The organism is uncultured Neptuniibacter sp., assembly GCF_947498015.1.
Lineage (GTDB): Bacteria > Pseudomonadota > Gammaproteobacteria > Pseudomonadales > Balneatricaceae > Neptuniibacter.
In genome coordinates, this window is record NZ_CANMIR010000015.1 from 1 (window position 1) to 57671 (window position 57671).

Here is a 57671-nt window from a genome sequence, read left to right on the forward strand (position 1 = left end):
CCGGATAGCTCAGTCGGTAGAGCAGGGGATTGAAAATCCCCGTGTCGGTGGTTCGATTCCGCCTCCGGGCACCACTTATTTTTAAGGCTTGTACATCTTTTTGCAGGCCTTTTTTGTCTCTGGAACAGCTCAAATTAGCCCGGATAGCTCAGTCGGTAGAGCAGGGGATTGAAAATCCCCGTGTCGGTGGTTCGATTCCGCCTCCGGGCACCACTTCCTTACTCGCTTCCCGCGATTTTGACTCTCCTTGTGATTCTTAGCTCTGGTCCCTATCTGGTCGGATTGGTGTCTAACGACAGGAAATTCTGTCTATCAGTTTGCAATTCAGCAATGAGATTTTGCTGATACCCTTTTCGAGATTACTTCATCAAATTGAAGATGAGTCAGGACCGGAAATGAGCTTTCCAAACAGCTTGGTAGGTAATGCCCTGTACGTTCCGGTCACTTTTCCGATCAGTCTTTCTGTAAACAATTTAGGGAACCTGCGAATAAGCCTTTTAGCATGAGATAATTCTCAACTCAGATTTGCCGAGGATTATCTATGGATTACCAACTTTCTTTTGCTGATAGTGAATTCACCAACAAGCGGCGTTAAACCAGTAAAGAAAAGCTTCTTGATCGAATGGATAAATTGATTCCATAGTCCCGCTTGGTTGCGGTTATAGAACCTTACTACCCTAAAGCAGGTAATGGTCGCCGCCCTTATCCTTTAGAAATAATGTTGCGTATCCACTGCATGCAGCATTGGTACAACATGAGCGACCCAGCCATGGAAGATGCACTTGCCGAAACAATCCCCATTAGACAGTTTTCGGGCTTGCCATCAGGTGGTGCAATTCCAGATCGAACCACGATTATGAACTTCAGGCATTTACTGGAACGTTATGATTTAGCTCGTCAGATATTTGAAGCCATTAACATTTGGCTGACGGATGCAGGGATAATCGTCAAGGAAGGAACGTTACTGGATGCTACCATCATTGAAACTCCGAGTTCGACCAAGAACAAAACAGGCAAGCGTGCCCCTGAGATACACCAGACTAAAAAGGGTAATCAATGGCATTTTGGCATGAAAGCCCATATTGGGGTTGATGCAAAAACAGGACTGACGCACAGCTTCACAACGACAGCAACCAATGAGCATGATCTCAATCAGGCTGAGTACCTTCTTCACGGCAAGGAAGACTTTATTTTCGCAGACAGTGGCTATCGAGGCGCAGAAAGTCGTAAAGAGTTTGAAGGAGTTGGAGTCGATTGGCACATTGCTGAAATTCCAAGCAAGGTTCAGTTAAAAGCAGAGTATCTTAAAGCCAGTATTCGGGCTAAGGTTGAGCACCCATTCTGGATCATAAAATGTCAGTTCGGTTTTACCAAGGCCCGTTATCGTGGCTTGGTGAAGAACGATAGCAAGCTGGCCATGCTATTCGCTTTAGCGAATGTTGTACGCGTGGATCAGATGCTGCGGGCGTAGGTTAAATCCGCCTACATGTTGAGAAATCGGCATGCAGGCGGTAATAAATGACCAGTAATCGTGTGATTACGCCGCAAATGCCGTTTTATTGAGAGAATGAGCTAGAAAACAGGACTTAATCGCATGTTCCCTAGATGAACAGATCGGGCGTTTTATTAACTCACCTCACTTAGTTTAAATTGTCTTAAGAAAGCCTTAAGAAAATCGGTCTAATTTCTAAGCCATACCCGAGAGGAGATGGCTTATGAACCCACAGCTTTGTATTGAACCGCGTACTGGAGCAGAACGCTCAGAGGTCGTCCTGATCTCCTCGGCTGCGAACCGCAAACATATTGAACGTTTTGCCTGGCGCTGCTTTAACACCACCTACGGTGCTGATCTGAAAGATTTTCTGCCGCAGATGCTGGCGCTAATTGATAACCAGCAGCGGATTAGCGCTAGTGCCGGTTACCAATCAGCAGCCTCTGCTCGACTCTATCTGGAACAGTACCTGCCACAACCCATAGAACATCTGATTCAACAACAGCGGGGACTGACTGTCACCCCTGAGCGGGGTCAAATTCTGGAAGTGGGGAATCTGGCTTCGATATCCCCGGGGGCGACACGTCGGCTGATTCTGAGTCTAGCGCACTACTTCCAGCAGCAGGGCTTCAAGTGGCTGGTGATAACCGCTACACCCCAGGTGCGACGCAGCTTTGAAAAGCTTAACCTTGGCTTGAATCTTTATCCTCTGGCGGCTGCTAACGCTTCGGCATTGAGTCAGCAGACAACTAATTGGGGACGTTATTACGACCAGCAACCACAGGTGTATGCGGGAGATATTGATTCCGGTATTCAGGTGCTGCGTGCTTCGCCTTTGTTCACACGCATTATCGAACGTATTCCAATGCCAGTAGATGACCAGCATCTACAGATTAAGGGGTGAGGTGGGCAATGAGCCGATTGCTGCAAACCATAAATGCGTACGCTTCCACTCAGCCGGATAAGATTGCACTGCAAAGTTCTGAACAGCAACTGAGCTATGCCCAGTTGCAGAAACGGATTGACGAACATGCTGCCTATTTGCTGGAAAACGGCTGTAAACGTCTAGCTATCTGGCAGGAGAACCGTATCAGTTGGGTACTTTGGCAGTTGGCCGCACTGCAGCAACAGATTGTAGTGATCCCGATTGCGACCTTCTTCAGTTCAGCACAGGTGGAAAACCTGATTGAGACAACCGCTCCTGATCTAATCATCTGCGACTGTGATCAGCCACAACTGGCAACACTCTACAAAACCGAAAGTAATCCGCAGGGAGAGGAGTATTGCTATAGCCGCATCGAGCCTTATCCATTGGTTGCAGATGCGTTTAATAATATCGCGTTAGTGACGTTTACCTCCGGCTCTACCGGTGCGCCTAAGGGAGTGAAGATCAGTCATACTCTGATCGATGAGGTTTGTTTCTCCCTGTGCTCTGTTATGCAACCACTGGCAATCTCCCAGCATCACTGTCTGCTTCCCCTGGCGGTGATGCTGGAGAACATTGCCGGTGTGTTTCTGCCTTTGTGTGCGGGGGAAACAGTGGTATTGGCAACGGCTGCCGAGACGGGCTTAACGGGCTCTTCCGGTATCGATCATCAGCGGTTTATCCACTATCTGATTCAGGCTAACCCCCAAAGCCTGATTCTGACGCCCGAGCTGCTCAAGCTCCTGATGCTGGCCCGACAGCAGGGAGCTCCCCTGACGCAGTTGAAGTTTATTGCTGTGGGTGGCGCTAAGGTTTCAACACAGCTTATCGAGCAGGCTCATTCCCTTGGCCTGCCGGTTTACGAAGGTTACGGCCTGAGTGAATGTGGCTCCGTTGTCAGCCTTAACTTGCCCGGCGCGGCACAACCGGGGAGTGTGGGTAAACCGCTGCCCCATGCTGGGGTAACCATTTCGGAACAGGGTGAAATTCTGATCCGTGGACCACAGATGCAGGGTTATCTGCAACAGGCATCCTCTCAGAATGCCTATTACGCCAGCGGCGATCTTGGTTATCTGGATAGTGATGGTTTCCTGTATATCACCGGGCGAAAGAAAAATGTCCAGATCAACAGCTTTGGTCGCAACATCAGCCCCGAGTGGATCGAGTCAGAGATCAATGCCCTGCCTGCGGTTGTCCGCACCGTGATTCTGGTTGATGAGCTGCCTGCGCTGGTGGCGCTGTTGCAACCCCTGCCCCAAAGCACTGCAGAGCAGGTGATAGAACAACTGGAACGGCTGAATAGCCAGTTGCCTGACTATGCCCGAATTCAGTACTGGATTGAGATTACCCCGGAAGCTATCGCTAAGGCGGATCTGCTAACCGGGAATGGGCGCTTACGGCGACAGGCCTGTTATCGCTATTTTTCGACCCAGATTGCCGATTACTTCACACATTTAGAACAACCTACACAGCAGGTGTCCCATGTTTTTTAATACGCTCGTACAGGAAACCGCCGCCGCTCAGCAGGCGCTGTTTAATCGTCCGGTGATTCAAAAAACCCTGGCGGGTGAGATCACCCTCAGTCGTTATCAGGCATTTCTGACGCAGGCCTATCACCATGTTAAACATACCGTGCCGCTACTGATGGCCTGCGGTTCCCGCCTGCCAGAACGCCATTATGCGCTGCAGGTTGCGGTGGCTGAGTATATTGAGGAGGAGATCGGTCATGATCAGTGGATTCTTAACGATCTCCAGACCACCGGCGTTGATCCGGACATCGTTCGTTACGGTACACCGGCTATGGCAACAGATCTGATGGTGGCTTATGCCTATCATCAGATCGACCGTGGTAATCCACTGGCCTTTTTTGGCATGGTGCACGTACTGGAAGGCACCAGCATCGCCCTGGCAACGGAAACCGCCGGTCTGGTGAAAGGCTCGCTAGGTCTGCCGGATAACGCATTCAGTTACCTGACCTCCCACGGCTCACTGGATCTGGAGCATGTGAAGTTCTTTGAAAACCTGATGAACACCCTCGACAACCCGGATGACCAGCAGGTGATCATCCATGCGGCGAATGTTTTTTACCGCTTATATGGCGATGTACTTTCCGCCGTAGAGGAGGCCGCATGAGTAATGCCTACCTGATAATCGGTGCGACCGGCGGTATTGGGCAAGCGGTCTGTCGGGCGCTAGCTGAAAGCGGTGCCCGGCTTGTGCTGTGTGGCCGCAATGAGGCACGTATGATGCCGCTACAGGTGCAGCTGGGCGATGACAATCAACTGCTAGTGGCGGACATCAACAGTGCTGAGGGGCGCAGCCGCATTCTCGACACCCTGCGTGAAGAGGGGATCGATAAGGTGATCAATCTTGCCGGGGTTAACCAGTTCACAACCTTTGCTAAGCAGAGCGATGCTGAGATAGAAGCCCTGATACAGACCAATCTCACCGCGGTGCTCTGTCTTAACCGTTTATTGGTGGCGCATTTTTTACAGCAAGGGCATGGCCTGATTGTAAATACCGGCTCCGCCCTGGGGCAGATCGGCCTGCCTGGGTATGCCACTTACAGTGCGACTAAATTTGCCGTGCGTGGTTTCTGCGAGGCGCTTTCCCGTGAATTAGCGGATAGCGCGGTAGCGGTTAAGTATTTCTCTCCCCGTGCCACTGCTACTGCAATCAACTCTGATGCAGTAAACGCGATGAACAGTGAACTGGGCAATAAAACCGATTCCCCAGAGCGGGTTGCCAGCGAGCTACTGGCATTCCTGCAGAAATCCGCCAGCAGTTATCAGGTGGGATGGCCAGAAAAACTCTTTACTCGACTGAACGGCGCTTTTCCGGGGCTGGTGTCACGGCAGTTAAAACAGCAGCTACCGGTGATCAATAAATATCTTAAAAGCGAGGTAAGCTAATGAAAACTAAGTGGGTAGCAATTGTTGCGTTACTGGCGAGCAGTATGGTGTTTGCGGCACCGCAGGATGAAGCGCGGCTGGCACTGCAACATAGCTGGGCGCAGATTAAATATGAGGCACCGACAGATCAGCGCGAAAAGCTGTTTGAGGGATTGGTGGCCGAATCGGAAAAAATCATGCAGCAGTTTCCGCAGCAGGCCGAGATTCTGATCTGGCGGGCGATCATTCTCAGCACCTATGCCGGCGAGAAAGGCGGTCTGGGGGCATTGGGATTGGTGAAAGAGGCGAAATTACTACTGGAACAATCGATTGAGCTGGACCCGACTGCACTGGATGGCTCCGCCTATACCAGCCTTGGCAGCCTCTATTATCAGGTGCCGGGTTGGCCGATCGGCTTTGGCAGCGACAAAAAAGCCCGTACCTATCTGCAGAAAGCGCTTAAAATAAACCCGGATGGTATTGATAGTAACTTTTTTTACGGCGACTTCCTGATCGAACAGAACGACAAGGCGCAGGCAAAAACGGTGTTACAGCACGCGTTGGAAGCGAAGAATCGTCCGGGTCGTGAGTTAGCGGATAAAGGTCGTCGGGCTGAGATAGAGACATTACTGAGCACGCTCTGATGAAAACATTGCTGGTTGAGGATGATCCCCTGCTTGGGCAGGGGATACAGGATGCCCTGAGCTACAACGGCTACCGGGTTGAGTGGGTGCAAAACGGGCGGCAGGCGTTAAGCTTTGCTGAGTCCGCCGAGTTTGACGTTATGGTCCTTGATCTGGGGCTGCCTGATCTGGATGGTCTGGCGGTGCTGAAACAGCTGCGCACCCAGCAGTTTGATACACCGATCCTGATCCTCACCGCACGGGACTCAACCGAAGAGAAGGTTGCTGGTTTGGATCTGGGGGCCGATGACTACATGGTTAAACCCTTTGATCTGCCGGAACTGATGGCGCGGCTACGGGCGCTGCAGCGGCGTGAAAGTCAGCAGCGCGCGCCCACGCTGCGGCACGCGGACATTGAGATCAATCCAGCCAACCATACGGTGCTGCAGGGCAATACGCCGGTGGCGCTGTCACGACATGAATTTAATCTGTTGCACTATCTGATGGCGCGGCCCGAACAGGTATTCAGCCGTCAGGCCCTGGCCGACAAACTCTACAGCTGGGATCAGGATGTTGGCAGCAACACGGTGGAGGTGTATATCCATCACCTGCGTAAAAAACTCGGTAAAGATATAGTACAGACGGTGCGCGGCATCGGTTACAAGCTTGGAGGCGCACCCGATTGAGATCAATACGCACATTCCTCATTCTCTCTCTGATCAGCAGCATCGGGATTGTTATTCTGCTGGCTATTGTGATCAGTTATCAGCGTGTTACCCATGAAACCGAAGAGCTCTATGACGCTGAAATCGCGCAGATTTCGCGGGTATTGGAGGCGGTACTCTCGATTGAGCTGGAGTTTTCCGGCGGCACCATTCCGGAGATTATCCCGGCGGAGCAGACCCTGATTCTGCCGCCGGAGATTCACGCTGAGGGTGAGTACGACAGCAGTGGTCACAAGTATGAGAAGAAACTCGCGTTTCAGGTCTGGAACCGTAAAGGCGTACCGCTGCTGGGCAGTGATGCCAGTGGTTCGGTGATGACCTTTACCGCTGAGGAGGGCTTCCTTACCGAAAACATCAATCAGCAGGCCTGGCGCACCTTTACCTTGTACAGCGAAAAGCTGGCGATCTGGATCAAGGTGGGGCAACTGGTTGAGATCCGCGATGAGGTAACGGAAGAGGTAGCCACTGTTTACAGCACCGTACCTCTGATCATGCTGCCTATCATCATTATCCTGATCACACTGATTGTCCGCCGTGGGCTCGCGCCGTTGGAATCGATCAGCAGAGAGATCTCCGCACGTAGTACCGAAAACCTAACCCCGCTAAAAATGAGTTCGATCCCTGCAGAGCTGAGACAGGTGGTGGATTCAGTAAACCATCTGCTGATCTCACTGGATAGGGCGCTGGAACGACAGAAGCGCTTTACCAGTAATGCTGCCCATGAACTTCGTACACCGTTGGCGGCGATTAAGGTGCACGCCCAGAATATCTACCCGGAAGATGAGCGCCTGAAACGGGTGCAAAGCCATATTATTCAGGGGATCGATAAGCTGACCAATCTGTTTAACCAACTGATTACCCTGAGCCGGACTGAAACCAACCATTATGCCAGCCAGCAGAGTGAGGTGGCGTGGGAGGGTCTGGTTGCCTCGCTTAAAGACAATGCGTTAAATCAGATGCTCAGCACTAAAGCGATTCAACTGCATGTAGATTTCTCTGCGGCTCCGGTGGTACGTTCCAACCCCGATGCGCTAGCGATCATTCTCCGGAATCTAATGGACAATGCACTGAAATATACACCGGAGGGGGGGCAGGTCTGGGTACGATCTTTACAGTCTGAAACCGATGTTGTGCTTGAACTGGAGGATAACGGACCGGGTCTTTCAGACAACCAGCGGCAACTTGCTTTTGAACGATTTTACCGTGCATCCAATCAAACAATAGAGGGTTGTGGGTTGGGCTTGTCGATTGTTTATCAGCTTTGTGAACAGTTTGGTTATCAGGTGCAGCTGGCTGCAGCTAAGCCGGACGGAACGGGATTGAAGGTTACAATTGGCGGGCTTCAGCGTGCGCTGTAGTGGATCAGGGTTTTGGCGCAGATATGCTGTTGCAGCTGATTGAAACTATCAAACCGGGCTGACGCACAGCTTCACAATAACCGCTGCGAATGAGCATGATCTCAATCAGGCGGAGCACCCTCTTCACGGAGAATTGTTAAATAGTTTAATGCACGGGTTGATTTAAAGGTTTGATCTGAATATGCCTAATGACTTCATAGCGTTGTGATCTAAACAGCATGCGGCCTTGTAGTGAGGACTAAGGAACCTGCGATTAAGTCCCGTCTTTTAGGTAGTTGAACTGTCTGATGGTTTTCGGCTATTTTTAGACGTTTTTACCCCGTTCTGGAATGCCTAGTATGCTGTGTTTACAGCATATAGACGGACTGACCCTAAGCCCTCATCATCTGATCCACCCGAACCCTATTAGCCAGAGCTAAAAGCATAGCTAATTTACTATCATTCTTCTTCAGCCCTCGATACCGAGCTTTAGTAAATCCAAACTGGCATTTAATTATCCTGAACGGGTGCTCTACTTTTGCCCTGATGCTGGCTTTCATATACTCAATGCTTATCGGTACTTTATTGATACGAGGATGGCGTTTTAATGCGCTAACTTTGCTGGGGCGTTCGGCGATATACCAATCAGCCTCAACGTCTTACAGCTCTGACCTCTTATCTGCACCTCGATAACCCGCATCGGCAAATATAAAGTGTTCTTCACCATGCAACAGTCTGCTGGCTTGGTTTAGGTCATGCTCATTGGCAGAAGTGGTTGTAAAGCTACGTGTCAGACCTGTTCTTGCATCAACCCCTATGTGAGCTTTCAAGCCAAAATGCCACTGATTCCCTTTCTTGGTTTGGTGCATCACTGGATCACGCTCACCTGCTTTGTTCTTGGTGGAACTTGGGGCTTCGATAATAGTGGCGTCCATCAACGTACCCTCCTTAACGATGATCCCAGCCTCCGTCAGCCAAGCGTTAACGTCTTCAAAAGTATGACGGGCTAAATCATGACGCTCCAGCAGATGCCTAAAATTCATGATGGTTGTGTGGTCAGGTATGGACTTATTTAACGATAGTCCTGTGAAAAGCCTCATCGAGGCTATTTCATACAAAGCATCTTCCATGGCTGGATCGCTCAAGCTATACCACTGCTGAATGCAATGAATACGGAGCATTGTGGGTAAAGGATAAGGTCTACGACCGTTACCTGTTTTTGGATAGTGGGGTTCAATGATAGCTTCAAGACATTTCCATGGAATCAGCTTATCCATCCTGCCTAGAAACTTCTCTTTACGTGTCTGGCGGCGTTTGTGCTGATACTCACTAGCGGCAAAGGATAACTGCTGTTCCATGTTCGATCTCTTCAGGTTTTGATTAGCCTGAATTATCTCATGTGGAAGGACTTAATCGCATCTTCCTTAGCGCATGATCATTCTGAGCCTAGATAAGATTGCTATAAAACCTATCCAACAAAGCCAATCATTAAAGTTTCGTCTCTTGCTCACCAGAGTTCATAGCTTCAGTATCACACGGCTCTAGCTGCTCAATAGATCTGAGCACGATGCTGATCTCGGTAAGGGTTTGTTCAAATCGCTCCGCAATCATCGTCTGATCATCTCTCTGACAGGCAACTTCCAGCTGAATCGCTGCATTGACTATCTGCTCCATGCCTAAATTACCGGCAGCTCCTTTTAGGGAGTGAGCTTCACGACGGGCAGAGTCGATATCATCACTCAACGCCTGAGTGAATACTTCACGGAAAGCGCAATACTTATCCCGGAACAGCAGTAACAGCTTGCGATAAAGCGTTTCATCATGGCCGATCAGTTCAAGGCCTTTAACAATATTGATACCCTTAAGCGCCCTCAAGCTCTGAGCCTCGCCTGTAGAAGGTGTGATATCCGTTTCTGGACCTTCCAACGCTTTCTCTTTACCGTACAGCTCAGGGGTTACCCATTTAGCAATCGATGAGATCAGATCATCAAATATCACCGGTTTTGCAACATGGTCATCCATCCCTGATGCCAGCGCTTTATCAATATCGCTCTGCGTCACATTGGCTGTCAGGGCGATAATCGGCAGATCCTCTAACCCCTCAATCTCTCTGATCTCACGAGTTGCGGTATAGCCATCCATAACCGGCATCTGACAATCCATCAAAACGGCATCTGCCTGGTTTTCCTGCAACCAGCTAACCGCTTCGGCACCATTCCAAACACTCTCCACTAAGATCCCGTGCATGGTAAGCATCGCCACAATCAGCTCCTGGTTGATCTCATTATCTTCTACAAGCAGCAAAGTCCTGCCCCGAAGCACTGTCAGAGCGTTGTTGGTAGAATCATCTACAGCCTCATCAGCTACATCCACCTCATCAGATGAAACCTCTAAAGGCAGTGTAAAGGTAAAGTTACTTCCAACCCCCTCTCTGCTCTCCAGCGTGATCTCCCCCGCCATCATCTCAACCAACCGTTTACAGATCACAAGCCCCAAACCACTCCCTCCGAAGCGTCGGGTCGTGGTGCTATCAGCTTGATTGAAGGGAACAAAAAGCTTTTCCTGCTGCGTTTTAGAGATGCCGATCCCTTCATCTCTCACACTGATGCTCAATTCAGCAATAGCCCTCTGCCTCTTTTTTAAATCGACAGAGATTAAAACCTCTCCCCCCTGCGGTGAGAACTTAATCGCATTACTCACCAAATTATCCAAAATCTGTCCAATTCTGAGTGAATCACCGCGTAGAACCTGTGGCACTTTTTCTGAGAACATAATCGCCAAACGCACCCCATTTTTATCCGCATCAGGCTGCATCAGATCACGAGTACTCTCCAGAACTTCAGACAAGTGAAAAGTGGTCTGCTCGATATCTAACTTATTGGATTCAATTTTGGAGAAATCGAGAATATCGTTGAGAATACGCAGTAGCTTCTCTGCAGACAGCTTGGCTTTGCAAATATAGCGCTTCTTCTGCTCATCGGAATCAGCCTGCTCCGCCAGATTGATCATCCCAACCACACCATTCATCGGTGTACGTATCTCATGGCTCATATTGGCAAGGAATTCACTCTTGATTCTTGTAGCAACTTCAGCATCTTGGCGGGCCTGATTAAGCTGCTCATAGAGCTCCTGCAGCTGATCCATCATCATATTAAAGTCTGCACCCATCTGCTGGATCTCATCCAGCGTCTCACCTCTGTTCATTTGAGATCTGGGATACCTCACATTGAGATCGCCAGCTGCAACCTGACCTAACAACTCCACCTGTTTATTCACACCATCAAAAACACGACGTTTCAGGAAATAGAAAAAGAAGACCGCGACGAAAAGGATCACCAGATTGGTCGTTAATTCACTCACAATCAGCCGCCATGTTGATTGGCTGTACTCCCTATAATCCATCCCCACCAGCAGGCTAAGCTTGGTACCGCCGACACCCTCGATATCTTTCTGATGGACCCGATACTCCTTCTGGCCCGAAATAATTGCCTGTTCCCCTTTCCACTCCCAGGGGTGTCTTAAACTGGAAAAGACAGACCTCTCACCTTCAACGGTTAAAATAATCTCTGCGTTGCCAGACAGGTGCTCTGCAAATTTATCTCTGCCATTCAGCACCTTGAACAGTATCACCCGACCAGCTTCCTCTCCGGTAAAGTCTTCAAGTGCAACACTGGTAAAATAGCTAACAACACTGGAATCTGAAAAACGGGCGATCTCACCGATGCTATTCTCAAGCAACATAAACTGCACTTGTTCGCTAAAGGGCTCGGCCATCATCGTCGTCATCAACGATGCTGGAAGCTCACGCTTTGAGACATTATGACTACCCGCAATCAGCTTTCCGTCAGAGATCAGAAGGATCAGGTCAATCTCATAGAAGCCTGCAAGATCGTCAAAAACATAACTAAGAGCATCGAAATTTTCATTGTAGATAAGCTCAACAAGCTGGCTTTGATCGACTTTAATATTGGGGGTAGCGGCTTTAAAGCGCAGCATATCATCCTGCAACATGCTATAAGCCATCTCGGCTTCACCCTGGAGGTGTTGATCAAACCGCTGAGATTCATGCAGTTGAAGCCTGTGGATAGACCACAGACCTGAGGCGAAGATAATGATGATGAAAATAGCCGCCATCACAACAATCCGGCGGTAGAGCTTCATCTGATTCAGCATAAGCAGGTACGCACAACCCTTACTTTATAAATTCAGGTTCATCGTTTTCAGAAAGTACAGGATAACCCTCTGCGACCCACCTTTTTGTCCCCCCCAAAAGCACACCATCCACTGAAACACCTTTACTGATCAGGTATTTGGCTGCATGAACAGACTGCCGCATAAGCCTATCGACAATAAACAACGGTTTATCCTGTGGCAGTTTCTGTAAACTTTTATCAAGCTCCAACAGAGGAATCATGATATCGGTGCCTGCGATAATTCCCGCCTTTTCTGCACTCTGTCGCCACCATTTTGGGCGCACATCCAACACGATATAGTCATCCAGGTTCATCGTCTGCAACTGCTGGGGGTTAATTTTTTTAACTTTAATCCCAACCATATCTTTATCGACATTCATCTCATAGCGAAACTTGCGCCACTCCAGAATCCCCCCGCGAAACCAGTGAACATTCTGATAGCCCATTGTCACCGCCTTTTTGGAGGCTCGCTGGCTGTATGGACAGGCGGTACCATTACAGTAAAAGATCACTGGCGCGGTTTTATCCACAGGTAGCAGAGAACTCTTTTCCAACTGATCAACTGGAATGTTGATGGAGCCAGGAATGTGCTGCATCTGAAATTCGATACGGCTCAGCACATGAACAAGCGGAGTGTTCTCCTGCTCAACCATTTTTTTTACTACGGGAGCCGCTACGACCTCGACCCCTTCAGGAATCTCAAAAGCCTTTACAAGCGGCGCAGCCAAAATAAACAAACTGTAAAGAAAGATGTTGGCTAATCTTTTGGTCATAGTTATTTCCCCGTACTACAGTAAAAGTAACTCAATCATTGGAACAATCGCTAAAACCCTAGAATGACGTAAACTACAATCTAGCACCGAAAAGAACATTAACCAATTTAATCACTTAGGGGATACAGTTATTTGTATATCCCAGCTATCCACTTGCTTTTTATACAATTAAATTCCATATTCCAGATACTGTCTGAGTAGTTTTGGCAATCGAGTAGCAGATACTCACCACACCAGACGCAGATATCTTTTGAGGTCGTTATGCACATTCGTACTCTTCTGTTTAAACCTCTATTCCTTTTTTCATTTCTATTTGCGTTCGCACCTCTGGCTCAAGCGGAAATCAGTGCATCTGATAAGATCGCTCTCAAACGAACTGTGGTTGATTACATTGCACTACATACCGAAGCGGATAGATATCACTTTACTGACCCCAACACGCTGGAAGTGAAACAGTTACAGTTTCTCGCCATGCATCCTGTCCTGTTTGAAAAGGGTGACGGATCGTTTGCACTCTGTGCTGACTTTGCGACCGATAAAAATGATAAGTTCCTGGTGGATTACCATGTTACCCGTGTCAATAATCAGTATGTGGTCTCAGCTGCAGTTGAAGGAAAACGATCATTATTGATGTCGATTGCTGATAAATTTTCTCTTGAATAATGACTAAAAAAAAACGCTATAAGGGTATCCTTCTCCCGCTACTGATAGGGTTTCAGCTCTTTTCATTAGTGGGTATCTGCGTATCCGGCTACATAGCTTATGAATACTCCTCTGATATTGAAGAGAACCTTTTCATAAACCTGTTTGTCAGAGAAGATAGCAACCTCCGTGACTGGCATGTTGCAGTTCACTCATCGACTCCACCAGCTCAACAGCCATACTCCCGACTCTCACAACAACCCAATGCCCTGAGCAGAATAGACTTGGCTTCTGGGATCTACAGCCGCCTATTAATTGTGAGTGAAAATGATAAGCGCTATCTCGTTGGTAGAGGCTACACACAAGCTTCCGCAAACAGTGTCGCTGATAGATACCAACGCAGTCGATCAAACAGCTCGATTAAAGAGACTTTAAGCCAAGATTTCTTAATCTATGATGTTCCTGTTAAAACAGGAAAATTAACCGTTTTTCTCCCACGCGCTCCGATCAGCCATCTGGGGGATTTTGTGCTAAATCGGCACTGGCCTATCATCATATTGATTGCTATCACCTCGATTCTCGCGGCGCTCTTTATGTATCTTTTCCTCAAGGCTCGCTATAGCGAGGTTGAATCAGAACAGAAAAGGTTTGAAGCTTTCGCCGGTGTTGCATCAGATTGGTTTTGGGAGATCGATTCAGAGTATTGCTACAGCTACCTTTCCGAGCGATTTACCGCCGTGACCGGGACGCCTGTTACCGATCTTCTTGGCAGCGCATATACGCAAGCGATACCGTCTGGAGTTGAACCTGCTGATTGGCAAACACATTTGGAACAACTCAAAGCAAAAAACCCATTTACTCAACTGGTTTTCTCCAAAAACCTGGATGATCAGGTTCACTGGTTCTCAATCAGTGGTGAACCTGCTTATGATCCTCAAGGGCAGTTTCAGGGCTACCGCGGAATAGGCAAAGAGATTACTCAAACGATTCAATATCAACAGCAGATTATCCAAGAACGAGATAAAGCCGAAGCCGCCAACAAGGTTAAAAGCCGCTTTTTAGCCACAATGAGCCATGAGATCAGAACACCGATGAATGGCATCATCGGTATGGCCAAACTGTTGGATGGTACAGCACTCAACCCGGATCAGCAGCGAAAGGTCTCCACGATTATCAACTCATCTAAGTCCCTGATGGTTATCCTTAACGATATCTTAGATATATCAAAGCTGGAATCAGGCCGCTTAGTTCTGGAGGAGAAACCATTTAACCTCCGAGAGATGATCTCTGACTTGATTAGGTTGTTTCGCCAGGCTGTGGATGAAAAAGAGTTAAAGCTTATCGTTCAGATCGCACCGGATCTGGAGCAATATATCTCCACTGACGAGGTTCGCCTACGTCAGGTTCTGATCAATTTGATCAGTAATGCGATTAAATTTACCAACGATGGTCATATCCAGATCAGCCTCAAAAAAATCACCACAGAGAATCACCAAACCGGTATCTGTTTTGAAGTTGAAGACAGCGGAATAGGGATCTCCCAGAACGCACAACAGAACATCTTTAAAAGCTTTACTCAGGCTGACTCATCGATCACACGACAGTTTGGGGGGACCGGGCTCGGACTGGCTATCACAAAACTGATTGTCGACCTGATGCAGGGGAGACTGGGATTTGAAAGTACTTTTGGGGTCGGCAGTCGATTCTGGTTTGAGGTTCCAGTTACTATTCCCAATACGGCTGAAATTGATCATCAGAATAAACAGGTTGTGCAGGACGATGCTAGCAGCTCCAGCTCTCCTCAAACCCTCTCCATTCTGATCGTAGAAGACAACCTCATCAATCAGGAAGTTGTATTAAGTCTGTTGAAACGGATCGGGTATGACGCGGATCTGGCAGAGAACGGGTTAGAAGCCGTAGAAAAGGTACAGCACACCCGCTATGACCTGATCTATATGGATATGCAGATGCCTAAGATGGATGGTCTGGAAGCCACCCGAGTCATCAGAAAACTTCCTCCCCCTATTGGCGAAACGCCAATTATCGCCCTGACTGCCAATATCCTGCCTGAAGATCAGCAGCGTTGCCGTGAAGCGGGTATGCAGGACTTTATCGGCAAACCGATCGATCCAAACGAGTTACAACGTACACTCACCCAGTGGCAGGGAAAAGCGATACAACAGACGGTCAGTGAGCCATAGCAACACCCGTATTTCAGCTATGGGTCCTCTCAAAATACTTACAGATTCACACAACAACCGCTTGACCTAAATCACTCCCCCCTATCATTTACTTTAGCTTTGCCCATTTTACAGACTCGTTGAACTACGCTGTAAGTGCAGTGCAATAGGGCAGTTCAAACACTGCTCGCGCTTTGTGCAATTTTCTTCATGGAAAACACAGGTATACCGATGGACAAGCCCGCTCTCGCAGATGATATTCTGATTCTTCTTGAAGGCCAGACTAACGCCAGTCAGGATGAGGTTATTCAAATCCTGGAACAAAAGTTTCACACCTTAGCCAATGCATCACCTGTGCTATTTTGGATGTCTGACACCAGTAAAGGGTGTAACTGGTTTAATCAGAACTGGCTGGATTTTCGGGGTCGCTCTCTGGAAGAGGAGTATGGAAACCAATGGGCCCAGGGGGTCCACCCGGAGGATTTCCAACACTGCCTCGATATCTACACCAGCCATTTTGACCAACGTTTGCCCTTCTCAATGGAGTATCGCCTCCAACGCTATGATGGCGTGTATCGCTGGTTTATCGATCAGGGTCTGCCACGTTATGACCACCAGGATAACTTTATTGGCTATATCGGCTCTCTGCTGGATATCACTGAGTTAAAAGAGCGAGATCAGGAGCTCCGACTGGCTGCCAGTGTCTTTGAGCACTCGCAGGAGGGGATCATGATCACAGATAGGTCCGGGGTCATCGTGAAGATAAATCAGGCATTCACCAAGATCACAGGATTTGGTGAAGAGGTCATAGGCAAAAGGCCCAACGTACTTAAGTCAGAGCGTCACAGTCCCTCTTTCTACAACGCGATGTGGGAGCAGCTGCTCAGTGAACAGTTTTGGAGGGGGGAGGTTTGGAACCGCAGAGCGAACGGTGAGATCTACCCAGAATCGCTCTCGATCAGCGCAGTCTGTGATGACCAGGGCAATGTGCAAAACTATGTCGGCCTGTTCTCAGATATCAGTCGCAGAAAAGCGCATGAGAATGAATTAGAACATAGGGCGAATCATGATCACCTTACCAGTCTGCCCAACAGAAGCCTGCTACAGGATCGCCTGATGCAAGCGATAATCCACGCCCGTCGAAGCAAGCTTCCACTCATCGTTGCATGTATTGACCTTGATGGTTTTAAGGAGATCAATGACAACCTGGGTCATCACTATGGCGACCGGGTATTGATTCATATTGCTGAAAGCATGAAAGCATTTTTCCGCAATGAGGATACGATTGCCCGCTATGGTGGTGATGAGTTTATTCTGGTCATGCCTGATTCTGGCCCGATCTCCGAGAATCTTCCACGAATAGAACGGCTTCTGATAAAACTAGCTGAGCCTTTTATTATCGAGGGTTGCCACCTGAAAGTCTCAGCCAGCATCGGCCTGACCTCTTATCCACAGGCTCATCACGTTGATGCCAAAGAACTGATTCGTCAGGCAGACACTGCGATGTATCGAGCCAAAAAAGCGGGCCGTAATCGCTACCATATCTTCCAATCACAAGAGTGAGTTGATCCCCCCATATCATTTTCACAGGGGGAGGACTCTCCCCTTGTGAAGAGTCTCTTCCAGGCTCACAGAAGGTCGACCTCTCTAATCTCAGGTAAACATAGACTAATTACCTGTCAGACAGCGCTAAAGTACTGTTCTTCCGATGCATCAGCCTTACCTAATATAGAGGGATAATAAAGATAAGATAAGCTGATAATATGCGATCTACCCTCTCCCTGCGCACCCTCTGGATGCTAACCACAACTCTTCTGACCGTGCTCTTTTCCTTATCGATTCATGCTGCGGTGATGGATAAAACTGCGATGGAAGACGCTTTCCCTTCTCCATACATTGTTGGAGACAGGGACCCAGAGCTACCCATATGGCCACTGTATAAACAGGATGCAACTGAGACCCCACTGATCGGTTACGCCTTCGAGTCTATCGACCTGGCAGCGGTACCCGGCTTTGCCGGTATCCCCTTTAACCTACTGATCGCCATTGACCCTGATGGTCAGTTCATTGATGTGCGCGTTCTTTCCCATCATGAACCAGTCTTTCTGGAGGGTTTGGGTGAGAGGCCACTAATCAACTTCGCAAAACAGTACCCCGGCATCTCGCTGATGCAGAATATAAAGATCGATGCGAACCCAACAGCCGCCGCAAAAGCCAACTCCGCCAACGCCTATATTGATGGGGTTACCAAAGCCACTGCATCTATCCGTATTTTCAATCAATCAGTGTTGGCTTCAGCACTCCACGTAGCACGAGAGAAACTGGGGTACGCCAAAGGGCGCGATCCTGACCTGATTGCACGCTTAGATACTCAGCAGTTCACCGCGATGAGTTGGGATGAGCTGATCGAGGAGGGACTAATCACCCGCTATCAATTTACCAATACTCAGGTTGAGGAGCTGTTCAGGGACACCATCGGTGAGGGGCAGGATGAAGAGGCCCTCGCAGCACCTGAAGATCGCTTTATCGAGTTATATGTTGCCAACCTGACCGTCCCAAGCGTAGGAAAAAACCTTCTGATGCCTGAAGCCTGGCGCTACCTGATGGACAATATCGCTACCCATGATCAGGTTCTCCTGATTCTGGGTGATGGTCGCTACTCGTTCACTGGGGATAACTTTGTGCGCGGTAAAGTCCCTGAACGGCTAAGTCTGCAACAGGCAGAACTCCCCATAGAGATGCGAGATTTCGATCTGAGTGACCGCCTCGACCTGTTTGAGCTGGAGTATCAACTCAAACTCCCGGAAAGCTTACAGGATCATGAATGGAAAGCGTTTCATGTGATCGCACAGGCGGGGTTGGATCCCGCTTATCCAGCTGAATTTAAACTGCATATTGAACGCCAGAAAGGGTGGCTCTATCCTGAAACCGTCACCCGAGACCTACTCTTTGAAAGTACACTACCAGATAGCTATTTCATCGCGTCAGAGGGTGATAACAAAACCTGGCATAGCCTTTGGGCGGGTCGTAGTAGTGACATAGCGATATTACTCACAGCTCTGTTTGTTCTGACCATCGTGCTGATCCGCTACCCACTGTTAACTCAAGGTGGTCAGGCACTACGTTGGTTCAGACCTCTCTATCTGCTATTCACACTGATATTCATCGGTTGGTATGCACAGGGCCAGCTCTCAATCGTTAATATCACAGGAATCTTACAAGCCCAGATCGCTGGGCGTAGTCTTGAATTCTTCCTCTATGACCCGATGACAGTCATCCTCTGGGCGTATATCGGAATCACATTCTTTATCTGGGGCCGAGGAACCTTCTGTGGTTGGCTCTGCCCATTTGGCGCACTACAGGAGTTGGTCGGCAAGCTGCTCTCTTTTCTCAAGCTCCCCCAGATCAAAGTATCCACAACACTGGATTCCCAGCTTAAATGGGTCAAATACCTTGTACTTGCAGCGATTCTGGTGACTGCGGTGATCTCCGTGCCTCTCACGGGAAGCGTTGTTGAGATAGAACCCTTCAAAACCAGTATTACACTGTTATTTGATCGTTCATGGCCGTTTGTCTTATGGGCCACCGCTCTTCTGGGGCTCAGCCTGTTTGTTTATAAGGGTTACTGCCGCTATATCTGCCCTCTCGGTGCAGGTCTGGCACTGTTTGGTAAGCTGAGAATATTTAACTGGCTACCACGGCGTACAGAGTGCGGAAATCCCTGCCAGCTCTGTAATAAACGTTGTGAATATCAGGCGATTGAACCCTCAGGAAAGATCGATTACAACGAGTGCTTCCAGTGTCTGGACTGTGTCGTCATCTATGACAGTGAAGAGCTCTGCGTCCCCAGAATTGTTGAAAAACGCCAGGGGCGAAAGCTAAAAACTCGCAGTCCCGACCCATCGATTATCGCTACCGACTAATCCAGTTTTTAACCTCCCCTATTTTTTGACAACTGCCCTTATCCCGAGGGCAGTTGTCGTTTTCTATACCTGAATATCAGCCTGAAACCGACAGAACACTATCCCATTTAGGAAATTCGTCAATTTGAGACACTAGATCCCAATATAGAAAATATTTGACTTTAGAAAAATGCAGTATTATGGTTCCTATAGTTCCACTTTTGATATATCGAGACATAGAGTCTCATAAAATAACTAATTGGCTCAGCACTGTTCATTGATTACAGGCGGCTACAAAAGAGGATTAATAGTGAACATGTCTAAAAATAATTCCCGTTCCACATTGATAAAAATGGCTACCATTGGTGCTCTATTAGCATCAACAAGCACTGTCACTCTGGCTGGCGACAGTGAAAGCATTCGCTGGAAAGTACAGTCGGTTTTTGGCACCCATCTACCCGCACTGGGTGATCCGATCGCTCAGATTGCAACTCAGATCAAAGAAGCTAGTAACGGCAGCGTGCAGTTCAAAGTTTATGAGCCAGGAAAGATCGTTCCGCCCTTTGCGATTACTGAGGCGGTAAAGAACAATCAGATTCCAGCTGGCCTGGCACTGCTGGGGTATGATCAGGGCAAGATTCCCGCTTCCGGTTTATTCAGTAACGTACCTTTCGGTATGGAACCTTGGGAATATGCAGCCTGGTGGTATGACGGTGAAGGTAAAACACTGGCTGAAGCCCTCTACGCAAAACATAATATCCAACCGGTACTCTGCGGTGTCATCGGCCCTGAAACAGCCGGCTGGTTCCGTAAGGAGATCACATCAATTGATGACTTTAAGGGGCTGAAAATCCGCTTTGCCGGACTTGGCGGCCAGGTTCTACAAAAAGCCGGGGCCTCTGTAACGTCGATGCCAGGTGGTGAGATATTCCCTGCACTTGAAAAAGGTGCAATCGATGCAACGGAGTTTTCGATGCCAGCAATCGACCAGCTACTGGGCTTCGACAAAGTTGCTAAAAACAACTATTTCCCTGGTTGGCACCAAACATTTACTGCAAATCACTTAGTGATCAACAAACAGGTCTGGAACAAACTGAGTGCTTCAAACAAGGCGATGATCGAGATGGCCTGTACTGCAGGAACACTCAGAGCACTGACACGTGGTGAGTCTCTTCAGGGGGCCGTGGTTAACGGCTTCGAAGATAAAGGCGTAACCGCACGTAAGCTGGATCCAGCCCTACTCGCTCAATTGAAAGGTCTAACCGACGAGGTAATGGCCGAGCAATCTGCTAAAGATGCTGACTTCAAACGCGTTTATGAATCCCAGCAGGCATTCATGAAAGAGTATAAATCCTGGAAGCGACTCGCTTACCTACCCAGAGATTTTTAAGCCTTTCTCATTTCATTCAGCCTTTTTATTAACCATCACACCGGCTCTCGTAGCGCGCCGGTGTGAACTCTGACGAGTTGCCGAAACGACCGGTACTTAAGGAGGAGCTATGCAGCAAAGCAATCAAACCCCGGATGTCCAGATAGATCATGTCGATCTGGACAGTCTGACCCACCATACCGAATTGCCTGAGACACGCTTGTCTGTATGGCTGGATTCGTTGCTATGCAAAATTGGTCAGGCTATCTCATGGACATGGATCGTTTTAATGTCGGTCATCATTCTTAATGTTTTTATGCGCTACATCTTGGGTGAGGGCAGAATCGAATTTGAAGAGCTGCAATGGCACTTATATGCCACGGGCTGGTTAATCGGACTCTCCTACTGCTTTGTCGCAGATGACCATGTCAGAGTTGACCTGCTTCATCACCGCTTTTCATTACGCACTCAGGCCTGGGTCGAATTACTGGGCATTCTGTTTCTGCTCGTACCGTTCATCGGCATTGTGCTCTGGTATGCACTGCCTTTCATTGCCTATTCATGGCAGTTGGGTGAGATCTCCGGTGATCCGGGCGGGCTTCCCTATCGCTGGATGATCAAAGCGGTTCTCCTGTTCGGTTTCATGCTGCTGGCTCTGGCTACATTGTCACGCCTCAGCCGAGTCTGCGTTCTGCTGTTCCTGCCTCGTTCAATGACTAATACCGCACCAGCCACCGCTTAGGAGAGCATCATGGAAATTAATGAAATCCTCGCCATCACTATGTTCGCCAGTTTTATCGGCCTGCTGTTCAGCGGTTTCCCCGTAGCATGGGTGATGGGGGGTATCGCTATCATTTTTGCCATCATTTCGATGGCTGCAGACAGCTGGTTCGATGCCTTCATCGGTATCGACTGGAACTATGTATCCATAGCTGTACCACGTATGTGGGATGTCATGACCAACTGGGTATTGGTCGCTCTGCCGATGTTTGTCTTTATGGGGCTAATGCTGGATCGCTCTGGTGTCGCCGAAGATCTGATGGTCAACCTGGCACGTCTGTTTGGTCGTGTCCGTGGTGGCCTTGCCGTCACCGTAACTTTTGTGGGCCTGCTGCTTGCTGCCTCCACCGGTATTATTGGAGCCTCCGTTGTTCTGCTTGCAGTACTCGGGGTCCCGCTAATGATGCGTGAAGGCTATAGCAAAGAGCTAGCCTGCGGAACTGTATGCTCTACTGGTACCCTGGGTATCCTTATCCCCCCAAGTATCATGCTCGTCATGATGGGAGACCGTATTGGTCTCTCAGTGGGGGATCTTTTTCTCGGGGCTCTATTTCCAGGACTTCTGCTCGCGGCGCTCTATGTGACCTACATCATGTTGTATGGATTTATGCGCCCCCATGCAGCACCGGTTCCTAAAGATGCAGAAAAAGTTTCCATTCAGGTACTACTCAACGTCCTTAAAGCGGTACTGCCCACGGCTGGACTGATCATGGCGGTACTTGGATCAATTTTCTTTGGCATCGCGACACCCACAGAAGCATCCGGTGTTGGCGCTCTGGGTGCTACCCTACTCGCGATGAGCAAAGGCCGTCTATCGTTGCAGGTTCTCCGTGAAGTCGGCCAGGAAACGACTAAAACGACTGCATTTATTTTTGCATTACTCTTGGGCGCCACTGCGTTTTCTCTCGTTCTGAGAGGACTTGGCGGCGATGAGTTGATCGAAGGCACCTTAACTGGACTGCCATTCAGCCCCACCGGGATTGTCATCTGTATTCTGGTCGTCACATTCCTGCTTGGTTTCTTTCTCGACTGGATCGAACTGACACTGATCATTCTCCCTCTAGTTGCGCCGGTCGTTGCTAATCTGGGCTTTGATCTGGTCTGGTTTACCGTGCTATTCGCGGTTTGTCTGCAGACATCTTTTTTAACCCCCCCCGTTGGCTTTGCGCTTTTCTATCTCAAAGGGGTCGCCCCCCAAGGGATACAGCTCAGCAACATTTACCGAGGTGTCTTGCCGTTCATCCTGATTCAACTAATAGGACTGACCATCGTGTTCTATTGGCAGGGTATCGTCACCTGGCTGCCCGCTACGGCTTACGCTCCCTGACCATGAGCATCTGACTCATGGGCTTATTCAACTTTAACTCACTGCTCTCCCTTCTTATTGGGAAAATAGGAGCCGATATGTCTAATAAAATAATTCTGCCTCGCATCATGCAGGTTGGTGCAGGCGCTCGTCAGGAGATTCCAAATATTCTGACCAGCCTCAACTGCAAACGTCCGTTGATCATCACCGACAAAGTGATGGTGGATCTGGGTTACATCCATGATATCGAAACCCTGCTCTCCAACCATATGATCTACAGCGATGTGTTCGATGATACCGTTCCAGAGCCTACAATCAGCTCCATCATGGAGGGTGTCAACATGGTGCGTGAGGGCGAGTACGATTCGATCATCGCGATCGGTGGCGGCAGCCCAATCGACAGCGCCAAAGCGATATCAATTTTAGGCAAACACAGCGGTTCGATGCGGGACTATAAATTCCCGCGCATCGTTGATGAAGCTGGCTTGCCGATTATCGCTGTTCCGACAACTGCAGGTACCGGTTCAGAGGTCACAAAATTCACCATCATTACTGATGAAGAAAATGATGAGAAGATGCTCTGCCTTGGCTTAGGGTTCATGCCCGTTGCCGCTCTGGTCGATTATGAGCTGACTCTGAGTTTACCTCCGCGCATCACTGCAGATACGGGAATCGACGCATTGACCCATGCGATGGAGGGCTATGTAAGCCAAAAAGCCAATCCCTATAGCGATACACAGGTTCTCGCCGCAATGAGCCTGATCGGCCCTAACCTGAGACGGGCATATCACGATGGTCAGGACAAAGAGGCTCGTGAAGCGATGATGCTGGGCTCTACGCTGGCTGGGATCGGTTTCTCCAATGCATCAGTAGCATTGGTACACGGCATGAGCCGACCGATCGGTGCTTTCTTCCATGTTCCCCATGGATTATCCAATGCCATGCTGCTACCCAGTGTAACCGCCTTCTCAATTGAAGCCGCTCCCGAACGCTACGCCACATGCGCCCGCACGATGGGTGTCGCTGATCAGAACGACACTGATGATCAGGCAAATCAAAAACTTCTGGATGAACTGTACGCGCTCAATGATGAGCTAAAAGTCCCTACGTTGTCGCAATACGGCATCGATAAAACCCTCTACGACTCTTTGCTGGATGAGATGGCTACGCAAGCCCTTAATTCTGGTTCTCCGGGTAACAACCCACGTGTACCAAGCAAAGAAGAGATTGTCGAAATTTATAAAAACCTTTGGAAATAGGAGTCATATCTTATGAAAACAGTTAGTCATCTAATCAATAACCGAGCTACACCGGTCACCGAGAACGATCGCATTGCTCCTGTCTTCAACCCAGCGACCGGTCAGGTTAGCAAAAATGTTGCACTGGCCAGTAAAGATACTGTACAAGAGGCGATCGCTGCCGCCGAAGCCGCATACCCGGCATGGCGTAATACTCCGCCTCAGAAGCGCGCTGCGATTATGTTCCGTTTCAAAGAACTGTTGCAGCAAAATGCTGATCGTATAGCTGAAGTTGTGGGTGAAGAGCATGGCAAGATCTCCCATGATGCGATGGGCGAACTACAGCGTGGTATCGAGTGCGTGGAATACGCATGCTACGCACCCGAACTTCTGAAAGGCGAGCACTCCCGTAACGTGGGCCCTGGTATCGATAGCTGGAGTGAGTTTCAGGCGCTGGGTGTTGTCGCAGGTATCACGCCGTTTAACTTCCCTGCAATGGTACCACTTTGGATGTATCCGATGGCCATCGTTTGCGGCAACACTTTCGTGTTAAAGCCTTCTGAGCGTAATCCATCATCTGCAATGCTGGTTGCAGAACTACTGTATGAAGCGGGTCTGCCTGAAGGTGTTTTGAATGTAGTTAATGGCGATAAAGAAGCGGTTGATCTACTGCTGACGAATGAGAGCATCAAAGCGGTAAGCTTTGTCGGTTCAACACCCATTGCTGAATACATCTACACCACAGCTAACGCGAACGGTAAGCGCTGTCAGGCACTAGGCGGTGCAAAAAACCACTCCATCATCATGCCTGATGCTGATATGGATAACGCAGTTAACCAACTATTGGGCGCGGCATTTGGTTCTTCAGGTGAACGCTGCATGGCGCTGTCTGTTGCAGTTGCTGTCGGTGATAAAGCCGCCGACACACTGATTGAAAAAATGAGTGTTGCCATGCAGCCCCTGAAAGTCGGCGCATATACCAACAGCGATAATGACTTTGGTCCGGTGATCACCCGCGAACATCAGCAGAAGGTAGTTGGTTTCATCGATAGCGCAGAGAACGATGGTGCCAAAGTGGTCGTCGATGGCCGCAATCCACAGGTTGAAGGCTATGAAGACGGCTTCTTCGTTGGCGCAACCCTGATCGATAACGTCACAACAGATATGGAAAGTTATCAACAGGAGATCTTCGGTCCGGTTCTGCAGGTAGTGCGTGTCAACACCATGGAGGAAGCCATGCAGATGATCAACGATCACGAATACGGTAACGGTACCTGTATCTTTACCCGTGACGGTGAAGCCGCGCGTTACTTCTCCGATGCGATTCAGGTCGGCATGGTAGGTATCAATGTGCCGCTGCCTGTACCCGTGGCGTATCATAGCTTCGGTGGTTGGAAACGTTCTCTGTTCGGTGATCTGCACGCGTATGGTCCAGACTCCGTTCGTTTCTTTACTAAGCGTAAAACGATCACTCAGCGCTGGCCATCCAGCGGCGTACGTGAAGGTGTAGATTTCGCCTTTCCATCCTGATCTCAATCGCTCCGGGTCACTGACCCGGAGCATTCCGGCTTTGCTAACAAATCGGACTGTGACTAAATCCCAGTGCCGAGACCATCTCACCTTTCAACAGGAGCATGATTATGTCCTCAGGGCTGAAAAGGCTCACTGGCGCTTCTGATCTATCTGCCAATCTGTCACATCATATTGCTCCGGCTCTGTTTGTCTGGTTGTGGAGTACCGGTTTTATTGGTGCTAAATATGGCTTGCCCTATGCGGAGCCATTCACCCTGCTCCTGATCCGTATGCTGATTACGCTACTGTGCCTCGGTGGATTAATCTGGTGGATGAAACCTCAGTGGCCAGGTCCAAAAGCTACGTTGCACACAGCAATCACAGGCATACTGGTCCATGGTTTCTACCTGGGAGGTGTGTTCTATGCGATTGTCGGTCAGATGCCAGCTGGCATCGTATCGCTCATCGTTGGACTGCAACCTTTAATAACCGCTTTAGCTGCGATCCTTCTACTTAATGAACGGGTCTCTATAAGGCAGTGGTTCGGACTCAGTCTGGGATTGATAGGTGTAGGCCTTGTCATGCTGGAGAAGATGACCGAAGCGGATCCTCTGACTGCGTTTCCCCTCTGGACCATCGGTTGGGCCTTGATTGCACTGTTCGGTATCTCTGTGGGAACGGTGTATCAAAAACGGTTTGGCAGTAGCGTATCTCTACTACCAAGTACGTTTATTCAATACTGTGCTGCTTCTCTATTTTTTGCTATTGGTGCCTTTGCAGTTGAAACCCGGGAAGTTATCTGGGATATGCAACTGATACTGGCGATGGGCTGGCTGGTACTCGGGTTATCGGTTGGCGCGATACTATTATTAATGCAGCTGATAAGAAAAGGGGCAGCCTCTCAGATAGCCAGTTTGTTCTATCTGGTCCCACCAGTCACCGCACTGGAAGCCTATATCCTCTTTGATGAACGCTTAGGCCTATTGGCTCTCTTTGGCGGTGCACTCGCTGTAACAGGTGTTGCGTTGGTCGTCATTAAAAAGCAACCCGTTTGATCAGCAGCTGAATTATTCGCCGGTTTCGATCACCGGTGAATTGATCAGGTCACTGATATCTGCAGCGGCCTGTCGTAACTGGGGTTCAAATGCCATTAAGTCCTCAAGACTTTTACGTACAACCGGTACATGGGTGTAGAGGCTGGCAACAAAATGACCTTCAGAGTTTTTAATCGGGACAGAGCACCCGACCATACCATCCATGTACTCCTCATTATCGATACCCATCTCATTAGACCGAATATCAAGCAGTGACGCTTCAAGGGAATCAGGGTCAGTGATCGTCGCACGGGAAAACTTATCCAGTGGCAGATTACTGATCACCCGCTGACGCATATTCTTCGGTAGGAAACTCAGATACAACTTGCCGCTCGAAGTACACCAAAGGGGGACCCTGCTACCTGTTTTCAGATTGAATTGCAGTGGCCAGCTGGATTCAACACGGTCGTAATACACCATCTCCGTACGGTCAGGAATGGCTATCCCACAGGCCTCATCCAGCTCACGTCCCAGACGTTGCAGAATTGCCTGGCGCTGAATCTGGTAACGACTACTATGAATCACTCCCAATGCCGTTCGATACATCCGCTCAGCCGGTACGATTTTTCCCCGCATATTCGTCTGTACATAGCCATCATCTTCAAGTTGTTGAATAAGCCTATGTAAGCTGGCCTTAGGAATGTTCAGATGGTAGGTAAGGTCTGCAGGAGACATCGGTTGCTCAGCAGTCGATACAGCTTCAATAATTTCCATAACACGGGTCACTGAAGGGCCCCGGCCTGAACGCTGTGAGGTCATACTTTTCTCTTTTCGGAACGTGGAGTCTTATTATGAAACAAAGCGACAGGTATCACAATGCAGACACCACCTTGCAAGCTGAATCAGAATAAAATTACCGACGCTGCCCGAGCTTGATAAGTCCCTTCCCGACTTATCAAGCTCAGCGTAAACATGAGCTACATCATCAGATTGGCCATCAGCATCACTGCAGCATAGCCGCAGGTATAGGCAGCGAGTAACCAGTGGATAAAGCGCATATAGGTGATAAAAGAGAGTGATTCCAGTTTACTTAACGCAATCACCCCCGCAGCAGAGCCGATAATCAGGATCGACCCTCCGACACCCACAGCATAGGTCAACCCCAACCACTGCGCCGTATCCATCTCAACACCAGATTTAAGAATTGCAGCCGTTAATGGCACGTTATCGACTAATGCCGACAAAATACCAACAAAGTAGTTAGCCATATAGATCGGCATCAGGCTGTACAACTGCGGTAGAAGATCCAGCACATGAAGCTCTCTGAGCATCCCCACCAGCAGGAGTACTCCGAGGAAAAACAGCAGTGTATCGAACTCGATCTCACGTACATATTCCAGGATATCGGGAGACTTCTCGCTTTTGTGGATCACCCGGTGGGTCAGAAACATAACCGATAAACCAAACAGGAATGTCAGGACCGGCGGTACCGAGAACGCCACACTCATAAACAGCGTGCCGATAATGGTCGTCAGGAAGAGTCCCGCGATCAGTTTGTCACCTGCTGCAATCGGCCGCTTAAACTTCGGCAGACTAACCTGCTCGTTGCATCCCCACATCAGGCTCACAGCTAATACCATCACACCAATGACAGCGGGAGGGATCAGCATAAACAGATTGGTAATCGTTACCTTATCTGCCAGGAAGATCATTAGGGTTGTAACATCACCGGTGATCAGGGAGACGCCGCCAGAGTTCACCGCAAACACAATCAGAGTAGCGAACTTTAGCGTGGTCTTTTTATCCAGATTAAGCGATGACAGGAGTGATAGCATGATCAATGAGGCCGTGATGTTGTCTGCTAAAGAGGAGAACAACAGCGCCAGCAACGCCATTAGAATCATCAGCCTGCTAATACGGATCTCGCCGGGCAGTAACCGGTACACCAACTGCGTAATCAAGCCCTGTTGGTTAAGATAAGCAACAAACGTCATCGCAGCCATCAGGAAAAGCCAGAGGGTTGCGATATCCAGTAGCTGTTCATTCAACCCCGCTTTGAGTTCACTCAACCCTCCATGGGGGAAAACGAAGGCAAGAATCCAAACCAGTGTGCCGATAAACAGCGTTGATTTGGCTTTGTTAAGGTGGATTAGGTCCTCAATTATGATGAGGATAAAGGCCAACGCAATCAGCCCCAAGAGTAGGAATTCCATGTTTATCTCTCTTATTTTTGTGCAGGCGCACATTCTCCTCTGAACCTAGCGAAAAAGAAATAGACTGTTAGCGTCGGCACCAAAGGTGTAACCGGGGTATTCAGATATGCTGTCAGCAATAATCCCCATAAAGAAAACCAGTTAAAACCAAGGGTCTTTGTACATATATCGTTCAATTCCTATGTGCAAACTACCACTTTTGGGAATAACCGAATTTTTATTCATATAAGTTTGATTTAGCCAGCTATAATTCCTGTGCAAACTTTTTCACGTTCAGCGCCTTTACGTTATTATTGTTTTTGTTGTTTGGTGAATGGAAAAACGCTTGGATACGCCTAGAAATACTCCAAAAAAGCAATCTACGTTTTGGCCAGAAAAGTCACAGGCTAACCGGATCCGCTTGGCCATTTTCGGCACCAGTTTTGTTGCGTTACTGGTGACCGCCGCGCTCTATATTTTTATTGAGATTGATACCTACAAGCGCAACCAGCTTGAGCACCTTGAAGTGATCGCTGGTATTGTCGCAACCAATGCCTCTGCAGCCATCGACTTTGAGGACTCTGAAACGGCGCGGCTCATTATCCAATCGTTGGATGTAGAACCCGGGATACAGGAAGTATCACTGCTGCGAAGGGATGGTTCCCACCTCGCTGACTTCAACCATGTTCATACGGATGATGAGCACGACCATGAACATAAGTGGCATGAACAATATATCGATTCGCAAGAGCTTCAATATATGGAGCTGCATGACACAATGGAGATACTCTACCCCATTGTGGAAGGCGGAGAGTTAATCGGACACCTCTATCTCAGTACAGATATGTCTCCGCTGAATCAGAAGATCCAAGCCTATCTGCAAAGGCTACTGCTGATCGTCGTTGCGGTGATGGCCGCGATTGTCTTTATTGCTACCCGTCTGCAGAAACATATCTCCAAGCCGGTCAACACGCTGATACAGACAATGCGTCAGGTATCGGACCAGCAGGATTACAGCCTGAGGCTGAACCATTCTGGCGACAATGAAGCAGTTCAGTTAGCCCACGAGTTCAACGAAATGCTCGAGCAGGTTGAACAGCGTGATCAGCAGCTACTGGAACATCAGAATAAGCTGGAAGCGACCGTAGAGGAGCGGACCAAAGATCTCTATCAGGCGATCGATGAAGCGCTCGCCAGTAAAGAAGCCGCAGAAGAGGCTAGCCGGGCCAAAAGTGATTTCCTTGCGACGATGAGTCATGAGATCCGCACACCGATGAATGGCGTGATGGGAATGGCAGAACTGCTGCTGGAGACAAACCTGGATAACCAACAGCAACGCTACGCCGATACCGTACTCTCCTCTGCCAACTCGTTGATGGCAATCATTAACGAGATCCTCGACTTCTCCAAGATGGAAGCGGGGAAACTCACGCTCGATACCCAGCCCTTCTCCTGGCTTGATCTGATAGAAGAAACCATCGAGATGCTCTATCCCAAAGCCAGCCACAAAAATTTAGACCTGCTTCTGGAGTTAAAAGATGAGCTGCCTACCGTCATTATTGGGGATGCTAATAGACTCAGGCAGGTGCTGGTCAATCTAATCGGTAATGCGATTAAATTTACTGAAGAGGGTGAAATCCGCGTTATTCTCTCACTCAGTTCATCTGAGCGTTTAAAAATTGAGGTACAGGATACCGGTATTGGTATCGCCACCGCCTTCCAACACACTATTTTTGATGCGTTCCAACAGGTGGATGGCTCTACCACCCGACGCTATCAGGGCACCGGACTTGGTTTATCAATCTGTAAGCAGATCACCGACCTGATGAAGGGCCAGATCGGTGTTGAAAGTACCCTACATTCAGGCTCGACCTTCTGGATAGAGATCCCGTTGGAGACCCCAAAAGAGCAGGACAGTAACAGCCAACTACCGCTGTTCGGAAAAAATATTCTCATCATTGGCCATGGTTCTGAAACAAACAGTATTCAACTTAAACTCCAAGCAGAGGGAGTGATCTGTCAAATAGCAGAGAACGGCTATCAAGCGCTTGAAAAACTGGATCTGTTTGGCCAAAGCCACACGGTTTATGACCTTATTCTGCTCTCCAATCAATTAAATGATATGGATAGCGATGAACTACTCAATGTGCTGCATCAGGGTAATCTTCAGGAGATCCCACCCATTGTCTTAATCACCTCTGCTGAATCTAAATTGGATAGAGACCTGAACAACAGAGCTCTCATTAACAATATTCTCAACCACCCCATCACCGGTGAAGAGCTAAAACAGGTACTGCTGGGGGCACTGAACATTCACCCCGGGCGATCATCCCTTCCTGAAGCGCAAACAGTTGAGAGCGAGCCTGCATCCAACATCACCATTCTTCTGGCCGAAGATAATCCGGTGAACCAGGAGGTTGCCAACAACATGCTCCAGGGACTGGGTTACCGGGTAATCAAAGCTGAGGATGGCAAGCAGGTTATCAATATCCTCCAGCAGGAATCCATCGATCTGGTGCTGATGGACTGCCATATGCCTGACATCGATGGATTTGAAGCAACCCGCTGCATACGCTCTATGGAGAGCAATGATGAACGCATCCCGATTGTTGCCCTGACAGCTGATGCCCAAACAGAAACACGACACCGCTGTCTTCAGGTTGGTATGGATGACTATCTGAGCAAGCCGTTCAACCGAATGCAGCTTATCTCAATCCTGGAACGCTGGCTGCCCATAACAGGGTTTAAACCACTCAAGGAACAAACACCATCCGCTTTTGAGCAAGAAGAAGTTACCCTGATAGATACGGATGTCCTGGAGGAGATTAAAAGCTTGCAGACAGAGGGCCAACCCTCTCTATTACATAAAATTCTATCACTCTTTATCAACTCCGCTGATGAGGTTCGAAACGACCTCCAGCAAGCTCTCTCAGATAAAGATTGCGAAGCTGTCAGCCAGATCGCTCACAGCCTTAAATCCAGTAGTGCCAATGTTGGGGCAATACCCCTGTCAGAACTCTGTTATCAACTAGAGATGGCAGGCAAAAACCGAAATATCGATGAAGTTGAGCGCCTGAATAAGCAGTTTCACCCGCTCCTTAAACAGACCACCGATATCTTAGAAGAACTCATGACTAAGGAAATCGCTTGATGAACAGCCAAGCTTTAGCACCCCATAAAATGAGACATCGCCGTACGATCTTCCTTACATCGCTCCTGTGCCTGGGAACCAGTTTATCCTCGATAGCCTTAGCCCAGGATGATGAGCTACTGGATTTAAGCCTCGAAGCGCTGATGGATACACCTGTGGTATCACTTTCAAAGCGCTCCCAGTCGATCGCCACGGCCCCCTCTGCTGTTTACGTCATCACTCAAGAGGAGCTCAGAAACTCCGGAGCGACCAATATCCCTGATGCACTCAGAATGGTGCCGGGATTAACGGTAGCACGGATTGATGCAAACAAATGGGCGGTTTCTTCACGCGGATTTAATGGCCGTTTCGCGAACAAACTCCTCGTCATGATCGATGGCCGTACCGTATACAATCCGGCGTTTTCCGGGGTGTACTGGGAAAATAATGATGTAGTTTTAGAAGATATTGAACGGATAGAAGTGATTCGTGGCCCTGGAGCGACCATCTGGGGTGCCAATGCGGTGAATGGGGTGATCAATATCATCACCTACCATACAGCAGATACACAAGGGGGGGTCGCTGTTGCCAGGGTGGGTAATAATGAATCAGGATTTAGCGGACGCTATGGCGCAAAATTAGCCGAAGGCACCTACGGACGTTTCTACGCAAAAGCCCATGAAAATGATGAGTTTAAGACGCTCTCAGGTCAGGATAGCGGTGATGATTGGGATACTCAGCGACTAGGCTTCAGAATTGATTCACAGCGCAGCAAGAAAAGTGCGCTGATGCTTCAGGGGGAGATCCATCAGGGCGAATTTAATCAAACTCTGCGCACTCCCAGCTTTATCCCACCCTCATATACTCTTGAAGTGGATGATACTGCTGAAGCCAAAAGCGGCCACCTGTTAGCCCGTTGGGACTACACCCAATCACCAGACTCCTACTGGAGCCTACAGGGGTACTACGATTACTTTGATCGTGATGAACTGTTCTATGAGGAGAACAGAAAGACGTTCGATCTTGATTTAACCCACAACCTGCGTTTGAACAATAACCATCAACTGGTGTGGGGCTTGGGTTACCGTTTTCTCAGCGATGAAATCGGTAATCGAGAGATCATCCAAACCGATGTTAGCGAACGGGATCTACATCTATACAGTGCGTTTATTCAGGATCAGATCACGCTGCAGCCCGAGCGTTTGTTCCTAACCCTGGGGACCAAGATTGAGCATAACGAATACACGGACTTTGAAATTCAGCCAAGCGCCCGACTGTCGTGGAATATTGATGAGAGCAACTACGCCTGGGCAGCGGTTTCCAGAGCGATCAGAACGCCCTCAAGAGCCGAACGGGACTACGATGTTTTTGCTTCTGTTAACCCTCCCAATGCCCTTAATCCATCACCTTTTATTTTGGAGCTGATTGCTGCGGGTAGCACCACCATGGATAGTGAAGAGATGACCGCCTACGAATTAGGCTATCGCTCTGTCCTCAGCCAGAATATGACGTTGGATGCCGCGCTATTTTATAACGATTACAGTAACCTCAGGTTCTTTGACTTTTCTTCTGCACCTAGCGTCTCTTTCGATCCCTATTTCCACCTCATTCAGGAAGCGATGTTCAGTAATGGCGTTAATGGCTCGACCCACGGCATAGAGCTCTCGACAAACTGGCAGGTGAATCCGGACCTTCGCTTTGAACTCGCCTACAGCTATCAGAAAACAGATATCGATTGGCTCAGTGTCACCGATATAACGCAAAATACCGACGCACCTGAACATCAACTCTCTCTGCGAAGCCATCAGGTACTCAGTAGTGACCTGACGCTTGATCTGTGGCTCCGTTACGTCGACAGTATCGATCTCTTTGCCACCGGCTACTCAACGGAGATCATCAAGATCGATGATTACCTTAATCTGGATGCCCGCATCGCATGGAAGCCCCGAAGCGGTGTCGAACTCTCGCTCGTAGGCCAGAATCTTTTTGACTCACAACAGCTTGAATATATTCAGGAAACCCTGATTAACCCAACAGAAGTAGAGCGCTCTGTTTACCTTCAGTTGAGAATGGATTTCTAACGATGCGATATAGCAGGGCGTCATTACGGCAGATCTGTACACAGCACTGTAAAGTGCTGTTAGCTGTTTGCGCCTTGCTGTTAACTACCCTGTCCGCACCTATTCATGCCCAAAACACGTTAAATGAAGATAAAGCGAAAGCGGTCCTCACCTTTAACTTCATTCGCTATATTACCTGGCCCTCAGAAACATCTGATGCACAAACTAAAAATTTAAACCTCTGTATTTTGGGTGAACAAGGCTTACACAACGCGTTTAAAGCCCTTGATGGCCGACAGATTCGCACCCACCAGCTCAATGTAATCAACCTGAATATGAATGCGGGCTTTGAGAACTGTGGTCTGATCTTCTTCGGTATCCGTGATCGCCGAATCATCACTCAACTATTAGATGAGCTCTACGGAGAACCGGTTTTGAGCATCGGTGAACTCCCCGATTTCACTGATCGTGGCGGGATGATCAATCTGTATAAAGAGGATGGAAAATTCCGCTTTGAGATCAACCTGAAAGCCTCTGAATCAGCCAACCTCAATATCAGCGCACGCCTTCTCCAGCTCGCGCGAGTGATTGAATAACGCCCTCCAATGCTCTAGAAAAGCATAAGTTATTCTTCCCTATATAACTTTTAGGAAAATTTACATAGGCAGATTGCGCCGAAACAACTAGACTGTAGAGGCTGCATACCAGCGAGTGCAGTGTGAACAGGGAAGTTCATTCTTCCACAAGTGAGGTTGTTATGAAGCTGGTAAAGGATCTTAACGAAAATGGAATTGTGTTTTACTGGATTGATGACTCCGGTGAACAGATAAGTCCTGACCTCTACTGCCTGATTGTTGCGGAAGAGTGGTGGAAAACCTACCTGTTTTCTCAATATGAGGGGGCAGAACGCCGCAAATCGATTATCGATCGACGTCATGATCTTGAAAAACGCAAGATGATGGAACGAAACCATAAATTCTCCCGACAAAATCCTCAAGGCCGGCGTAAAACTGATCAACCGATCAAAGTAGATATTGATCTGGTTAAGGAGAAACTGGAAGAGTTTCTTTAACTACTTACCTACCTCCTCTATCAATCTAAGTAACTGATCAGGGTCGAGTGGTTTTTCCATTGTAGCCGTAGCCCCTAAGGTGTGAGCCAAAGAAAGATACTCCTCCTGTCCCACACGCCCGCCACCTGAAATAGCGATAACGGGTAAGCCAGGATGCAGCTTTCCTATATTCCGAAGAAGCTCGATTCCTTCCATATTTGGCATAATAATGTCTGTAATCAGTACATCTACTGCATTAGATGCCAAATACTTTAATGCATTAATGCCATCTTCCGCTTCTGTTACCTCAAATCCACTACGACGAAGATACTTGCAGAGGGCATAGCGAACAGCTTCATCATCATCTACAAATAAAATTTTCTTCACGTTCACTCATCTCCTCTAAAGCCGGATCCCCATCTATTGAGGTGTTCAATATCGGCAAGAATATATCGAAACAGGTCTTCTCACCCTGTTCACTTTTCACACGGATCTGTCCCCCTGCTTGCTTCACAATTGAATAGCTTACTGACAAACCTAATCCTGAGCCTTGACCCACCTCCTTGGTCGTGAAGAAAGGATCAAATAGATTCTCTATGATATCCGTTGAAATACCATGACCTGTATCGGTGATACTCAGATTGACATAGTTTCCAGGCTCTAAATGGACGCTATTGTCAAAGTCCTGATCGGGGGTAATCGTTATCTGACTCAAATTGACAGAGATATCCCCGCTTTCCCCCTCCAGAGCATCCACAGAGTTGCCAATAAGATTCAGTAGCAATGTTTCAATATCAGCCTCTTTACAGGGGACCAAAACCTCATCCGGCTCTATTTCTATTGTTAACCGGGCGGTAGAAGGCATTGCCGCTTTGGCAAGCAGCAATGAGCGATGAATACATCCCACAATCTCCGTAGAGTCGTCTACGTCACGTTGCCGGTTTCGAGAAAATGCCAATACGTTTTTTAATACCTCAGAAGCACTCGATGCAGAATTTTCAATCCGCTTCAGATCTGCATAGGTCTCATGATCCTCTTTATGATCGAGCTTGAGCATTTTGCTGAGTGCAATGATCGGTGTGAGAAAGTTATTTACAGAATGAGCAATGCCACCCAGCATCGTGCCCAGCGCTTCCAGCTTTTGATGGGATGCCAGAAGCGATTCAATTCGCTTACGCTCCTCTACTTCTTGTAGGTGCGCAGCAGCCAATTCCTCTGCTGATGCTCGCGCTTGAGCTTCTTTTCGCAAAAGTTGCAGCACAACTGTGGAGTAGAGCAACATTAAACCAATTAATACAACACCCAAAAACAGTATGTTATTTCCCAAGTTGTTGATAGATAGGTTAATCTGAGCAAACTGAATATCCGCTTGTTTCTGAACTTTAACCAAAACCTCGGCCAGATAGTTTAAAGCCACCTGCTCTTGTTCTTCGAACTCTTCCTTACTTTCTGCGATCTCAAGATTCTCAGCCCCAGCCTGCATCAGGTTAATCAAGTTTGTTGAAGTTCTCTGCAACTGATCATAGTGCAGATGAATCTGCTCCAACTCCTGCGCATTGACTAGCGCCCCCTCGTCAAAACGCGTAAGAATACCCTTCAGTTCTGTGTATGCTTTTAGGAAGGCCCGATGCCCTCTATTGATCTCATTTTCTTCAATTGATTCCGCTGTGCGTCTAGTCACATCTTCTGCACCTTCTGCATAAGTTAATCCGACTAATAAATGCTCCGATGTGGAAGATACAATACGAATGATACCGAAACGCATCTGCTCAAGAAGGCGTAGCTGCGGTACTAGTGAGTTATGTACAATCTGATTACTTCGTTTCGTGCTATCAGCTTCCTTATATTCATATACCACATAAAATCCGCCCAGTAGCACAATGAATAAAAGAGCCGAAAACAGTGAAATTTTGAGACGAATATTCATTTTGTTCCCTAAAATCAGATATCAAAACGGCGAGGTAGGTCGTTGTATTCAATCAAGAATAGTCCAGTTTCAGTAAGTTTGATAATCTAGCACACCCTCAAAGGTGTACGGCTATGGCGAGCACGATCGAGGCGATACTGTTTCGGCGACAAACCTAGATTTTTCTGAAACAAGCGGCGCAATGAACTTTGACTGCCGTATCCCACCCGCTCAGCGATTTTTTCCAGGCTTAAGTTGGTTGTTTCCAGCAGTAGTTTTGTCTGCTCCATTCTAAGGCTTTGCAAGTACTCGGACAGATTGACACCATTGGCCTGCTTAAACCGGCGAGAGAGTGTCCGAACGCTGACAGCGTGCTGCTTCGCCAAAGTATTCAGATCAAGACGCTGAGAGATATCGCGCTGTAGTTGGCTTTCGACAGCCAGTACCAGGCTATCCTGATGATCAGACTGATTCTGCATAAACAGATAGGGTGATGCGTAGCTTTGAGAGGCATCGATTAGCATGGTCCGAGCAGCCGCCTGTGCAATCTGGCGCCCCACCTGCTCCTCAGCTATCTGTAACATCACCCCAAGGTTAGCTGTCATAGATCCAGTGGTATAAAACTGCTTATTCTTCACCAGTAGGGTCTGAGGACAAAACTCCACTTGCGGATAACGTTTGCTAAACATGGAACCGAGCCACCAGGCAGTGGTTGCTGTTTGATCATTTAACAAACCCGCTTCAGCCAGCATAAAAACGCCACTGCAATTTGCAGCAATGGTCACCCCCTGCTGAGCTTGCGCCTCCAGCCATTGACGCTCTGCTTTTAACCGGGAGAGTGAATCCAACAGGTTACGCCCATCAGTATGGTGGATACCCGGAAGGATAATCAGGTCAGCCTTAGCTACCTCTGAGCAACTGAAATCTGCATGCAGCTTCATCCCGTTTGAACAGTGAACGCTCTCCCCGGAGAGTGAAACCAGATGGCACTCATAGAGCGGCGCGGTATCGCACCGCTGCTGTTTCCAGAGAGTATTGATCACATTAAAAACGTCGAACGGGGATGTCAGCCCCGATGCCTGGCAACCATCGAAGCCTAAGCCGATAACTTGGTACATATTGTCACTTTTTGCGCGATAAATGGCATAGATCTGTCTGATTATGCGTGTTTAAGCTTGTTAGACTAGCTCAGACAATCCAGAAAAAGAAGCGTGGAGGAAATATGAATAAGCCTGACATCAGCCGTTACCCTGTACCTGAACTTTCAACACTTCCAGAAGATATTCGGGATCGAATTCTGGCAGTTCAGGAGAAAGCCGGGTTTATTCCCAATGTGTTTCTTACGTTGGCTTATCGCCCGGCAGAGTTTCGGTCATTTTTTGCCTACCATGATGCCATCATGGAACGCGAGGGTTGCACACTAACCCCGGCGGAGAAGGAGATGATCATCGTGGCAACCAGCGCCGCAAACGGCTGTCAGTACTGCGTAATCGCCCATGGTGCGCTTTTGCGTGTATTCGCTAAAGAACCACTACTGGCAGACCAGATCGCCGTTAACTATCTTCACGCGCCCTTAAGTGATAAACAGAAAGCGATGCTGGCCTTTGCGTTAAAGCTCTCCCGCACACCTGAACAGATCAATGAAAACGACTACACGGAGCTTAAGCAACAAGGCTTTGATGATGAAGATATACTGGATATCTCAGGCATCACTGCCTTCTTCGGCCTATCTAACCGCATGGCGATCGTTACCAGCATGCAGGCCAATGAGGAGTTTTATACGATGGCCCGAACGCCCCGATAACAATCGGAGAGATCTCGTAACGTTAGCTCTTACAGCTAAAGAAAAAGCCCGCATCTGCGGGCTTTAGCTTAAGAAATCTCTCTCTGCTCAGATACGCAGACCACCGTCCATCTCTACGATGCGGCCGGTGAAAAAGTCATTCTCCACGATATACTGAAGAGTATGTGCCATCTCTTCGACCTCACCCAAGCGGCGAAGTGGTACAGCGGAGACCATACGATCGATCGCTTCAGGTTTCATCTGTGCAGTCATCTCTGTTGCGATCACGCCCGGTGCGATACCGCCTACACGGATCTTATGACGCGCCAGTTCACCTGCCCAGCTAGTCACCATCGTCGCTACCGCTGACTTTGTCGCGGAGTAGTTTGTCTGGCCCATATTTCCCGCACGGGATACGGAGGAGATATTGACAATAACACCGCCTTTACCCTGCACTGCCATCGCTGCAGCTGCTTCACGACCACACAGGAAAGTACCGGTCATATTAACATCGACAACCGACTGGAACTGCTCCAGGCTCATTTTCGCCTGTAGTTCGCCATCTTTCACTTTGATCAGCATGCCATCGCGCATCAGGCCAGCATTGTTAATCAGGCCATTAATCTCACCAAAATCAGCCTTAATCTGTGCAAAGGTATTTTCAACTGCAGATTCATCAGTGATATTGCAGACATAACCACGCGCTTCAACGCCATGTTCAGCACAAGCAGCGCAGGCTTCATCCAGGCTCTCCTGGCTAAGGTCGATCAGGGCTACCTTGCCACCCTTCTCCGCCAGGTTTTCAGCCATCGCACGGCCCAATCCTCTGCCACCGCCTGTAATCACAAATACACTGTCTTTAATCTGCATCTCTTATTCTCCTGAGCCGACTACCGTGTCTCCCTTAATCTGGGAATATAGCAGCCGGTTAAATTTTGTACGTCTGACCTAGCCTCTTTTATAGCTTTTTTTAGCCTTAATTGCGAGAAAAAATTAGGGAAAACCCTTATTGATTTATTCAGACACTCAGCCAGAAAACGCTTAACAACCCTCTACCTCACTCCCAAAAAAAGACCGGCACCTGTGAAGTCACAGGGCCGGCTAAGAGTGCAAAATGAATTAGAGGTTTATCATCTCAACAGAGATGATGCAGAGGTCTAACCCGTAAGCTAAACCTCCGTTCAGAACATTTAGATCGCTCCGCGCGATTCGATTATCTGCTCAATCTCACCCAGAATGGCTGGATCATCGATAGTCGAAGGCATTTTATACTCCTCCTGAGCGGCGATTTTACGCAGAATCGCGCGCAGGATCTTGCCGGAGCGGGTTTTCGGTAAACGCTGAACAACCAGCGCTGTACGGAAACATGCAAGTGCTCCCACCTGCTCACGCACCATCTTCACAACTTCGCTCTGCAACTGATCATCTTCAATCTCAGAACCCGCTTTCAGCACGATCAAACCCACAGGTAACTGTCCTTTGAGTTCATCATTTACACCGATCACTGCACATTCAGCGACTTCAGGGTGGGCAGAAACCACCTCTTCCATCTCACCTGTGGATAAACGGTGTCCGGATACGTTGATGACATCATCAGTACGGCCTGTGATGTAGATATAACCATCATCATCTTTATAGCCACCATCACCGGTATGGTAGTAGCCCGGGAATGCTTCCAGATAGGAGCTGACGTAACGATCATTGTTGTTCCAGATACTCCAGGCAACCCCTGGAGGCATCGGTAGTTTCACGCAGATATTACCCGCATCACCGTCCGCAACTTCAGCGCCCTCACCATCCAAGACACGGATATCGTAACCTGGTATCGGTTTGTTAGTGGATCCAAGACGCGCTTCTGAAGGACTGTCCCAGCCCATCATTGGAGCCGTCATTGGCCAGCCGGTTTCGGTCTGCCACCAGTGATCGATCACCGGCACTTTCAGCAGATCTGAGAGCCAGTGGTAGGTTGATGAGTCCAGCTTTTCACCGGCCACGAAGACCCAGTTCAGGCTGTCCAGATTGTAATCATTGGATAGAGTACCCTCTGGATCCTCTTTGCGGATCGCACGAAACGCCGTTGGTGCACAGAACATGGAGTTCACCCCATATTCCTCAATGACACGCCAGAAAGTACCCGCATCCGGGTTTTTAATCGGCTTACCTTCAAAGAATATCGCGCTACAACCACCCATCAGCGGCCCGTAAACGATAAAGGAGTGCCCCACAACCCATCCGATATCGGACGCGCCCCACCAGACATCTCCCGCTTCCATGCCATACACATTGTTCAGTGCATAGCTCAAGGCTACCGCGTGGCCACCATTGTCACGGACGATCCCTTTCGGCTGTCCGGTTGTGCCTGAGGTGTAGAGGATATACAGCGGATCAGCACCTTTAACAGGCGTACAGGGTGCAGGCGCTACACCTTCCTGTACCTGATTCCAGTCCAGATCACCGGCATTGTTCATCTCGGCTTGGACCATTGGGCGCTGGAATACAATAGTGTGTTCAGGCTTGTGGCTAGCCAATTCAATCGCCTGATCAACCAACGGTTTGTAGGCAATTTTCTTATCAAATTCGATACCGCACGAAGCGGTCAGGATCATTTTGGGGTTGGCATCGTCGATACGGATCGCCATCTCTGCGGGAGCAAAACCACCAAATACAACCGAATGGATCGCGCCTAGACGTGCGCAGGCGAGCATCGCGACAGCGGCCTCAGGGATCATCGGCATGTAAATGAGAACAGTATCGCCCTTCTCAACACCCTGTGCTTTCAGTGCACCGGCAAAGCGAGCCACACGATCAAGCAACTGATTGTAAGAGATCGCCTCTTTAGTGCCTGCAGCCGGCGAATCATAGTAAAGCGCAACCTGTTCACCACGGCCATTTTCTACATGGTAATCCAGTGCCAGATAGCAGCTATTCAGTTCGCCATCCGGGTACCAGCTGTAGGTTCCAAACTCAGTTTTCGTAACTGTTGTTTCAGGTTTTTTAAACCAGGCGATTCGGTCAGCCTGGTCTGCCCAGTAAGCTTCGGTATTATCGAGGGCAGATTGATATTCTTCGTTGTATCCCATCGGTTCAACCTCATTATTTTTTTTATCAGGTTGGGAGTATCCGCCGTCAATCAGGACCGACGGATATGTTCATGAGTTCAGGATTACTGGTCCTGATACAGGCGTAGCACGCTGGAGAAATCCAGACCGCCATTACCATTGGCTTTATGCAGGTTGAATAACGCGCGTGCCTGTGAACCCATCGGAGTTGGTGAAGCACTCTGCTGGCTCAACTCCATCGCTAATCCCAGATCTTTAAACATCAAATCAACCTGGAAGCCACCCTGATAATCATTTGAGGAAGGAACCCCCTCCATAACACCGGGTACAGGGTTGTAAACCTGCAAGGCCCAGTTATTGCCGGAGCTCTGTTTCATAATTTCGGAGAGTACAGCAGGGTCCAGGCCGTTCTTAACACCCATATTCAGCGCTTCAGACGTTCCGGTCATCAGGATTGCCAACAGCATGTTATTACACGCTTTTGCGACCTGACCGGCACCGTTATCACCTGCATGGAAGATGTTTTTACCCATGCACTCCAGAATCGGTTTAGCTTTGGCAAACTGTTCATCAGAAGCCCCTACCATGAATGCCAGCGTACCGGCTACGGCACCGCCAACACCACCAGATACGGGCGCATCAATAAAGCTGATTCCGCGATCAGCACCGGTTGCCGAAACACGTTTGGCGGTATCGGCATCGATAGTAGAGGAATCGATAATCAGGGTACCATCCGCTACAACATCAAACAGCGGTGTATCACCCGTCGCCATTAAGCCCTCTACATGCTTGCCCGCAGGTAACATTGTTACCAAAAACTCGACATCTGAAGCGGCTTCAACTGCTGTTGCAGCGGACTGACCGCCTTCAGCAACCACTTTTGCAATTGCATCCTGTGACAGGTCAAATGCTTTAACTGAGTGACCTGCTTTCACCAGATTGATCGCCATTGGGCCACCCATGTTGCCCAGACCAATAAAACCGATTGTCGCCATTTCTCTAACCCTTTCTTATCGTTATTCGTTATAACCGGCACCTATGAGGTACCGGTTCTGCTCTACTACAGTTCTTACAGACCCTGCAGTGGGTTGGTTTCCCAGGGTGAAACAAAAAACTCATCAACTTTGGCCTGATCGACCTCTGCCAATGTTTTGAACGTCCAGTCCGGCTTGCCATCTTTGTCCACCAGCAGCGCTCTCACACCCTCCGGGAACTCACGATTCTTACAGCTCTGAACGGAGAGAATCATCTCTGCGCAGAAAACCTCTTTCAGTGACATATGCTTGGTCACCTCCAGCTGTTTCTGGATCAGGTTAACCGCCAGTGGACTGCCGTGGCTGATCGCTTTCTTAGAACGGTTGATCCACTTATCTTCACTCTCAACCGCCAACAGCGCGTCAACGATCTCTTCAACGCTGTCCTGATCAGTAATCTGCTGAATAAAGTCATAGTGCTCCTGAATCGGAGATTCAGACTTAAACTGCGGCTGGGATTCCTCTTCCAGATCTCGAAGCACTCGATTCACAACCGCATCAGCGGAACCACTCCAACTTTCCGCCTGCAGGCGCTCCATCATCGCTGCACGCATCTCAACTGCGATAAATCGATCAGCAAGCCCCAGGAATAAAGCATCTGCGGCGAACATCGGATTACCGGTCAGCCCCAGGAACAGCCCCGTGCGCCCCGGCATATGGTTGAGGAACCAGCTACCACCCACATCAGGGTATAGTCCGATCGTCACTTCCGGCATCGCCATATGAGAGGTCTCAGTCACAATACGGTGGCTACAGCCATTCATCAGGCCCATACCGCCGCCCATCACAATACCGCTACCCCAGCAGATAATCGGCTTAGGGTAGGTATGGATGGTGTAATCCAGTGTGTACTCACGGGTGAAGAACTCTTCAGGGAAAGATGCGGCGCCGTCACCTGTCATCGACTTGTATAGATTGACGACATCACCACCTGCACAGAATGCTTTTTCACCTGCACTGTCCAGTACAATTGCTACTACGCTATCATCTGTTTTGCACTCATCCAGCTTAGGCTGAATCAGATCGATCATATCCAGGGTCAGGGCGTTGAGGGAACGCTCAGCATTCAAGCTGATCTCAACGATTTTTTTCCCATCCTGGGTTGGAAATTCATTAAAAAGTACGCAACTCATCGTCAGATCCTTATTGGTTTTTCCACTCAGGTGCACGCTTATCAAGAAATGCGTTTACACCCTCTTTCTGATCTTCTGTGTGGAACAGATCAACGAACAGTTCACGCTCCAGAATGTAACCCGCATCCCAGTGATGAGTGCGATTGTTCTGGATCAGCTGTTTACAGGCAGCAACAGCCGTTGGGCTCTGCTGCTCAACAGCTTTAGCCAGCTCCATCGCTTTTTCAAAGGACTGACCCTGAGGTACCAGCTCTTCAACCAGACCGATCTCTTTCGCAAGCGGCGCTTTAATACGCTCACCGCAAAGGATCAGGCGCTTAGTCCAACCTTCGCCAACCAGCATCGTCAGGTTTTGCGTACCGCCCGCACATGGAAGCAGGCCAACTTTCGCTTCTGGTAGTGCCATCTGCGCCTGCTCTTCCGCGACACGGATATCACACGCCAGCGCAACTTCCAGACCACCACCCATCGCAAACCCATTGATCGCCGCGATAGATACTCCGCGGAAACGCGCCAGCGTTTCGAACGCTTCACCGAAGTAACGCGCCATATCACGCGCAACAGAACGGTCGCCATCAGCAAACAGGTTCAGATCAGCCCCTGCTGAGAAGAATTTTTCACTATTTGAACGGATAACAAGCGCGTAGATCTCTTTATCCTGGTTCAGCTCTTCAACTACCACCGCAAGACCTTTCAGGCTCTCTTCCGTCCAGGTATTTGCCGGCGGGTTATTCATCGTAATAACCGCTGTATGGCCCTGTTTTTCAACAATCAGTTTATCGGTCATTCTTATTCTCCAGTTCTTATCAACAGGATCACAGCAGGTCTGCTGCGTCTTCCATCAGCACGCGACGAGCAACGATGACGCGCATAATTTCGTTAGTACCTTCCAGAATTCTGTGAACGCGGTTATCTCGAATATAGCGCTCCATCGGGTACTCTTTGATATATCCATTACCACCAAAGATCTGCAGCGCTTCATCAGCTACATTAAAACCGACATCGGTTGCGAATCGTTTTGCCATCGCACAGTAAGCGGTTTTATCAGGGTGGTTAGCATCCAGCTTTGCCGCCGCCATACGCACCATCTGACGCGCCGCAACTAACTCAGTTGCCATGTCGGCCAGTTTGAACTGCAGCGCCTGGAAATTGGCCAGCTCTTTACCAAACTGTTTACGCTCATGCATATAATCACGGGCACGGTTCAGTGCGGCCTGAGCTGTACCGATAGAGCAGGTCGCGATATTGATTCGACCGCCATCCAGACCTTTCATTGCGATCTTGAAGCCATCACCTTCATTGCCTAACAGGGCAGATGCGGGAACGACAACATCTTCGAAGGTAATCATCCGTGTTGGCTGGCTATTCCAGCCCATCTTGTCCTCTTTACGGCCGTAAACGATCCCTTCAGCTTTGGCATCAACAGCAAACGCAGAGATCCCTTTTGGACCGTCTTCACCGGTACGCGCCATCACAACCAGCACATCAGTGCTACCCGCGCCCGAGATAAAGATTTTGCTACCGTTGAGAATATAGTTGTCGCCTTCGCGGCGAGCCGTGGTTTTCAGAGAGGCTGCATCTGAACCGGCATTTGGCTCAGTCAGGCAGTATGACGCAAGTTTGGTACCTGCCGTCAGTTCAGGGCACCACTGCTGACGGATATCTTCGTTGCCGAAGTCCGCGATCATCCAGGTGGCCATATTGTGAATCGTGATAAAAGCAGTCGTCGAAGTACATCCCATCGCCAGCTGTTCAAAGATAATGCTGGCATCCAGACGACTCAGTCCCAATCCACCAACATCCTCCGGTGAATAGAGACCACAAAAGCCCATCTCACCGGCACTTTGTAATACTTCAACCGGGAAGATCTGCTCTTCATCCCACTTTGCTGCGTGGGGTTCAAATTCATTTTGCGCAAAGGCACGGGCCATGTCAGCGAATGCAATCTGATCTTCATTCAGCTCGAAATCCATCGCTCTCTCCTTTAAGTGGAAAAGGGTCTCGCAAAGCGAGCCCCTTTCTCATTATTGTTTTGCAATAATCCGTGAATTACTTCAGCTGGATTGTTGTGTTAACGCCAGTATCGATGTCATCTTCGAACCAACGTGCAGTGACTGTCTTAGTCTCGGTGTAGAACTTAACCGCCTGCTTACCATAAGCGTGCTGATCACCGTAGAAAGACTTTCTCCAACCTGTGAAAGAGAACATTGGTAGAGGCACTGGTACAGGTACGTTGATACCGACCTGACCGACTTTGATCTCGTGCTGGTACTTACGTGCTGCCGCACCAGAAGAGGTGAACATAGAGGTACCGTTACCGTATGGGTTTTCGTTGATCAGCTCGATCGCTTCTTCCAGCGTGTCTACTTCCAGAGCGATCAGTACAGGACCAAAGATCTCTTCCTGGTAGATCGACATATCACGTGTTACACCACGGAACATCGTTGGGCCAACCCAGTTACCATCAGGGAAACCATCAACTACACACTCAGAACCGTCCAGAATACATTCAGCACCGGCGTCTTTACCTTCCTGAATGAAGTTCAGTACACGCTCACGTGCCTGCGGGTTGATCAGAGGACCAAAGCCCGCTTCTGGGTCATCCCATGCGCCTGGGCGTACTTTTGCCAGGGCATCGCGTACTTCAGGGATCCATTCACGCGCTTCACCTACGAATACAGCAACAGAGATTGCCATGCAGCGCTGACCTGCAGCACCGACAGAAGCACCTGCGATGCTGTTAACAACCTGGTTTTTAGACGCATCCGGCATGACAACCATGTGGTTCTTCGCGCCCGCGAACGCCTGAACACGTTTCATCTTGTCAGTACCGGTACGGTAGATATGCTCACCGACATTCACCGAACCGACGAAAGAGATCGCTGGAGTATCTTTGTGAACCAGTAGCTGGTCTACAACATCTTTAGCACCGTGAACTACCTGTAGCAGACCGTCTGGAGCGCCCGCTTCTTTGAACAGTTCGGCCAGCAGCATCGGTGTGAGTGGATCCTGCTCAGATGGCTTCAGTACGAATGTGTTACCGCACGCGATCGCCATTGGGAACATCCATAGTGGGATCATTGCCGGGAAGTTGAAGGGCGTGATACCTACACATACACCCAGAGGCTGAGTGATGCTGTAGCAGTCAATTTTACGCGCTACGTTTTCAACCGTTTCCCCCATAGACAGGGATGCGATATTACAAGCGTGCTCAACAACTTCGATACCACGCCATACATCACCTTTCGCATCTTCAAAAGTCTTACCAACTTCCTGAGAGATCAGACGTGCGATATCATCCTGACGCTCTTTCAGAATCGCCTGGTAACGCAGCATCAGACGAGCACGTTCACCGATTGGTGTATCTTTCCAATCTTCAAAAGCCGCTTTGGCAGCATCAATCGCCTGCTCTACTTCATCAGCTGTCGCACATGGAACCTGCGCAATCACTTCCTGAGTTGCAGGGTTAGTAACTGGAATCCAGTTATCGGATTTGCTCTGAACTAGTTCGCCGTTAATTAGAAGAGGTACTTGCTGTGTCATGCTCTGATACCTGTTTATTTGTTATTAGTTGTGTGCGGAACAGTGATGTTCCTGTCGTACTTCCTACTCGATAGATACTTTGTACCATGCACCCTACCATTGCAGGATTGATAATCTTGTCTTATTAATGGACTATATTGCGATTCTATAAGTAATTTCCCTTATACATAGGTCGCATCTATGAGCTCACCATCCAACTGGCCACTGCCCCCGGAGAGTATCCGCTTTGTAATTCCCCGCCGTGTAATCAGTGAGTTAGCTATGAATCCATTGAGCGAGGGCCTGTACCCGCTGGGGATGGGATACTATCGTCAGGCTAGCGGTCATCAGATGGAACGAAAGGAGCATGATGACAATCTGTTGATTTATTGCCTTGAGGGTGAGGGTGAGGGGATCATCAATGGGCAAAAATCACGGATCCGTTCTGGTGATATATTGCTGATTCCAAAAGGGGTTCCGCATACCTATCAAGCACGTAAACGTAAACCCTGGACGATCTATTGGGTCCACTTCCATGGTAATCATGCAGAGGCGTTTGTTCAGCATCTACAGCAACGCGAAAGCAATCACCGCCATTACATCATGCCGATCGGCATCCATTCTCGCCTAGCCAGCGATTTTGAAGCCCTGCTAGAAGCGCGTGAATCCACCTATAACATCAATGCTTATATCTGTGCGGCGAATCAATTACGGCAGATCCTCAGTCATATCGCCCTGTTACAGCCTCTCGCCCGGCAGAAACAGTCTCGGGGCGGTTTGGATATTGAGCGCGTCCACAGTCTGATGCAGACCCATATCCATGAACAGTTGGATCTGGATACACTGGCCGGGTCGATCAGCCTCTCAAAATACCATTTTGTAAAAAAATATAAGGAGGTAACCGGCACGACTCCGATCAATCATTTTATCCAGCTTAAGATTGAGCGCGCCTGCCACCTCCTCGATACCACCAACAATGGGATCAACGAGGTTGCGTTTGCCGTTGGGTATGAAGATGCCTATTACTTCTCCAGGATCTTTAAAAAACTGATGGGGGTTTCACCCAGCCAGTACCGGAAGATGCGAACAGGCGCTTATCCATACAAGAGCACCTAACTCACATCTCCGATAACCTGCTGAGCTGTCTGCCTGAAACTTTACGGCATGAGGATTCACTCAAGCACTACAACTTACTCCCTTTCCCCAACAGGAATCATGATGTGTGCATATGGAGTATCCTTCCACATCACGTAGGGACCTCCTGCAGCGGGGTCATCTGTCATGCCTTTGAGTATCTCTTTAGGCACAATCAACATCAGATGCGGCCCCTCTTTAATAAAATCATGGGCCTTCATGGGATTAGGGTGATACGGATCTGAATTACTCACACCCCCATCACCCTGAAGCATGTATGAAACACCGATGCCCTCTGCTCTGAAATCGGCCTGATTACTAACAGCTGTCAGCATTTTCATCCACTGCGCATCATTACAGATAGGCGCATTATCATCAGGGAGCGTTTCAGGCATACAAACCCAGCCGTTACGACCTTCAACCAACGTTTTTCCACGATAGATCACTGTCGCTTCAGCACTCACCATAGAGGGTGCAGCTGAACGTGCACGGTCAATCAGTGCTTGGGTATCATCAGCAAATGATAAGAAAGATATAAATGATCCTGCTGCGACCAACAGGAGTTTTTTGGTGTACATGGTCGACCTCCATCTATTCTGTTTACGAGATCAATAACCCAGTACAGAGAAAGGTTATCTGAATGTCACCACTAAAGTGTAGGTGCTACACAGATCTCATTCCAACCAGAACAACACCACTGGCGGCCGAAGGGGCAAAAATAAAAAAGCCGGACTGACAAGTCCGGCAAAACCAACCATAACACAGAGCCTTACAGGTGGGGCCACGGCCCCAGCCGATAAGTTGGTTGCAATGAGCTGCCATCACGACGAAAAGCAGCCCCCTATCAGAAAACAATCAGAGCATTTCAACCGCAACAGCTGTCGCTTCACCACCACCTATACACAGGGATGCAACACCCTTCGACAGACCTTTCTGTTTTAGCGCATGCAGCAGTGTCACCATGATACGTGAACCACTTGAACCGATCGGATGCCCAAGAGCGCAGGCACCACCACGGACATTGACTTTATCACTGTCCAATCCCATCTCATTGATCGCCAGCATCGATACCACAGCAAACGCTTCATTGATCTCATACAGATCAACATCATCTTTGCTCCAACCCGCTTTATCCAGAGCTTTCTGAATGGCACCGATTGGCGCAATAGTGAACTCAGCAGGAAGCTGGGCATGTGTTGAGTGAGAGACGATGCGTGCCAATGGCTGCAGCCCTTTAGCCTTCGCCTCAGACTCTTTCATAAGAACTAAGGCAGAGCCGCCATCAGAGATTGAGCTGGAGTTTGCAGCGGTGACGGTTCCGTCCTTCTTAAAAGCGGGCTTTAGGCTGCGGATCTTATCGATGCGCGCATTACCTGGCTGCTCATCAGTATCGACAACCACTTCACCTCTACGAGAGGTAATTGTGACTGGCGCAATCTCTTCAACAAACTCGCCCTTCTCAATAGCAGAGATCGCTTTCTCCAGTGAGCTGATCGCAAAATCATCCATCGCTTCACGTGTGACGTTGTATGCATCTGCGCTCTTCTGAGCATAACTACCCATCAGACCGCCTTCATACGCATCTTCCAGGCCATCAAAAAACATGTGGTCAATCACCTGACCATGACCCATCCGCATACCTGAACGGGCTTTAGGCAGGATATAAGGAGACTGACTCATATTCTCCATTCCGCCTGCGACCATCACATCTGCAGAACCTGCCAGAATCTGATCATGAGCCAGCATGACTGCCTTCATACCGGAGCCGCACATCTTATTAACTGTTGTACAACCCGCTGCATCCGGGATGCCCGCCGCACGAGATGCCTGACGTGCCGGGGCCTGACCCAGACCTGCAGGTAGCACACACCCCATCACAACTTCATCAACATCTGCAGCCTGAATACCCGCACGCTCAACAGCAGCTTTAATCGCAGTTGCACACAGATCCGGTGCACGAACATCGCTTAGAGAACCCATCATACCGCCCATCGGGGTACGCGCTGCGCTCACAATAACTACTGCATCCTGACTCATATTTTCACCTTACTATTACCATTATTAGTTGACGTTAACGTCAACCTGTCGAGAAAAAAAGGGGTGCGGCTCCGCACCCCGTAATATCTAATCTCTTAGCTAAAGTTTTTCTTCATAAACTTCTGGAACTCACCCACGATACCGCTGCGGAACGCCAGTACACAGATTACGAAGATCAGACCCATGATGATGTGGATATAGTTACCCAATTCACCACCCGACAGGTAGTTCTGAATCGTTACCACAGCACCCGCGCCAACGATTGGACCGAAGATCGTACCCATACCGCCTAGCAGTGTCATCAGCACCACCTCACCGGACATATGCCAGTGCGCATCGGTCAGAGATGCAAGCTGGAATACCAGTGTCTTGGTAGAGCCCGCCAGACCTGCCAGCGCAGATGAGATAACAAAGGCAGCCCACTTATAATCGTTAACGTTGTAACCCAGAGAGATCGCACGTGGCTCATTTTCACGGATCGCCTTAAGAATTTGACCAAATGGTGAGTGAATTGTTCTATTCACCACCCAGAAGCCAAACAGGAAGATCGCAAACACGAAGTAGTACATATTCATGTTGTCACTGAGGTCGATCAGACCGAACAGATGACCACGAGGAACACCCTGCATGCCATCCTCACCACCGGTGAACGGCGCCTGCAGATAGACGAAGAAGGCTAGCTGCGCCAGGGCCAGCGTTACCATCGCGAAGTAGATACCTTCACGTTTTACCGCCAGCTTACCGTAAACCGCACCCAGAGCCGCCGCTGCACCGGTACCACACAGGATACCCAGCTCCGGCGTCAGACCCGCTTCCATCATCATGTAACCGGTGATGTAACCCCCTGTACCCAGGAAAGCAGCGTGACCGAATGAGAGCAGCCCAACATAACCCAGTAGCAGGTTGAAAGCACAGGCAAACAGTGCGAAACACAACACCTTCATCACAAATACAGGGTATAAAACGAAGGGAGCAACGAGACCCAGTGCAACCAGTGCAACAGCAGATTTACTAATTTTCATCTCGTACTCCTTAAGCTTCTTTACCAAACAGACCGGCAGGCTTAGTCAACAGTACTATCACCATGACGGCGAAGATTACTGTTGTAGAGGCTTCAGGATAGAAGTACTTAGTTAAGCCCTCTACGACCCCCATGCCGAGACCTGTCAAAATTGCACCCCCTATCGAACCCATCCCGCCGATTACTACGATGGCAAACACCACAATCAGCATGTTCGAGCCCATATCAGGCGATACAGAGTAAACCGGTGCTGCCATGACGCCAGCAAAGCCAGCCAGACCTACACCAAAACCAAACGTCAGCGTGACGATCAACGGTACGTTGATACCAAACGCCTGCATCAACTGCGGATTTTCAGTACCCGCTCGCAGGTATGCACCCAGCTTGGTTTTCTCGATCATATACCAGGTTCCCGCACACACTACGATCGATGCAAGGATGATCCAGGCACGATAATTAGGCAGATACATGAACGGTAAACGGTTACCACCTTTTAATTGCTCAGGGATCGCGTAAGAGAGACCTGAGGAACCGTATAGGTGCGTAAATGCCCCCTGAAGAATCAGCGCCAGACCGAAGGTCAGCAGCAGACTGTACAGGTGGTCTTCATTCGCGATAGGGCGCAACAGGAAGCGCTCCATCAAAATTCCTAAAAACCCGACTGCAAGCGGTACAAACAGCAGCGCAGCCCAGTAATTAATGCCCATGTAGTTGAGAGCCATCCAGGCGAAAAATGCGCCTAGCATATACAACGCACCCTGGGCGAAGTTGATAATTTTTAACAGTCCGAAAATGATCGCCAAACCCAGACTGAGAAGTGCATAGAATGAACCGTTAATCAGGCCCACCAGCAGCTGGCCGAAAAGGCCAAAGAGATTGATACCGAGAAATGTTGCCATAACTCTCCACCCCTATCCGATGTAGTTTGCTACTTCTATTGGTAGCTTGACCGGAATTCACCAAACGCTAAAGAGAGTTAAATAGAGCCGCCTTGATGATGATGCGGCTCTGTCTCTTACTTAACCAGAGATCGGGTGGAAGTCGCCCTCCACCCAAGCAATGCAATTACTTTTTAGCCGTGAAGTTGCACTGATCCATCATAGGACCAAATGCGACATCTCCAGGGATAACCTGCTCAATTGCAAAGATATCGTCTTCGTTGCTGCGCTCATCCGCTTTCTTGATACGTACCTGGTACATATCGTGAACCATACGGCCGTCTGCACGCAGCTCAGCGTTACGAGCGAAGAAGTCATTTGGCTTGTTCTTCTTCATCACAGCCATAACTGCATCAGCATCGTCTGTGCCCGCTTCTTTGATCGCGTTCAGGTAGTGCATAGTCATAGAGTAAGCACCCGCCTGACCCATTGCCGGGATAGTACCGTGACGCTCTTTGAAGCGCTTAGACCAAGCACGGGTCTCATCATCCATATCCCAGTAGAAACCTGTTGTCAGCTTCATACCGCCTGCGATATTTGGATCCAGAGCCTTAGCGTTATGTGTGAATACCAACAGACCCGCTACATCAGCTGTTTCAGTCAGACCGAACTCAGCCGCTGTTTTCAGGGAGTTTACGAAGTCAGCACCTGCGTTCGCCAGGGCTACAACGTCTGCACCTGAGGACTGAGCCTGAAGGACATAAGAGGAGAAGTCAGTCGTGCCCAGTGGCGCACGTACCGCACCTACAACTTCACCGCCATTAGAATTGATTACGCCTGTTGCTACTTTTTCCAGAGCGTGACCAAACGCATAGTCAGCCGTGATGAAGAACCATTTCTTCTTACCCGCGTCCAGCATTGGCTTAACAGTACCGTTTGCCAAGGCTACTACGTTATAAGTCCAGTGAGCGTTGTATGGAGAACATGCCTTAGTTGTGAAAGCATGAGATGCGGACGTAGAGATCAGAGCGATCTTTTTGTTATCAGTCAGTACTTTAGTTACAGCACCGGTAACAGAAGAAGCTACCAGACCGTTTACTGCATCAACACCTTCACTTTCTACCCACTCACGCACTTTTGCAGAGCCGATATCAGCTTTATTCTGGTCATCCGCACTGACAATCTCAATTGGCTTACCCAGAACGGTACCACCGAAATCTTCAACGGCCATCTCAACGGCTGTTACACAACCTTTACCACAGATATCTGAGTAAACACCGCCCATATCTGCCAGTACACCGATCTTAACTTTGTCATCAGAGATACCTGCTGCCTGAGCACCAGATACGGCAAATGCTGTTGCGACTGCTGCTGTCAGCAGAGATTTCTTCATTGGTTTCATCGTTTGTTCTCCTGATAGAGTTTTTATTTTTATTCGTTTAAGAGTTCGGCGTTCGAAACCTTGCCCGTCATGCGTATGGGCGTTGTCCCTCGGCCTTTTGGTTATTCCTGATCAAACACCCAACATTGTGTTGAGCATCTCAGTTTTCGCTTTTAGTTCATCCTTACGAACCTCTTCCACTATATGCCCGTGCTCCATCACATAGTGACGATCTGCAATCGGTGCAGCAAAGCGGAAGTTCTGCTCGACCAACAGGATGGTCAACCCACGCTCTTTCAGCGTCGTCAGAACCTCTGCCAGCTTCTGGACAATTACCGGAGCCAGACCCTCTGTAATCTCATCCAGGAGTAGGATATTTGCTCCAGAGCGCAGGATACGTGCCAGCGCCAGCATCTGCTGTTCACCCCCGGACAAACGAGTACCCTGACTGGTACGACGCTCATACAGGTTTGGGAAAATCTCATAGATCTCTTCAACGCTCATACCGTCACTGCGCACTGTCGGTGGCAGCATCAGATTCTCTTCAACGTTGAGACTGGAGAAGATACCACGCTCTTCCGGGCAGAACCCCATACCCAGATGCGCAATCTTGTGGGCTGGCATATCAATCGTTTCACGACCATTGATATTAATACTACCCGTACGGCGCCCCACCATATTCATGATGGATCGCAGCGTAGTTGAACGACCCGCACCGTTACGTCCAAGCAGAGTCACCAACTCACCCTGCATAACGTGCATATCGATGCCGTGCAGAATGTGGGATTCACCGTAAAAGGCATGCAGATCGCTGATGCGAAGTTTTTCATTACCGCCCTGACTCATACAACCACCTTCTCATCTGCACTTTCTGCTGTCTTGTCGTCAGACCCGGCTTCAACCTCATCTGCAGCAACACCCAGATAGGCTTCTTTAACACGAGGATCAGCTGAGACTGTTTCATAGTCGCCTTCGGTCAAAATCGCACCACGCTGTAACACAGAGATACGATCGGCCAACTTAGACACTACGTGAAGGTTATGCTCAACCATCAGAATGGTACGATCTTTGGACACCTTTTTGATCAGATCAGAAACCACCTCGACATCTTCATGACCCATACCCTGCGTCGGCTCATCCAACAGCATCAGCTCAGGGTCAAGCGCCAAAGTCGTCGCGATCTCTAAAGCACGCTTACGGCCATAAGGCTGATCCACTGTGATCGAGTTGGCATAATCCTGAAGACCAACAGATTCCAGTAACTCCAACGCTCTCGCATTAAGCTTGTTCAGGACCTTATCGGACTTCCAGAAATGGAAACTATTACCCTCTTTACGCTGAAGTGCGATACGCACATTCTCCAGCACAGTCAGGTGGGGGAAGACGGCGGAGATCTGGAACGAACGAACCACACCCTTACGCGCAATCTCTGCAGAGCGCATCTGAGTGATATCTTCACCATTAAAAAGAATTTGACCTGACGTCGGGATCAGGAACTTGGTAAGCAGGTTAAAAACTGTCGTTTTACCCGCACCATTTGGCCCAATCAACGCATGGATGTCACCACGCTTGACGTTCAAATTTACATTATCTACCGCTGTAAAACCTTTGAATTCTTTAACTAAATCAGAGGTTTGCAGGACGTAATCGACACTCATGTAGAATCCGATCCTCGCTGTTTTTATTTTTATTTAACCAGCGCTATTGCCTTTAAGGACGGCGTTAAGCAGCTCAGCTTTTCACCCAAATTAGCAATTTCCCCTACAGGAAGGCTAGTACTACTTTGGTATTAACTGCACTGCACAATACCGCAAAAAAACCACTTATTCGTTAATTATCAACAGGTTAGCATAATGATTAAAATTAACACAAAAATATAGGAATTCCCTTATTGATCTTTACGTAAACGTCAACTTCTATTAATCTACAAACTAGCAACGTAGTAGTGTGAACCCATGAATAAAAAAACCTATTCAATTAGTGAGCTCTCCAAAGAGTTCGACCTGACAACACGCAGCATTCGTTTTTACGAAGATCAGCAGCTGCTGTTCCCAAGTCGACGAGGGCAAACCCGAGTCTATAGCAGCCAGGACAAAGTCCGGCTCAAACTGATACTTCGGGGGAAACGATTAGGCTTTTCTCTGGCAGAGACCCGGGAACTGTTTGAACTCTGGGATGAGACACTCACCGGCAGTGAGAAGCAGCTGTACCTGCTGATGGATAAAATTAATGAAAAACGGACTGACCTTGAGCAACAGCTCAGGGATATCGCCATTCTCCAGCAGGAGCTGGACAATGCGGAAGCCCGCTGTAAAGAAACGCTAAACGAACTAAAACAAAAACAAAGGCCCGAATAAGACCACTTCTCTTAACGTAGTCATCAAGGGAAAGGTCGATCGGCGTGCAAAAGGGTAACAATATGATCTCACAATACTCTGGACTGAACTTTGGACTGGGCGAAACTATGGATATGCTGCGCGAGCAGATAAATAGCTTCGCAGCACAGGAAATCGCTCCGCGCGCGGAAGAGATTGATCAGAAAAACGAATTCCCGAACGACCTATGGCGTAAATTTGGTGACATGGGATTACTGGGTATCACCGTAAAAGAGGAGTACGGTGGTGTTGATATGGGCTATCTGGCTCACATTATTGCGATGGAAGAGATCAGCCGTGCATCCGCCTCTGTTGGTCTGTCTTACGGCGCACACTCCAACCTCTGCGTTAACCAGATTCATCGTAACGGCACTGAAGAGCAGAAACAGAAGTATCTGCCTAAATTGATCAGCGGTGAGCATATCGGTGCGTTGGCGATGTCAGAACCCAATGCGGGTTCCGATGTTGTATCGATGAAGCTACATGCCCGTGACAACGGCGATCACTACCTGTTAAACGGTAACAAGATGTGGATCACCAATGGTCCGGACGCTAACACCTATGTAATCTACGCCAAAACCGACGTAAATGCGGGCCCTAAAGGGATTACCGCCTTTATCGTTGAACGCGACTTCCCTGGTTTCTCCCGCCATCAGAAGCTGGATAAGCTGGGTATGCGCGGTTCCAACACCTGTGAACTGGTATTTGAAGATTGCCCGGTTCCAAAAGAGAACATTCTGGGTGAACTCAATGGCGGTGTTCGCGTGCTGATGAGTGGTCTGGACTATGAGCGTCTGGTTCTAGCCGGTGGTCCACTGGGCATTATGGAAGCTGCGATGGATATCGCTGTTCCGTATATTCGTGACCGTAGCCAGTTCGGCCAGCCGATCGGTGAGTTTGAGCTGGTACAGGGCAAGATCGCCGACATGTACACCCTGATGAACGCATCTAAATCCTATACCTACAACGTTGCACAAGCCGCGATGCGCGGTGAAACCAGCCGTAAAGACTGTGCAGCCGTCATTCTGTACACCGCCGAAACCGCAACCAAGA

The 57671-nt window shown here is 48.9% G+C and carries 46 protein-coding genes, 1 tRNA gene and 2 pseudogenes (1 of these 49 running past the window's edge); 27 read left to right on the forward strand and 22 right to left on the reverse strand.

Annotated features, from left to right (window positions below; all coding sequences use genetic code 11):
- The first annotated feature begins 137 nt into the window (after positions 1-137).
- The 9 genes and pseudogenes from Q0882_RS15100 to Q0882_RS15140 all read left to right on the forward strand — a co-directional run bounded on the left by Q0882_RS15100 (position 138) and on the right by Q0882_RS15140 (position 8014).
- Positions 138-213, forward strand: a tRNA-Phe gene (locus tag Q0882_RS15100).
- A gap of 328 nt (positions 214-541) precedes the next feature.
- Positions 542-1471, forward strand: a pseudogene (locus Q0882_RS15105) (IS5 family transposase).
- 244 nt (positions 1472-1715) lie between these two features.
- The gene (locus tag Q0882_RS15110) at positions 1716-2396 is read left to right on the forward strand and encodes a thermostable hemolysin (RefSeq protein WP_299183339.1); all 681 of its coding nucleotides are present in this window, start codon (positions 1716-1718) and stop codon (positions 2394-2396) included.
- 8 nt (positions 2397-2404) lie between these two features.
- Positions 2405-3910 (forward strand): AMP-binding protein, encoded by a 1506-nt coding sequence (locus tag Q0882_RS15115; protein WP_299183342.1) that lies wholly within the window; start codon positions 2405-2407, stop codon positions 3908-3910.
- Positions 3900-4550 (forward strand): iron-containing redox enzyme family protein, encoded by a 651-nt coding sequence (locus Q0882_RS15120; RefSeq protein ID WP_299183345.1) that lies wholly within the window; start codon positions 3900-3902, stop codon positions 4548-4550. Before Q0882_RS15115 ends, Q0882_RS15120 begins: the two co-directional genes overlap by 11 nt.
- Positions 4547-5329 carry an SDR family oxidoreductase gene (locus tag Q0882_RS15125; RefSeq protein ID WP_299183348.1) on the forward strand — a complete coding sequence of 261 codons (783 nt, stop codon included), beginning with the start codon at positions 4547-4549 and terminating at the stop codon, positions 5327-5329. The genes Q0882_RS15120 and Q0882_RS15125 overlap by 4 nt, the downstream gene beginning before the upstream one ends.
- Positions 5329-5952: a tetratricopeptide repeat protein gene (locus Q0882_RS15130; RefSeq protein WP_299183350.1), complete on the forward strand. Its 624-nt coding sequence runs from the start codon at positions 5329-5331 to the stop codon at positions 5950-5952. Before Q0882_RS15125 ends, Q0882_RS15130 begins: the two co-directional genes overlap by 1 nt.
- Positions 5952-6617: a response regulator transcription factor gene (locus Q0882_RS15135; RefSeq protein ID WP_299183353.1), complete on the forward strand. Its 666-nt coding sequence runs from the start codon at positions 5952-5954 to the stop codon at positions 6615-6617. The genes Q0882_RS15130 and Q0882_RS15135 overlap by 1 nt, the downstream gene beginning before the upstream one ends.
- Complete coding sequence (locus Q0882_RS15140) at positions 6614-8014, forward strand: ATP-binding protein (protein WP_299183356.1); 1401 nt, start codon at positions 6614-6616, stop codon at positions 8012-8014. Before Q0882_RS15135 ends, Q0882_RS15140 begins: the two co-directional genes overlap by 4 nt.
- Positions 8015-8385: 371 nt before the next feature.
- Here Q0882_RS15140 and Q0882_RS15145 read toward each other — a convergent pair.
- From Q0882_RS15145 to Q0882_RS15155, 3 genes and pseudogenes are all read right to left on the reverse strand, one after another.
- Positions 8386-9351, reverse strand: a pseudogene (locus Q0882_RS15145) (IS5 family transposase).
- Between the two features lie 130 nt (positions 9352-9481).
- Positions 9482-12154 (reverse strand): ATP-binding protein, encoded by a 2673-nt coding sequence (locus Q0882_RS15150; protein ID WP_299183358.1) that lies wholly within the window; start codon positions 12152-12154, stop codon positions 9482-9484.
- 31 nt (positions 12155-12185) lie between these two features.
- Positions 12186-12959: a rhodanese-like domain-containing protein gene (locus Q0882_RS15155; RefSeq protein WP_299183361.1), complete on the reverse strand. Its 774-nt coding sequence runs from the start codon at positions 12957-12959 to the stop codon at positions 12186-12188.
- A gap of 261 nt (positions 12960-13220) precedes the next feature.
- Here Q0882_RS15155 and Q0882_RS15160 point away from each other — a divergent pair, with 261 nt between their 5' ends.
- The 10 genes from Q0882_RS15160 (at position 13221) to Q0882_RS15205 (ending at position 26943) form a co-directional block, all read left to right on the forward strand.
- A complete protein-coding gene (locus tag Q0882_RS15160; RefSeq protein WP_299183364.1) occupies positions 13221-13622 on the forward strand; it encodes a hypothetical protein in 402 nt (133 codons plus the stop codon).
- Positions 13622-15802: an ATP-binding protein gene (locus Q0882_RS15165; protein WP_299183367.1), complete on the forward strand. Its 2181-nt coding sequence runs from the start codon at positions 13622-13624 to the stop codon at positions 15800-15802. The genes Q0882_RS15160 and Q0882_RS15165 overlap by 1 nt, the downstream gene beginning before the upstream one ends.
- 210 nt (positions 15803-16012) lie before the next feature.
- Entirely contained in the window at positions 16013-17344 is a 1332-nt protein-coding gene (locus tag Q0882_RS15170; protein WP_299183370.1) for a diguanylate cyclase, read from the forward strand.
- Positions 17345-17544: 200 nt separating this feature from the next.
- Complete coding sequence (locus Q0882_RS15175) at positions 17545-19704, forward strand: 4Fe-4S binding protein (RefSeq protein WP_299183373.1); 2160 nt, start codon at positions 17545-17547, stop codon at positions 19702-19704.
- Between the two features lie 295 nt (positions 19705-19999).
- Positions 20000-21073, forward strand: coding sequence for a TRAP transporter substrate-binding protein (locus Q0882_RS15180; RefSeq protein WP_299183376.1), 1074 nt, complete (start codon positions 20000-20002; stop codon positions 21071-21073).
- A gap of 109 nt (positions 21074-21182) precedes the next feature.
- Positions 21183-21794, forward strand: a complete 612-nt coding sequence (locus tag Q0882_RS15185) for a TRAP transporter small permease subunit (RefSeq protein ID WP_299183379.1) — start codon at positions 21183-21185, stop codon at positions 21792-21794.
- A 9-nt stretch (positions 21795-21803) separates the two neighbouring features.
- Positions 21804-23159, forward strand: a complete 1356-nt coding sequence (locus tag Q0882_RS15190; RefSeq protein WP_299183382.1) for a TRAP transporter large permease subunit — start codon at positions 21804-21806, stop codon at positions 23157-23159.
- A 77-nt stretch (positions 23160-23236) separates the two neighbouring features.
- A complete protein-coding gene (locus Q0882_RS15195) occupies positions 23237-24397 on the forward strand; it encodes an iron-containing alcohol dehydrogenase (RefSeq protein WP_299183385.1) in 1161 nt (386 codons plus the stop codon).
- Between the two features lie 12 nt (positions 24398-24409).
- Positions 24410-25906, forward strand: a complete 1497-nt coding sequence (locus Q0882_RS15200) for a CoA-acylating methylmalonate-semialdehyde dehydrogenase (protein ID WP_299183388.1) — start codon at positions 24410-24412, stop codon at positions 25904-25906.
- A 110-nt stretch (positions 25907-26016) separates the two neighbouring features.
- A complete protein-coding gene (locus Q0882_RS15205; RefSeq protein WP_299183391.1) occupies positions 26017-26943 on the forward strand; it encodes a DMT family transporter in 927 nt (308 codons plus the stop codon).
- Positions 26944-26955: 12 nt separating this feature from the next.
- Here Q0882_RS15205 and Q0882_RS15210 read toward each other — a convergent pair whose 3' ends face one another.
- Together Q0882_RS15210 and nhaD are read right to left on the reverse strand one after the other, a co-directional pair.
- Positions 26956-27741 (reverse strand): IclR family transcriptional regulator, encoded by a 786-nt coding sequence (locus Q0882_RS15210; protein ID WP_299183393.1) that lies wholly within the window; start codon positions 27739-27741, stop codon positions 26956-26958.
- 158 nt (positions 27742-27899) lie between these two features.
- Complete coding sequence (nhaD, locus tag Q0882_RS15215; protein WP_299183394.1) at positions 27900-29135, reverse strand: sodium:proton antiporter NhaD; 1236 nt, start codon at positions 29133-29135, stop codon at positions 27900-27902.
- A 313-nt stretch (positions 29136-29448) separates the two neighbouring features.
- On the opposite strand from nhaD, the gene Q0882_RS15220 reads away from it, so the two are divergent.
- From Q0882_RS15220 to Q0882_RS15235, 4 genes are all read left to right on the forward strand, one after another.
- Positions 29449-32265 carry a response regulator gene (locus tag Q0882_RS15220; protein ID WP_299183396.1) on the forward strand — a complete coding sequence of 939 codons (2817 nt, stop codon included), beginning with the start codon at positions 29449-29451 and terminating at the stop codon, positions 32263-32265.
- Complete coding sequence (locus tag Q0882_RS15225; RefSeq protein ID WP_299183398.1) at positions 32265-34325, forward strand: TonB-dependent receptor; 2061 nt, start codon at positions 32265-32267, stop codon at positions 34323-34325. Before Q0882_RS15220 ends, Q0882_RS15225 begins: the two co-directional genes overlap by 1 nt.
- Positions 34326-34327: 2 nt before the next feature.
- Positions 34328-34900, forward strand: coding sequence for a YfiR family protein (locus Q0882_RS15230; protein WP_299183400.1), 573 nt, complete (start codon positions 34328-34330; stop codon positions 34898-34900).
- A 161-nt stretch (positions 34901-35061) separates the two neighbouring features.
- On the forward strand, positions 35062-35376 hold the full coding sequence (locus Q0882_RS15235; protein ID WP_299183401.1) for a hypothetical protein: 315 nt from the start codon (positions 35062-35064) through the stop codon (positions 35374-35376).
- Here the strand turns inward: Q0882_RS15235 and Q0882_RS15240 are convergent, their stop codons facing one another.
- The 3 genes from Q0882_RS15240 to Q0882_RS15250 all read right to left on the reverse strand — a co-directional run bounded on the left by Q0882_RS15240 (position 35377) and on the right by Q0882_RS15250 (position 38379).
- Positions 35377-35742, reverse strand: coding sequence for a response regulator (locus Q0882_RS15240; protein ID WP_299183403.1), 366 nt, complete (start codon positions 35740-35742; stop codon positions 35377-35379).
- The gene (locus tag Q0882_RS15245; RefSeq protein ID WP_299183405.1) at positions 35717-37282 is read right to left on the reverse strand and encodes an ATP-binding protein; all 1566 of its coding nucleotides are present in this window, start codon (positions 37280-37282) and stop codon (positions 35717-35719) included. The genes Q0882_RS15240 and Q0882_RS15245 overlap by 26 nt, the downstream gene beginning before the upstream one ends.
- An 86-nt stretch (positions 37283-37368) precedes the next feature.
- On the reverse strand, positions 37369-38379 hold the full coding sequence (locus tag Q0882_RS15250) for a GlxA family transcriptional regulator (RefSeq protein WP_299183407.1): 1011 nt from the start codon (positions 38377-38379) through the stop codon (positions 37369-37371).
- Positions 38380-38483: 104 nt separating this feature from the next.
- Here Q0882_RS15250 and Q0882_RS15255 point away from each other — a divergent pair, with 104 nt between their 5' ends.
- On the forward strand, positions 38484-39065 hold the full coding sequence (locus Q0882_RS15255) for a peroxidase-related enzyme (protein ID WP_299183408.1): 582 nt from the start codon (positions 38484-38486) through the stop codon (positions 39063-39065).
- An 87-nt stretch (positions 39066-39152) separates the two neighbouring features.
- Here the strand turns inward: Q0882_RS15255 and Q0882_RS15260 are convergent, their stop codons facing one another.
- The 7 genes from Q0882_RS15260 to Q0882_RS15290 form a co-directional block, all read right to left on the reverse strand.
- Complete coding sequence (locus Q0882_RS15260; protein ID WP_299183410.1) at positions 39153-39914, reverse strand: SDR family oxidoreductase; 762 nt, start codon at positions 39912-39914, stop codon at positions 39153-39155.
- A 320-nt stretch (positions 39915-40234) separates the two neighbouring features.
- Positions 40235-42124 carry an AMP-binding protein gene (locus Q0882_RS15265; protein WP_299183412.1) on the reverse strand — a complete coding sequence of 630 codons (1890 nt, stop codon included), beginning with the start codon at positions 42122-42124 and terminating at the stop codon, positions 40235-40237.
- Between the two features lie 83 nt (positions 42125-42207).
- Positions 42208-43098, reverse strand: a complete 891-nt coding sequence (mmsB, locus tag Q0882_RS15270; protein ID WP_299183414.1) for a 3-hydroxyisobutyrate dehydrogenase — start codon at positions 43096-43098, stop codon at positions 42208-42210.
- A gap of 74 nt (positions 43099-43172) precedes the next feature.
- Positions 43173-44270 carry an enoyl-CoA hydratase/isomerase family protein gene (locus tag Q0882_RS15275; RefSeq protein WP_299183416.1) on the reverse strand — a complete coding sequence of 366 codons (1098 nt, stop codon included), beginning with the start codon at positions 44268-44270 and terminating at the stop codon, positions 43173-43175.
- 10 nt (positions 44271-44280) lie between these two features.
- The gene (locus Q0882_RS15280) at positions 44281-45057 is read right to left on the reverse strand and encodes an enoyl-CoA hydratase (RefSeq protein WP_299183418.1); all 777 of its coding nucleotides are present in this window, start codon (positions 45055-45057) and stop codon (positions 44281-44283) included.
- Positions 45058-45085: 28 nt separating this feature from the next.
- Complete coding sequence (locus tag Q0882_RS15285) at positions 45086-46243, reverse strand: acyl-CoA dehydrogenase family protein (RefSeq protein ID WP_299183420.1); 1158 nt, start codon at positions 46241-46243, stop codon at positions 45086-45088.
- Between the two features lie 76 nt (positions 46244-46319).
- Positions 46320-47813, reverse strand: a complete 1494-nt coding sequence (locus Q0882_RS15290; protein ID WP_299183422.1) for a CoA-acylating methylmalonate-semialdehyde dehydrogenase — start codon at positions 47811-47813, stop codon at positions 46320-46322.
- 180 nt (positions 47814-47993) lie between these two features.
- On the opposite strand from Q0882_RS15290, the gene Q0882_RS15295 reads away from it, so the two are divergent.
- A complete protein-coding gene (locus Q0882_RS15295) occupies positions 47994-48908 on the forward strand; it encodes an AraC family transcriptional regulator (protein WP_299183424.1) in 915 nt (304 codons plus the stop codon).
- 74 nt (positions 48909-48982) lie between these two features.
- Here the strand turns inward: Q0882_RS15295 and Q0882_RS15300 are convergent, their stop codons facing one another.
- The 7 genes from Q0882_RS15300 to Q0882_RS15330 form a co-directional block, all read right to left on the reverse strand.
- On the reverse strand, positions 48983-49504 hold the full coding sequence (locus tag Q0882_RS15300; RefSeq protein ID WP_299183426.1) for a hypothetical protein: 522 nt from the start codon (positions 49502-49504) through the stop codon (positions 48983-48985).
- A gap of 277 nt (positions 49505-49781) precedes the next feature.
- Entirely contained in the window at positions 49782-50963 is a 1182-nt protein-coding gene (locus Q0882_RS15305; protein WP_299183427.1) for an acetyl-CoA C-acyltransferase, read from the reverse strand.
- Between the two features lie 95 nt (positions 50964-51058).
- Positions 51059-51985 (reverse strand): branched-chain amino acid ABC transporter permease, encoded by a 927-nt coding sequence (locus Q0882_RS15310; RefSeq protein WP_299183428.1) that lies wholly within the window; start codon positions 51983-51985, stop codon positions 51059-51061.
- Positions 51986-51995: 10 nt separating this feature from the next.
- On the reverse strand, positions 51996-52883 hold the full coding sequence (locus Q0882_RS15315; RefSeq protein ID WP_299183430.1) for a branched-chain amino acid ABC transporter permease: 888 nt from the start codon (positions 52881-52883) through the stop codon (positions 51996-51998).
- A gap of 166 nt (positions 52884-53049) precedes the next feature.
- Positions 53050-54264 (reverse strand): ABC transporter substrate-binding protein, encoded by a 1215-nt coding sequence (locus Q0882_RS15320; RefSeq protein ID WP_299183432.1) that lies wholly within the window; start codon positions 54262-54264, stop codon positions 53050-53052.
- A 111-nt stretch (positions 54265-54375) separates the two neighbouring features.
- On the reverse strand, positions 54376-55089 hold the full coding sequence (locus tag Q0882_RS15325) for an ABC transporter ATP-binding protein (RefSeq protein WP_299183434.1): 714 nt from the start codon (positions 55087-55089) through the stop codon (positions 54376-54378).
- Positions 55086-55901, reverse strand: a complete 816-nt coding sequence (locus Q0882_RS15330; protein WP_299183435.1) for an ABC transporter ATP-binding protein — start codon at positions 55899-55901, stop codon at positions 55086-55088. Before Q0882_RS15330 ends, Q0882_RS15325 begins: the two co-directional genes overlap by 4 nt.
- 297 nt (positions 55902-56198) lie before the next feature.
- On the opposite strand from Q0882_RS15330, the gene Q0882_RS15335 reads away from it, so the two are divergent.
- Both Q0882_RS15335 and Q0882_RS15340 read left to right on the forward strand, forming a co-directional pair.
- Positions 56199-56600: a MerR family DNA-binding transcriptional regulator gene (locus Q0882_RS15335; protein ID WP_299183437.1), complete on the forward strand. Its 402-nt coding sequence runs from the start codon at positions 56199-56201 to the stop codon at positions 56598-56600.
- A gap of 62 nt (positions 56601-56662) precedes the next feature.
- Positions 56663-57671, forward strand: partial view of an isovaleryl-CoA dehydrogenase gene (locus Q0882_RS15340; RefSeq protein WP_299183438.1) — the 5' portion only. It continues 158 nt past the right edge of the window; 1009 of the gene's 1167 nt are visible here — the first part of the coding sequence; the start codon lies at positions 56663-56665; its stop codon lies beyond the right edge, outside the window.

Bases quoted from the DNA above. Each gene is read 5' to 3' on its own strand.
- Q0882_RS15110 (WP_299183339.1), top strand. From the start codon at position 1,716: ATGAACCCACAGCTTTGTATTGAACCGCGTACTGGAGCAGAACGCTCA.
- Q0882_RS15115 (WP_299183342.1), top strand. From the start codon at position 2,405: ATGAGCCGATTGCTGCAAACCATAAATGCGTACGCTTCCACTCAGCCG.
- Q0882_RS15120 (WP_299183345.1), top strand. From the start codon at position 3,900: ATGTTTTTTAATACGCTCGTACAGGAAACCGCCGCCGCTCAGCAGGCG.
- Q0882_RS15125 (WP_299183348.1), top strand. From the start codon at position 4,547: ATGAGTAATGCCTACCTGATAATCGGTGCGACCGGCGGTATTGGGCAA.
- Q0882_RS15130 (WP_299183350.1), top strand. From the start codon at position 5,329: ATGAAAACTAAGTGGGTAGCAATTGTTGCGTTACTGGCGAGCAGTATG.
- Q0882_RS15135 (WP_299183353.1), top strand. From the start codon at position 5,952: ATGAAAACATTGCTGGTTGAGGATGATCCCCTGCTTGGGCAGGGGATA.
- Q0882_RS15150 (WP_299183358.1), bottom strand. From the start codon at position 12,154: ATGAAGCTCTACCGCCGGATTGTTGTGATGGCGGCTATTTTCATCATC.
- Q0882_RS15155 (WP_299183361.1), bottom strand. From the start codon at position 12,959: ATGACCAAAAGATTAGCCAACATCTTTCTTTACAGTTTGTTTATTTTG.
- Q0882_RS15160 (WP_299183364.1), top strand. From the start codon at position 13,221: ATGCACATTCGTACTCTTCTGTTTAAACCTCTATTCCTTTTTTCATTT.
- Q0882_RS15165 (WP_299183367.1), top strand. From the start codon at position 13,622: ATGACTAAAAAAAAACGCTATAAGGGTATCCTTCTCCCGCTACTGATA.
- Q0882_RS15170 (WP_299183370.1), top strand. From the start codon at position 16,013: ATGGACAAGCCCGCTCTCGCAGATGATATTCTGATTCTTCTTGAAGGC.
- Q0882_RS15175 (WP_299183373.1), top strand. From the start codon at position 17,545: ATGCGATCTACCCTCTCCCTGCGCACCCTCTGGATGCTAACCACAACT.
- Q0882_RS15180 (WP_299183376.1), top strand. From the start codon at position 20,000: ATGTCTAAAAATAATTCCCGTTCCACATTGATAAAAATGGCTACCATT.
- Q0882_RS15185 (WP_299183379.1), top strand. From the start codon at position 21,183: ATGCAGCAAAGCAATCAAACCCCGGATGTCCAGATAGATCATGTCGAT.
- Q0882_RS15190 (WP_299183382.1), top strand. From the start codon at position 21,804: ATGGAAATTAATGAAATCCTCGCCATCACTATGTTCGCCAGTTTTATC.
- Q0882_RS15195 (WP_299183385.1), top strand. From the start codon at position 23,237: ATGTCTAATAAAATAATTCTGCCTCGCATCATGCAGGTTGGTGCAGGC.
- Q0882_RS15200 (WP_299183388.1), top strand. From the start codon at position 24,410: ATGAAAACAGTTAGTCATCTAATCAATAACCGAGCTACACCGGTCACC.
- Q0882_RS15205 (WP_299183391.1), top strand. From the start codon at position 26,017: ATGTCCTCAGGGCTGAAAAGGCTCACTGGCGCTTCTGATCTATCTGCC.
- Q0882_RS15210 (WP_299183393.1), bottom strand. From the start codon at position 27,741: ATGACCTCACAGCGTTCAGGCCGGGGCCCTTCAGTGACCCGTGTTATG.
- nhaD (WP_299183394.1), bottom strand. From the start codon at position 29,135: ATGGAATTCCTACTCTTGGGGCTGATTGCGTTGGCCTTTATCCTCATC.
- Q0882_RS15220 (WP_299183396.1), top strand. From the start codon at position 29,449: ATGGAAAAACGCTTGGATACGCCTAGAAATACTCCAAAAAAGCAATCT.
- Q0882_RS15225 (WP_299183398.1), top strand. From the start codon at position 32,265: ATGAACAGCCAAGCTTTAGCACCCCATAAAATGAGACATCGCCGTACG.
- Q0882_RS15230 (WP_299183400.1), top strand. From the start codon at position 34,328: ATGCGATATAGCAGGGCGTCATTACGGCAGATCTGTACACAGCACTGT.
- Q0882_RS15235 (WP_299183401.1), top strand. From the start codon at position 35,062: ATGAAGCTGGTAAAGGATCTTAACGAAAATGGAATTGTGTTTTACTGG.
- Q0882_RS15245 (WP_299183405.1), bottom strand. From the start codon at position 37,282: ATGAATATTCGTCTCAAAATTTCACTGTTTTCGGCTCTTTTATTCATT.
- Q0882_RS15250 (WP_299183407.1), bottom strand. From the start codon at position 38,379: ATGTACCAAGTTATCGGCTTAGGCTTCGATGGTTGCCAGGCATCGGGG.
- Q0882_RS15255 (WP_299183408.1), top strand. From the start codon at position 38,484: ATGAATAAGCCTGACATCAGCCGTTACCCTGTACCTGAACTTTCAACA.
- Q0882_RS15260 (WP_299183410.1), bottom strand. From the start codon at position 39,914: ATGCAGATTAAAGACAGTGTATTTGTGATTACAGGCGGTGGCAGAGGA.
- Q0882_RS15265 (WP_299183412.1), bottom strand. From the start codon at position 42,124: ATGGGATACAACGAAGAATATCAATCTGCCCTCGATAATACCGAAGCT.
- mmsB (WP_299183414.1), bottom strand. From the start codon at position 43,098: ATGGCGACAATCGGTTTTATTGGTCTGGGCAACATGGGTGGCCCAATG.
- Q0882_RS15275 (WP_299183416.1), bottom strand. From the start codon at position 44,270: ATGAGTTGCGTACTTTTTAATGAATTTCCAACCCAGGATGGGAAAAAA.
- Q0882_RS15280 (WP_299183418.1), bottom strand. From the start codon at position 45,057: ATGACCGATAAACTGATTGTTGAAAAACAGGGCCATACAGCGGTTATT.
- Q0882_RS15285 (WP_299183420.1), bottom strand. From the start codon at position 46,243: ATGGATTTCGAGCTGAATGAAGATCAGATTGCATTCGCTGACATGGCC.
- Q0882_RS15290 (WP_299183422.1), bottom strand. From the start codon at position 47,813: ATGACACAGCAAGTACCTCTTCTAATTAACGGCGAACTAGTTCAGAGC.
- Q0882_RS15295 (WP_299183424.1), top strand. From the start codon at position 47,994: ATGAGCTCACCATCCAACTGGCCACTGCCCCCGGAGAGTATCCGCTTT.
- Q0882_RS15300 (WP_299183426.1), bottom strand. From the start codon at position 49,504: ATGTACACCAAAAAACTCCTGTTGGTCGCAGCAGGATCATTTATATCT.
- Q0882_RS15305 (WP_299183427.1), bottom strand. From the start codon at position 50,963: ATGAGTCAGGATGCAGTAGTTATTGTGAGCGCAGCGCGTACCCCGATG.
- Q0882_RS15310 (WP_299183428.1), bottom strand. From the start codon at position 51,985: ATGAAAATTAGTAAATCTGCTGTTGCACTGGTTGCACTGGGTCTCGTT.
- Q0882_RS15315 (WP_299183430.1), bottom strand. From the start codon at position 52,883: ATGGCAACATTTCTCGGTATCAATCTCTTTGGCCTTTTCGGCCAGCTG.
- Q0882_RS15320 (WP_299183432.1), bottom strand. From the start codon at position 54,264: ATGAAACCAATGAAGAAATCTCTGCTGACAGCAGCAGTCGCAACAGCA.
- Q0882_RS15325 (WP_299183434.1), bottom strand. From the start codon at position 55,089: ATGAGTCAGGGCGGTAATGAAAAACTTCGCATCAGCGATCTGCATGCC.
- Q0882_RS15330 (WP_299183435.1), bottom strand. From the start codon at position 55,901: ATGAGTGTCGATTACGTCCTGCAAACCTCTGATTTAGTTAAAGAATTC.
- Q0882_RS15335 (WP_299183437.1), top strand. From the start codon at position 56,199: ATGAATAAAAAAACCTATTCAATTAGTGAGCTCTCCAAAGAGTTCGAC.